Origin of the sequence: Bacillus sp. ISL-57, from assembly GCF_018613135.1 — a bacterium.
GTDB lineage: Bacteria > Bacillota > Bacilli > Bacillales > DSM-1321 > Peribacillus > Peribacillus frigoritolerans.
Map to the genome: position 1 here is coordinate 461252 of NZ_JAGGQV010000002.1, position 57671 is coordinate 518922.

54 protein-coding genes and 4 pseudogenes (2 of these 58 running past the window's edge) are annotated in these 57671 nt (G+C 39.6%); 18 read left to right on the plus strand and 40 right to left on the minus strand.

Annotation, left to right across the window (positions count from 1 at the left end):
* The 5 genes and pseudogenes from tenA to thiE form a co-directional block, all read left to right on the plus strand.
* Positions 1-410: pseudogene (gene tenA / locus J7I90_RS05490) on the plus strand (thiaminase II) (it extends 280 nt beyond the left edge of the window).
* Between the two features lie 15 nt (positions 411-425).
* Positions 426-947, plus strand: a complete 522-nt coding sequence (gene thiW, locus J7I90_RS05495; protein ID WP_214770108.1) for an energy coupling factor transporter S component ThiW — start codon at positions 426-428, stop codon at positions 945-947.
* Positions 916-1722, plus strand: coding sequence for a bifunctional hydroxymethylpyrimidine kinase/phosphomethylpyrimidine kinase (thiD, locus tag J7I90_RS05500; RefSeq protein WP_214768896.1), 807 nt, complete (start codon positions 916-918; stop codon positions 1720-1722). Before thiW ends, thiD begins: the two co-directional genes overlap by 32 nt.
* A complete protein-coding gene (gene thiM, locus J7I90_RS05505; RefSeq protein ID WP_214768899.1) occupies positions 1719-2534 on the plus strand; it encodes a hydroxyethylthiazole kinase in 816 nt (271 codons plus the stop codon). The genes thiD and thiM overlap by 4 nt, the downstream gene beginning before the upstream one ends.
* Positions 2515-3147, plus strand: a complete 633-nt coding sequence (gene thiE, locus J7I90_RS05510) for a thiamine phosphate synthase (protein ID WP_214768914.1) — start codon at positions 2515-2517, stop codon at positions 3145-3147. Before thiM ends, thiE begins: the two co-directional genes overlap by 20 nt.
* Positions 3148-3185: 38 nt before the next feature.
* Here the strand turns inward: thiE and J7I90_RS05515 are convergent, their stop codons facing one another.
* Positions 3186-4391 (minus strand): MFS transporter, encoded by a 1206-nt coding sequence (locus J7I90_RS05515; protein WP_214768916.1) that lies wholly within the window; start codon positions 4389-4391, stop codon positions 3186-3188.
* Positions 4392-4661: 270 nt separating this feature from the next.
* Between J7I90_RS05515 and J7I90_RS05520 the strand changes: the two genes are divergently transcribed.
* Both J7I90_RS05520 and J7I90_RS05525 read left to right on the plus strand, forming a co-directional pair.
* Positions 4662-6149, plus strand: a complete 1488-nt coding sequence (locus J7I90_RS05520) for an aldehyde dehydrogenase family protein (protein ID WP_034314306.1) — start codon at positions 4662-4664, stop codon at positions 6147-6149.
* Positions 6150-6437: 288 nt separating this feature from the next.
* A complete protein-coding gene (locus J7I90_RS05525) occupies positions 6438-7670 on the plus strand; it encodes an aminopeptidase (RefSeq protein WP_214768918.1) in 1233 nt (410 codons plus the stop codon).
* 60 nt (positions 7671-7730) lie between these two features.
* Here J7I90_RS05525 and J7I90_RS05530 read toward each other — a convergent pair whose 3' ends face one another.
* Positions 7731-8861, minus strand: a complete 1131-nt coding sequence (locus tag J7I90_RS05530; protein ID WP_214768920.1) for a site-specific integrase — start codon at positions 8859-8861, stop codon at positions 7731-7733.
* Between the two features lie 118 nt (positions 8862-8979).
* Here J7I90_RS05530 and J7I90_RS28040 point away from each other — a divergent pair.
* Positions 8980-9118: pseudogene (locus J7I90_RS28040) on the plus strand (DUF3900 domain-containing protein); the annotation flags it as partial.
* A 13-nt stretch (positions 9119-9131) separates the two neighbouring features.
* The gene (locus J7I90_RS28045) at positions 9132-9356 is read left to right on the plus strand and encodes a DUF3898 domain-containing protein (protein WP_396020407.1); all 225 of its coding nucleotides are present in this window, start codon (positions 9132-9134) and stop codon (positions 9354-9356) included.
* Here the strand turns inward: J7I90_RS28045 and J7I90_RS05545 are convergent.
* Together J7I90_RS05545 and J7I90_RS05550 are read right to left on the minus strand one after the other, a co-directional pair.
* A complete protein-coding gene (locus J7I90_RS05545) occupies positions 9289-9777 on the minus strand; it encodes a GIY-YIG nuclease family protein (protein ID WP_214768924.1) in 489 nt (162 codons plus the stop codon). The genes J7I90_RS28045 and J7I90_RS05545 overlap by 68 nt on opposite strands.
* Before the next feature lie 717 nt (positions 9778-10494).
* The gene (locus tag J7I90_RS05550) at positions 10495-11895 is read right to left on the minus strand and encodes a reverse transcriptase domain-containing protein (RefSeq protein ID WP_214768927.1); all 1401 of its coding nucleotides are present in this window, start codon (positions 11893-11895) and stop codon (positions 10495-10497) included.
* A gap of 146 nt (positions 11896-12041) precedes the next feature.
* Here J7I90_RS05550 and J7I90_RS05555 point away from each other — a divergent pair, with 146 nt between their 5' ends.
* Positions 12042-12185: a hypothetical protein gene (locus tag J7I90_RS05555; protein WP_214768930.1), complete on the plus strand. Its 144-nt coding sequence runs from the start codon at positions 12042-12044 to the stop codon at positions 12183-12185.
* 79 nt (positions 12186-12264) lie between these two features.
* Here the strand turns inward: J7I90_RS05555 and J7I90_RS05560 are convergent.
* From J7I90_RS05560 to J7I90_RS05575, 4 genes and pseudogenes are all read right to left on the minus strand, one after another.
* Positions 12265-12467: pseudogene (locus J7I90_RS05560) on the minus strand (recombinase family protein); the annotation flags it as partial.
* A gap of 70 nt (positions 12468-12537) precedes the next feature.
* The gene (locus J7I90_RS05565; RefSeq protein ID WP_214768934.1) at positions 12538-13218 is read right to left on the minus strand and encodes a hypothetical protein; all 681 of its coding nucleotides are present in this window, start codon (positions 13216-13218) and stop codon (positions 12538-12540) included.
* A gap of 523 nt (positions 13219-13741) precedes the next feature.
* Complete coding sequence (locus J7I90_RS05570) at positions 13742-14869, minus strand: Ig-like domain-containing protein (RefSeq protein WP_214768937.1); 1128 nt, start codon at positions 14867-14869, stop codon at positions 13742-13744.
* A gap of 370 nt (positions 14870-15239) precedes the next feature.
* A complete protein-coding gene (locus J7I90_RS05575; RefSeq protein ID WP_214768940.1) occupies positions 15240-15803 on the minus strand; it encodes a recombinase family protein in 564 nt (187 codons plus the stop codon).
* Positions 15804-16367: 564 nt separating this feature from the next.
* Here J7I90_RS05575 and J7I90_RS05580 point away from each other — a divergent pair.
* Positions 16368-16550 carry a hypothetical protein gene (locus J7I90_RS05580; protein WP_214768943.1) on the plus strand — a complete coding sequence of 61 codons (183 nt, stop codon included), beginning with the start codon at positions 16368-16370 and terminating at the stop codon, positions 16548-16550.
* 24 nt (positions 16551-16574) lie between these two features.
* Here J7I90_RS05580 and J7I90_RS05585 read toward each other — a convergent pair whose 3' ends face one another.
* From J7I90_RS05585 to J7I90_RS05595, 3 genes are all read right to left on the minus strand, one after another.
* Complete coding sequence (locus tag J7I90_RS05585; protein WP_214768947.1) at positions 16575-16739, minus strand: hypothetical protein; 165 nt, start codon at positions 16737-16739, stop codon at positions 16575-16577.
* Positions 16740-16744: 5 nt separating this feature from the next.
* Positions 16745-17809, minus strand: a complete 1065-nt coding sequence (locus tag J7I90_RS05590) for a hypothetical protein (protein WP_214768950.1) — start codon at positions 17807-17809, stop codon at positions 16745-16747.
* A 577-nt stretch (positions 17810-18386) separates the two neighbouring features.
* On the minus strand, positions 18387-19523 hold the full coding sequence (locus J7I90_RS05595) for a hypothetical protein (RefSeq protein WP_214768953.1): 1137 nt from the start codon (positions 19521-19523) through the stop codon (positions 18387-18389).
* Positions 19524-19741: 218 nt separating this feature from the next.
* Here J7I90_RS05595 and J7I90_RS05600 point away from each other — a divergent pair, with 218 nt between their 5' ends.
* The gene (locus J7I90_RS05600) at positions 19742-19903 is read left to right on the plus strand and encodes a hypothetical protein (protein ID WP_214768956.1); all 162 of its coding nucleotides are present in this window, start codon (positions 19742-19744) and stop codon (positions 19901-19903) included.
* A 586-nt stretch (positions 19904-20489) separates the two neighbouring features.
* A complete protein-coding gene (locus J7I90_RS05605; protein ID WP_214768959.1) occupies positions 20490-21221 on the plus strand; it encodes a M48 family metallopeptidase in 732 nt (243 codons plus the stop codon).
* 81 nt (positions 21222-21302) lie between these two features.
* Here the strand turns inward: J7I90_RS05605 and J7I90_RS05610 are convergent, their stop codons facing one another.
* Genes J7I90_RS05610 through J7I90_RS05620 form a run of 3 tightly spaced genes read right to left on the minus strand, consistent with a single transcriptional unit; the run spans position 21303 to position 26996 of the window.
* Positions 21303-24245, minus strand: coding sequence for a type I restriction endonuclease subunit R (locus tag J7I90_RS05610; protein WP_214768962.1), 2943 nt, complete (start codon positions 24243-24245; stop codon positions 21303-21305).
* Complete coding sequence (locus tag J7I90_RS05615) at positions 24242-25522, minus strand: restriction endonuclease subunit S (protein WP_214768978.1); 1281 nt, start codon at positions 25520-25522, stop codon at positions 24242-24244. The genes J7I90_RS05610 and J7I90_RS05615 overlap by 4 nt, the downstream gene beginning before the upstream one ends.
* A complete protein-coding gene (locus J7I90_RS05620) occupies positions 25515-26996 on the minus strand; it encodes a type I restriction-modification system subunit M (RefSeq protein ID WP_214768982.1) in 1482 nt (493 codons plus the stop codon). The genes J7I90_RS05615 and J7I90_RS05620 overlap by 8 nt, the downstream gene beginning before the upstream one ends.
* Before the next feature lie 502 nt (positions 26997-27498).
* Between J7I90_RS05620 and J7I90_RS27685 the strand changes: the two genes are divergently transcribed.
* Both J7I90_RS27685 and J7I90_RS05625 read left to right on the plus strand, forming a co-directional pair.
* Complete coding sequence (locus tag J7I90_RS27685; protein ID WP_285289409.1) at positions 27499-27624, plus strand: hypothetical protein; 126 nt, start codon at positions 27499-27501, stop codon at positions 27622-27624.
* Between the two features lie 676 nt (positions 27625-28300).
* Positions 28301-28468, plus strand: coding sequence for a hypothetical protein (locus tag J7I90_RS05625; protein WP_164468809.1), 168 nt, complete (start codon positions 28301-28303; stop codon positions 28466-28468).
* A 123-nt stretch (positions 28469-28591) separates the two neighbouring features.
* Here the strand turns inward: J7I90_RS05625 and cspC are convergent, their stop codons facing one another.
* Positions 28592-28792: a cold shock protein CspC gene (gene cspC, locus J7I90_RS05630; protein WP_034314312.1), complete on the minus strand. Its 201-nt coding sequence runs from the start codon at positions 28790-28792 to the stop codon at positions 28592-28594.
* A 286-nt stretch (positions 28793-29078) separates the two neighbouring features.
* Here cspC and J7I90_RS05635 point away from each other — a divergent pair, with 286 nt between their 5' ends.
* The gene (locus tag J7I90_RS05635) at positions 29079-29339 is read left to right on the plus strand and encodes a hypothetical protein (protein WP_214768985.1); all 261 of its coding nucleotides are present in this window, start codon (positions 29079-29081) and stop codon (positions 29337-29339) included.
* Positions 29340-29371: 32 nt separating this feature from the next.
* Here the strand turns inward: J7I90_RS05635 and J7I90_RS05640 are convergent, their stop codons facing one another.
* The 3 genes from J7I90_RS05640 to J7I90_RS05650 form a co-directional block, all read right to left on the minus strand.
* Positions 29372-29971, minus strand: coding sequence for a YdcF family protein (locus J7I90_RS05640; RefSeq protein WP_396020059.1), 600 nt, complete (start codon positions 29969-29971; stop codon positions 29372-29374).
* 100 nt (positions 29972-30071) lie between these two features.
* Complete coding sequence (locus tag J7I90_RS05645) at positions 30072-30857, minus strand: serine hydrolase (protein WP_214768988.1); 786 nt, start codon at positions 30855-30857, stop codon at positions 30072-30074.
* Between the two features lie 173 nt (positions 30858-31030).
* On the minus strand, positions 31031-31198 hold the full coding sequence (locus J7I90_RS05650; RefSeq protein ID WP_214768989.1) for a YezD family protein: 168 nt from the start codon (positions 31196-31198) through the stop codon (positions 31031-31033).
* A 520-nt stretch (positions 31199-31718) separates the two neighbouring features.
* Here J7I90_RS05650 and J7I90_RS05655 point away from each other — a divergent pair.
* A complete protein-coding gene (locus tag J7I90_RS05655) occupies positions 31719-33107 on the plus strand; it encodes an amino acid permease (RefSeq protein ID WP_214768992.1) in 1389 nt (462 codons plus the stop codon).
* A gap of 39 nt (positions 33108-33146) precedes the next feature.
* Here the strand turns inward: J7I90_RS05655 and J7I90_RS05660 are convergent, their stop codons facing one another.
* From J7I90_RS05660 to J7I90_RS05755, 20 genes and pseudogenes are all read right to left on the minus strand, one after another.
* Positions 33147-34121, minus strand: a complete 975-nt coding sequence (locus tag J7I90_RS05660; RefSeq protein ID WP_214768995.1) for an aldose 1-epimerase — start codon at positions 34119-34121, stop codon at positions 33147-33149.
* Between the two features lie 202 nt (positions 34122-34323).
* Positions 34324-34623 carry a YxcD family protein gene (locus J7I90_RS05665; protein ID WP_034314323.1) on the minus strand — a complete coding sequence of 100 codons (300 nt, stop codon included), beginning with the start codon at positions 34621-34623 and terminating at the stop codon, positions 34324-34326.
* Entirely contained in the window at positions 34611-35045 is a 435-nt protein-coding gene (locus J7I90_RS05670) for a hypothetical protein (RefSeq protein WP_214770118.1), read from the minus strand. Before J7I90_RS05670 ends, J7I90_RS05665 begins: the two co-directional genes overlap by 13 nt.
* 196 nt (positions 35046-35241) lie before the next feature.
* Entirely contained in the window at positions 35242-36618 is a 1377-nt protein-coding gene (locus J7I90_RS05675) for a C40 family peptidase (protein WP_311315177.1), read from the minus strand.
* 511 nt (positions 36619-37129) lie between these two features.
* The gene (locus J7I90_RS05680; RefSeq protein ID WP_214769012.1) at positions 37130-38194 is read right to left on the minus strand and encodes a sulfate/molybdate ABC transporter ATP-binding protein; all 1065 of its coding nucleotides are present in this window, start codon (positions 38192-38194) and stop codon (positions 37130-37132) included.
* Positions 38195-38204: 10 nt separating this feature from the next.
* Positions 38205-39089 (minus strand): sulfate ABC transporter permease subunit CysW, encoded by an 885-nt coding sequence (gene cysW, locus J7I90_RS05685; RefSeq protein ID WP_098184765.1) that lies wholly within the window; start codon positions 39087-39089, stop codon positions 38205-38207.
* Between the two features lie 10 nt (positions 39090-39099).
* Complete coding sequence (gene cysT / locus J7I90_RS05690) at positions 39100-39939, minus strand: sulfate ABC transporter permease subunit CysT (RefSeq protein ID WP_214769014.1); 840 nt, start codon at positions 39937-39939, stop codon at positions 39100-39102.
* Positions 39940-40008: 69 nt separating this feature from the next.
* Positions 40009-41040: a sulfate ABC transporter substrate-binding protein gene (locus J7I90_RS05695; RefSeq protein ID WP_214769016.1), complete on the minus strand. Its 1032-nt coding sequence runs from the start codon at positions 41038-41040 to the stop codon at positions 40009-40011.
* A 257-nt stretch (positions 41041-41297) separates the two neighbouring features.
* Positions 41298-41951: a nicotinate (nicotinamide) nucleotide adenylyltransferase gene (gene nadD, locus J7I90_RS05700; RefSeq protein ID WP_214769018.1), complete on the minus strand. Its 654-nt coding sequence runs from the start codon at positions 41949-41951 to the stop codon at positions 41298-41300.
* Positions 41909-42463, minus strand: a complete 555-nt coding sequence (locus J7I90_RS05705; RefSeq protein WP_311380987.1) for a cyclase family protein — start codon at positions 42461-42463, stop codon at positions 41909-41911. The genes nadD and J7I90_RS05705 overlap by 43 nt, the downstream gene beginning before the upstream one ends.
* A gap of 145 nt (positions 42464-42608) precedes the next feature.
* Positions 42609-43454 (minus strand): tryptophan 2,3-dioxygenase, encoded by an 846-nt coding sequence (gene kynA, locus J7I90_RS05710; RefSeq protein ID WP_214769028.1) that lies wholly within the window; start codon positions 43452-43454, stop codon positions 42609-42611.
* 17 nt (positions 43455-43471) lie between these two features.
* The gene (locus J7I90_RS05715) at positions 43472-44821 is read right to left on the minus strand and encodes an amino acid permease (RefSeq protein WP_214769030.1); all 1350 of its coding nucleotides are present in this window, start codon (positions 44819-44821) and stop codon (positions 43472-43474) included.
* A gap of 14 nt (positions 44822-44835) precedes the next feature.
* Positions 44836-45198 (minus strand): annotated as a pseudogene (locus J7I90_RS28050) (kynureninase/PvdN C-terminal domain-containing protein).
* A 6-nt stretch (positions 45199-45204) separates the two neighbouring features.
* Positions 45205-46719 (minus strand): carboxylesterase/lipase family protein, encoded by a 1515-nt coding sequence (locus tag J7I90_RS05725; protein WP_214769036.1) that lies wholly within the window; start codon positions 46717-46719, stop codon positions 45205-45207.
* 244 nt (positions 46720-46963) lie between these two features.
* Positions 46964-47377 carry a MerR family transcriptional regulator gene (locus tag J7I90_RS05730; RefSeq protein ID WP_214769039.1) on the minus strand — a complete coding sequence of 138 codons (414 nt, stop codon included), beginning with the start codon at positions 47375-47377 and terminating at the stop codon, positions 46964-46966.
* Positions 47378-47461: 84 nt separating this feature from the next.
* Positions 47462-49102: a SulP family inorganic anion transporter gene (locus tag J7I90_RS05735; RefSeq protein WP_214770120.1), complete on the minus strand. Its 1641-nt coding sequence runs from the start codon at positions 49100-49102 to the stop codon at positions 47462-47464.
* A gap of 780 nt (positions 49103-49882) precedes the next feature.
* Positions 49883-51292, minus strand: coding sequence for a GH1 family beta-glucosidase (locus J7I90_RS05740; RefSeq protein WP_214769042.1), 1410 nt, complete (start codon positions 51290-51292; stop codon positions 49883-49885).
* 258 nt (positions 51293-51550) lie between these two features.
* Positions 51551-52672, minus strand: coding sequence for an NADH-dependent flavin oxidoreductase (locus J7I90_RS05745; protein WP_214769044.1), 1122 nt, complete (start codon positions 52670-52672; stop codon positions 51551-51553).
* Positions 52673-52693: 21 nt separating this feature from the next.
* A complete protein-coding gene (locus tag J7I90_RS05750) occupies positions 52694-53002 on the minus strand; it encodes an iron-sulfur cluster assembly accessory protein (protein WP_063591787.1) in 309 nt (102 codons plus the stop codon).
* 81 nt (positions 53003-53083) lie between these two features.
* Positions 53084-54082, minus strand: coding sequence for a Gfo/Idh/MocA family protein (locus J7I90_RS05755; RefSeq protein WP_214769046.1), 999 nt, complete (start codon positions 54080-54082; stop codon positions 53084-53086).
* Positions 54083-54288: 206 nt separating this feature from the next.
* Between J7I90_RS05755 and J7I90_RS05760 the strand changes: the two genes are divergently transcribed.
* Positions 54289-55074 carry an SDR family oxidoreductase gene (locus J7I90_RS05760; protein ID WP_214769048.1) on the plus strand — a complete coding sequence of 262 codons (786 nt, stop codon included), beginning with the start codon at positions 54289-54291 and terminating at the stop codon, positions 55072-55074.
* Positions 55075-55125: 51 nt separating this feature from the next.
* Here the strand turns inward: J7I90_RS05760 and J7I90_RS05765 are convergent, their stop codons facing one another.
* Positions 55126-56358 (minus strand): multidrug effflux MFS transporter, encoded by a 1233-nt coding sequence (locus tag J7I90_RS05765; RefSeq protein WP_483861558.1) that lies wholly within the window; start codon positions 56356-56358, stop codon positions 55126-55128.
* A gap of 349 nt (positions 56359-56707) precedes the next feature.
* Positions 56708-57671, minus strand: partial view of a 2-hydroxyacid dehydrogenase gene (locus J7I90_RS05770; protein ID WP_214769050.1) — the 3' portion only. 14 nt of this gene lie beyond the right edge of the window; the window shows 964 of its 978 coding nt (coding positions 15-978); its start codon lies off the right edge, out of view; the stop codon is at positions 56708-56710.

Sequence of the window (57671 nt, forward strand, 5' to 3'; positions counted from 1 at the left end):
ATTATGCTTCCGAATTCGGGATCAGCTCCAAGGAATTGGAAAATACGGAACCTACTCCAACCACTCTAGCCTATACAGGTTACATGCTAAATGCAGCTCAGCATGGTACATTGGCAGACTTGATCGCCTGTCTCCTGCCCTGTGCCTGGGATTATTATGAAATCGGTTTGCTGTTAAAAGAACAAAATGGAGCAGCATTGGAAAACAATCGCTACGCAGATTGGATAAGGTCCTATTCATCTCCTGAATTCGGGGAAGCACACAAGTGGCTGATCGCTTTGTTGGAAGAATTGACGGAAGGCATGCCTGAAAAGGAACTTCTTAGATTAGAAAAGCACTTTTTGGTTACTTCCCGATATGAATATTTATTCTGGGACATGGTTCAAAATGAGCAGGATTGGCCTCTGTAGGTGGTTGACATGAGGATGAACCCTATCAAGAAACTGACATTGACTGCCATGATCACGGCTTTAACGACGCTCACCAGTTCATTTATTTTCATCCCTGCAGGATTTGCAAAAATCTTTCCTATTCAACATCTGGCAAATGTCCTGACGGCGGTGCTGTTGGGGCCTGCATATGCTGTGACACAAGCTTTTTTAGTTTCCATCATTAGAAACATGTCTGGTACCGGTTCAATTTTCGCCTTTCCTGGCAGCATGATTGGTGCACTTTTGGCCGCCATCCTTTACCGAAAAACACAAAGCTTAAAATTCGCCTGCTTAGGGGAAGTGATCGGGACCGGCATTCTCGGTTCCCTTGCCTGCTATCCACTTGCCACCCTCCTATTGGGAGAAAAAGCTGCTCTTTTTGGTTTTTTACCGGCTTTTATGTTCAGTTCATTCGCAGGGGCGATTTTAGCTTTCGTATTACTTAAAATACTGTTAAAAAATAATTATATGAAGGGGTTTTTTTATGAAAACAGCATTAACGATCGCAGGCTCTGATTCAGGGGGCGGTGCTGGAATACAAGCGGATTTAAAAACATTTTCTGCACATGGTGTATTTGGAATGTCTGCCATCACAGCCGTAACCGCCCAAAATACAATGGAAGTCCGTTCTGTACAGCCCATTGAAACTGCTATCATATCGGATCAAATTGCAGCTATTTTTGAAGATATTCCTGTCGATGCAGTAAAAATAGGCATGCTTGGATCAAAAGAAATCGTGGAAACGGTCGCTGCGTCCCTTAAAACCTTCATGCCTGCCATCGTTATCCTTGACCCTGTCATGATTTCCAAAAGCGGCCACCATTTGCTCGACGAAAAGGCCGTCTCTGCCTTAAAAATGGAATTGCTTCCGCTTGCAACTCTTGTAACACCCAATGTACCAGAAGCGGAAGTACTTACTGGCTTCCCGATTCGGACGAAACAAGATTTCTACAGGGCATGCATTTCGATACAAGAAATGGGTCCTAAAGCCGTTTTACTTAAAGGCGGCCATGCAGCAGGAAATCCAAATGATCTTTTTTATGATGGGACTGACTTCCACTGGATCAAGGGAGAGCGCATTCATACAAAAAACACTCATGGTACGGGCTGCACCCTATCATCCGCCATTACATCTAACCTGGCAAATGGACTGCCATTGCAAGTGTCGATCGAACATGCCAAGACCTATATTTCCGAAGCGATACGCAATAGCTTTTCAATCGGTAAAGGTCATGGACCTGTCCATCATTTTCATTCATATTCAAAAATAGAACGGAGTGATTTGTTATGAAGGTTTCTTCAGCCGATTTATTTATGAAGGTAAGAGAAAGGAAACCACTCGTTCACCAAATCACCAACTTTGTTACGGTCAATGACTGTGCAAATGCCACCCTTGCCATCGGAGGTTCACCAGTAATGACATCGAGCTCAAAAGAAGTGGCGGATATGGTCAAATTAGCAGATGCATTGGTCCTGAATTTCGGTACGATCGATGATAAAGCCTTGGAGGCAATGGAGATTGCTGGTAAAACGGCAAATGCCCTGGACATCCCGGTCATTTTGGACCCGGTGGGAGTTGGTGCCACCTCCTATCGTACAGAGCAAGTCAAAGAGCTCCTAAGTAAGGTTACTTTCCAAATCATTCGCGGAAATGCGAGTGAAATCCTGTCATTGATGGGTGGGGATACCGTTACACGCGGGGTGGATTCGGGGGAACTTGCGATTAGCAATGCAGAGCTGGCTGCACGAGCGGCAAATGAACTGAATTGCATCATCGTGGTCAGCGGAGCTAAGGATGCGGTCAGCGATGGAAAACATACGGCCATCATCGATAACGGGAACCTCCTTTTAACTAATGTTACAGGTACCGGTTGCATGTCCACTGCACTTATCGGAACTTTTTCCGGAGTCACCGATGATTTCTATTCTGCAGCAATTGCCGGTATCTCAACAATGAGCATTTCAGGGGAACTAGCAGCCGCAACACTTCAAAAGGATGAAGGAACAGGTACTTTCCGTGTGCGCTTAATCGATGCCATATCAAGAATGGATAAGGAAATTTGGATGCATGAGGTGAAAATAAATGAAGAAGTCCCAAATTGATTTAAGCCTGTATTTAGTTACGGAAGAGTCCATAGCAATAGAAGAATTGACCAAAATCATTGCAGAATCGGTTTCAGGAGGAGTCTCGATCGTACAACTTAGAGAGAAAAACAATTCCTCCCTTTCCTTTTATGAAAAATCATCTGCATTAAAACAGTTATTGAATGAGCTTTCCATTCCCCTTATCATCAATGACCGGGTGGATATAGCACTTGCGGTTGGAGCGGACGGAATTCATATTGGGCAAGATGACCTTCCATTGCCTGTCGTCAAAAAAATGGTTCCTGAAGATATGATTGTCGGTGTATCTGTCTCCACTCTTGAAGAAGCTCTCGAAGCCGAACGAAATGGAGCGGATTATATCGGAGTCGGTTCCGTTTTCCCCACCAAGACCAAACAAGATGCAACCCTAATGGCACTTGAGAATCTGGGGGAAATTTGCCGCAGCGTATCCATTCCCGCAGTAGCCATCGGGGGTATCACTGCCGATAACATTTCCGCTCTTTCTGATAGCGGACTATCAGGTACCGCAGTCGTATCGGCCATCATGAATGCAGATAATCCGAAGACTGCCTCCGAATCCCTTTTAAAAATCATAAAAGACTTTAAATAACAAAAGGATGGGGACTGCATGCAGTCCCCATCCTTTGTTTATGTCAAAACGGTATTCTTTGTTTCCTTCCCAAAAGCCACGGCAACTGCCCCCACTAAAATAGCAATTGTAAAAATGGTGAAAATCGATGAAATCGGGGTATCTGCGGCAACTAAATACCCTACAAGCAAAGGTCCAAGAACACCGCCAACCCTCCCGATCCCTGCAGCTAACCCAGCCCCTGTACCGCGAACTGATGTTGGATACTGTTCAGGTGTATACGCATAAAGTGCACCCCATGCCCCTAGGTTGAAGAAAGAGAGGAACATTCCGGAAACTATCAGCAGTGCCAGCCCTTCTGCCGAGCCAAAGAAAAAGGCACTGACGGCCGTCCCAATTAAGTATGTGATCAAAACGAATTTACGTCCCATCTTCTCTATCAGCCATGCAGCTGAAAAATAGCCCGGAAGCTGTGCAAGCGTCATGATCAAAACATATTCAAAGCTTTGAATCATGCTGAAGCCTTTTAGGACCATCACGCTTGGCAGCCATAAAAACATCCCATAATAGGAAAAGACCACGCAAAACCATAAAATCCACAATACAAGGGTCTGACGGGAGTATTCCTTTTTCCAGACACTTTTCATATTGCTTAATACAGATGGTCTTTGCTTTTTTTCAAGTTCCGTATACTTTGGTGAATCCGGCAGTTTCAAGCGTAGATACAGCGCATATAAAGCTGGAACTGCGCTCAATAATAATGCAACCCGCCAACCATAAGCCGGTATGATGAAATAGGATATGAGTGCTGCCAAAATCCAGCCAACCGCCCAAAAGCTTTCAAGAAGGACGACGACCCTTCCCCTTTTACTCGCTTCAACACTTTCAGAGACCAATGTCGAGGCAACCGGGAGTTCTCCCCCAAGTCCCATTCCAATCAAAAAACGCAATATCAAGAACAGGCTGAGTGTACTGACTGCTGCAGACAGGCCACTTGCAATCGAAAACAATAATAGTGTAATGATAAAGACATTCTTTCGTCCGACCCTGTCGGCCATCGCACCAAAAAATACGGCGCCAACAGCCATTCCTATGGAGTTTATGCTCCCAATCCACCCAACCTGCTCACTGGTTAAGTTCCAATCCTGCTTTAATACAACAATGATGAAAGAAAGCATACCGACATCAAGTGCATCGAACATCCATCCAAGACCCGCAACACCAAGTAACTTACGCTGCGATATCATTTTCGCATTATTTCCCATATATTCCTCCTGAAGAACTTTAGACCTTCTTGTTATTTTATCCTTTTTCATTTTAACTATTTACTTTCATTTTTGCTATAGTAATTACACATGTCATGACAAAATATTACTACATTTTTTTAATAGATGAAGAAATCTTGGATATTCTGTCGAATGTTATAGATTGAATATTCCCTTTTTTTCATTTATCATAAAAATTGGCAATCATAGCGTTAACAATAAGTCATCATGTTTTGCCCAAGATAAACATTTTATTCAGGAGGGTAATTAATGACAAATCTAACGTTAGAAGTAAGTGGAAAGCTGCAAAAATTTTTAACAGGACCAAAAAAGCTCTATATTAATGGTCAGTTTGTAGAAAGTGCTTCAAAAAAAACCTTCTCCACTCCTAATCCTGCTACAGGACAAAAACTTGCCGATGTTTATGAAGCTGATAAAGAAGATATCGACTTAGCCGTCAAAGCTGCACGCAAAGCATTCGATGAAGGTCCTTGGTCAAGAATGAGCGCAGCTGCACGCAGTAGACTGATGTATAAACTAGCCGATTTAATGGAAGAAAATAAAACTGAACTTGCTCAATTGGAAACGTTGGATAATGGGAAACCAATCAGTGAAACTACAAATGCCGACATTCCTTTAGCAATTGAACATATGAGATATTTTGCTGGCTGGTCCACCAAGATTGTTGGACAGACCATCCCGGTAAGCGGAAATTACTTTAACTACACAAAACACGAGGCTGTTGGTGTTGTCGGCCAAATCATCCCATGGAACTTTCCGCTGCTTATGGCGATGTGGAAACTGGGAGCGGCACTTGCTACAGGTTGTACGGTCATATTAAAGCCCGCTGAGCAAACACCGCTTTCCGCTCTTTACCTGGCTGAATTATTGGCTGAAGCCGGTTTCCCTGACGGGGTCGTCAATATAGTTCCCGGTTTTGGTGAAACGGCTGGACAAGCGCTTGTCGACCATCCGCAAGTAAATAAAATTGCATTTACCGGCTCGACTGAAGTTGGAAAATTGATCATGCGTTCCGCTTCATATTCATTGAAACGCGTCACATTGGAACTTGGAGGGAAATCGCCAAACATCATCCTGCCTGATGCGGATTTCTCAAAAGCCATCCCTGGAGCTTTGAATGGGGTCATGTTTAACCAAGGCCAGGTATGCTGTGCCGGTTCAAGGGTTTATATCCAAAAGAAACATTATGATAATGTTGTTGCCGATATGGCCAGCCATGCAAAAAACATCAAACAAGGGATAGGCCTGGATCCAAGTACCCAAATTGGGCCGCTTGTTTCCGAGGAACAGCAAAATCGGGTAATGGGCTATATTGAAAAAGGGAAAAACGAGGGTGCGGAAGTTCTTGTCGGCGGAAATAAACCGGGTGAACAGGGCTACTTTGTTTCTCCTACTATATTCGCTGGTGTTGAAGAGGATATGACAATTGCTAAAGAAGAGATTTTCGGACCGGTCATAGCGGCAATGCCATTCGAGGATTTAGATGATGTCATTAACCGTGCAAATGCCAGTGAATATGGTTTGGCTGCCGGCTTATGGACAAGCGATATAGCCAATGCCCATTATGTTGCAGGAAAACTCCGTGCCGGTACCGTATGGGTGAACTGTTATAACGCGTTCGACGCAGCTTCTCCGTTTGGCGGCTACAAACAATCCGGAATCGGACGTGAAATGGGATCTTATGCACTTGACAACTATTCTGAAGTGAAAAGCGTCTGGATTAATTTGGGTAAATGATTTACTGACTATTAAGGAAGAGGGTCTCAAAGAGACCCTCTTTCTTTCAGTCCATTGATTCAATGTACCAAATTATTCAACTATTCAAACCTTTTCAATAGTCTTTCTTTCTCATGTTTTGGTAAAATGCAAGATAGACACAATAGCTGCTGGAGCATCATCTCCCTGCCGGTATAATGATCTCCTTCGTATACGAGTAGTTTTCACAAACAATGTAAAAAGTTTCTTTTTTATAGAACAAAAATTACAATTAAAAATGTAGAAAATGGAAAAGAGGAGTTTTAAATGATGAGTGATTTTCAAACGAATTTAGAAAAATATGCAGAACTTGCCGTAAAAGTCGGCGTAAACATCCAACAAGATCAAACCTTGGTCGTAAACACAACATTAGAGGGTGCTGACCTTGTGCGTCTCATTGTAAAAAAGGCATATGAGAACGGTGCGCGCAATGTCATCGTTAATTGGAATGACGATATCGTTTCACGTACCAAATATGAATTGGCTCCGGATGAGGTGTTCCACGAATATCCAAAGTGGCGCGCAGAAGAAACGATCGAACTCGCAGAAAACGGAGCTGCTTATCTATCCGTTATCTCCTCCAGCCCTGACTTATTAAAAGGTGTGAAGCCTGAAAGGATTGCCAACTACCAAAAAGCATCCGGGGAAGCACTGAAGAAGTGGCGTCAGTATATGCAATCCGATAAAGTGAGCTGGTCCATAGTTGCTGTCCCTTCAAAGGCTTGGGCTGATAAAGTATTCCCTGAAGAAGCAGAAGGAAAACGGGTTGACCTGCTATGGGAAGCCATTTTCAAAGCAGTTCGTGTTGATGTGAAAGATCCTGTGGAAGCCTGGAAAAGACACGATGATACCCTGCATGAAAAGGTTGATTATCTAAATGATAAGCATTACCAAAAGTTGCATTATACGGCTCCTGGAACCGACTTGACAATCGAATTACCCGAAAAACATCTATGGGTCGGGGCAGGAAGCGTGAACGTACAGGGTCATGAATTCATGGCTAATATGCCAACCGAAGAAGTGTTTACAGTTCCATTGAAAACAGGGGTTAACGGTACGGTTTCCAGTACGAAACCACTTAGTTACGGAGGAAACATCATCAATAATTTTTCCGTGACCTTTAAGGAAGGACGGATCATTGAAGTAAAAGCAGAAGAAGGGGAAGAAATCCTAAAGCAATTGGTTGAAACGGATGAAGGTTCACACTACCTTGGTGAAGTCGCGCTTGTTCCATTCAACTCACCGATTTCCCAATCGAATGTTTTATTCTTCAACACATTATTCGATGAAAATGCATCAAACCATCTTGCTATCGGCAGCTCCTACGCTTTCTGTATTGAAGGCGGCAAAAACATGAGCCCAGAAGAGCTTGCAGAAAATGGACTGAATGAAAGCCTAACACATGTCGATTTCATGATTGGATCGGAGAAAATGAACATCGACGGCATCAAACAGGACGGCACCTCCGAACCTGTCTTCCGTAATGGGGATTGGGCGTTTTAATTAAAGCGTTGATATAGAGGGGTTTTAAGCGTCTAAAACCTTGAGTGGTCACAAAATTGGTCACATTTCTTTAACTTTAAACAAATTATCAAGTTCATCAGCTACGTGTTTCTGCATACTTGGAAGCACGTGGCTATACTTGTCTAGCGTAATTTGAATGGATGTATGACCCACCCTCTCCGAAATGACCTTTACATTCACATTTTGTTTAATTAGCATCGTTACATGTGTATGTCTTAAATCATGAAAGCGGATTGTAGGTAACCCTAGCTTTAACGCTTGGGCTTTAAGTCGTTTGGAAAGAGTAGCCGAATCGAGCGGATTACCGTAGCGTGTACAAACAACTAAATCATAATCATTGAAGTTTTGACCCTGCTTCAACTTATGTCCGACAACAACGATTCTCTCCTTTTTTAGTTGTTCTATCAACACGTCAGGAATATGAATCGAACGGACACCAGCACTTGTTTTAGCACCTACTTTAAACTGCTTTGCATTTATATCATAGATTTGTCTGATATAAATGATTTTTTGTTCAAAATCAATATCCTTCCAACGCAATCCCGTTATTTCACCTTTTCTCATACCAGTTAATAGAGCAATTAAAAAAACCGTATAAAACCGATGCTTCTTTGAGTGCTGTATGAAGTATTCCACCTGTCCAGTATCCCAAGCGGTCATTTCAAGATTATTTCTCTTAGGCAACGTCACATTTAAAACTGGATTTTCATTTACTAGCTTTAAACTAACAGCCTTTCTAAAAACAACCTTTAGCATATCCATTATTTTCTTGATCGTATTGGGACTTAAAACGGTTTCTTCGACCAAATCATAAATAAATCTTTGAACAATCAAAGGCTCAATCTTTTGTATTTTAAATGGACCTAGTCTAGGATTGATATGACACTTATTAAAGCTAATATAGTTTTGATAGGTACTAACCGCTACATTCAGTTTCATTTCCTTTAACCAGTCTTGAATGAAATCACCTAGTGTCATTTTATCTGTTTCAACATAGTTACCCAGTCTTACATCATTTAGAAATTCACTAAGAGCATGCTCCGCTTCCTTCTTAGTATTGAAACCCCTCTTCTTTTTTTGTGTTCGTTTCCCTGTTAATGGGGCAATCCCCATATCGATTACATAAAAATACTTACCTGTTTTCTTGTCTTTCTTGATACTACCTTTCACTGTTAAGAACCTCCTTGATTTCCTAACAGTCAATCTAGTTCCCCTTAGTTGTATTTTACCTAATTCTATAAGAATTTAATAGGACTACAATCCATGCTTAAAAACAATTCTTATTAACAATAACCGTTCAATCCCCTACATACCCGAAGAAGGATTGTGGAAGTTGGAGAACTAAAAATTCATTACGCTTCTCATGCTCGTTTCTTCGAAGACTTCTTGAAAATGTTGAATATGGTGAATCGATACCTGAGATTATTTCATTGAAGTAAAGTGAAAGGGAAATATGTATTGTTAATAGAGGATGACTCCGTTCAATTTGAAAAAGGTGTCTCTCCGATTGAATTTTATAAGCATGTCATTAAGGTCTACATCATGTTTCTGCATAGGCAGTATATATTTCCTCTATCACAGCACAAAAAGCCAAGCGTTAATCAATTATCTTTCTTTTTTCTTCTTCCAAATATATGTCGCACCCGTCATAGTCCTTCACTATAGTTACATTTTCTATTGCATCAGTCTTGAACGCAGAGCGATTATTTTTGCTAGGATTACATATAAGTTGCATATACCCTTCTAAAAACTTCTTAGCGTCACCAATAGGATTGCCAATCAGATTGCCATCTTCATCGTGGTAGTCGAGTATGTAAAATCTTATCAAATGAACTTCTTTGGGAAAGTAGTAGCTAAGAAATTTGTCCATCGTATGCTCCAACATTCTCCTTCTAAAGTCTCCACATTTGCCTACGTATAAGCAGTTGAGGTCTTTATCGTAGAAAACGTAGACTCCACCCTTACCCTTGGGAACATCTCGGATAGGCAAACCATCATATATAACATATTGCTTATATTGCTCGTCATATCTACGCCTTTTCCATTCATTATGCCTTCTTACCCATTCCTCGTGGCTATAACTCAACTTCCAACCCCCTAACCTTATGTAAGACTTTCATAGCATTAAAATGTCTACTAACAATAAATCTCTTGTTAAACTCTGGCAACAAAGCGTCAATGAGCATTTTTTCTTACCTAGTTTGTTGGTTTTGTGATCTAGCCTTCTGCTTCGACTGAAAGTGATTACTCTACCTTTTCTATTTCATCCTTGTAATCAAGCATTGGAGATACCTATTATACCTTTTGTATGGGCAAAAAAAGTCAAGCATATTCACTCGCTCCCTTATTTTTCATCATAAAGTTCCTCTAGCAACACCTCTTTATCAATGCTAACATGTCAATTGGTGTAACCATTTCCCCTAAACAAATTCCCATTTACATAGTGTTTAAAAGCACGAAAAGACATCCATTTATCGAATGCCTTTTACCTATGCCTCTTGTTTTTTATTATGTAGGAGGTAACTCTCTCCTTATCTTTATAAAATCGATATTTCATTAAGCAAGTAAAGGAGCGTTCTAACAATAAGTATTGGATTTTGGGAGTCAATATAAGTGCGGGTTTCTCGGGGATAACAATTATTTGTAATGTGTGGATTAACCCTTTAGCTTTGTATCATAGAAGGTGGGCGCATAATATGGAAATATCCCCCCACCTCTTGAATCGTCCATCTAATTCTAAGGATTTTCTCATATTTCGAAAAGTGTTCAATAACTCGAGTATTAGACATTTCTTTAGACGCTACTACCCTTTACGTAATTTACCTTGAATTTTACTCCAGTGCTTTCTCACCTGATTTTTAATTAAAACCCGAACTGGTAGTTCAATCATTTTCTCATGCGCATCTTGGGCATACGATATGAAATTACCATATCCTTTATAATCATAGCCTAGATGAGTATAAAGCTTATATAACTTCCATCGGTAAGTTTTAATACCCCTAACTTTGGTCCTTTTTCTAGATATCATTGCCTTTCTATATGCACGGCTATAGTATTTAAATACACTCTTCTCACGAATTTTTATCGTCTCACCATCTAATAAGAAACCAAGATAATCAATTTTGTCGAGCTTATTTTCCAGTGTCTTTATTCGTCCATTTTCATAGATGCGTATCTCGGTTTTCTCTTCTTGGACCTTTAAATCATCGTATTCTTTTATAATCTCATATACTTCATCTACCAAGGCATTAACATTCGTTTTGTTGTCTTTTGCCAAAGGAATAACAATAATTAGGTCGTCACAGTATCTTCTATATAAAGCACCCTTACTTTCAGCCCATTTCTTTAGGCTCGCATCAAATTTAATAAGATGAACATTGGAACAAACAGCACTCATACCTGACCCTTGAGGAATTCCATAATTCTCCTCATGTGACTCAATACGGTATTTTTTGAACTCTCTAAACTCAGAAGGATTCATAATTCGTTTTAGAGTTCCTTGCTTTTTCAACTTCTTCAACTGCTTTTCCCCATATTTACTAATTAAGTATTCATCTATTGCTGCCTTATCGATGTAACTGAAATTAGTAATACTCTTAAACACTTTATAAAAATCCAAAGGTAACTTATCAACACCTAATACTGTTTTAATATTCTCTTTCAAAACCTTATGATTAATAGTATCGAAAAACTTTGTGAAATCTAGAGCTATAATTACAGCATTATCCTGTTGAAGGATAAACTTAAACACTTCTTTTGCAAAGTCGATATTATTTTCACCTGACTTATTATTCCTATATGCGATAGCAATTTCATCAATACCCTTCTGTATTGCATATTCATTGTAGGCATCATTTAATCGCTCACCATAGTACTTGTATATATAACTATCTAAATGCGAAGCATAGTATATCATTCTTTCCTTAGGCTTTTTAAACTTGAAGAACTTCTGATCTTTACATAATCTCAGATCTTTTGAAGTAACATCTGGCTTTACCGTATACTTATTTAACTTAATCTTATAATGAATGAATGGCAAAAAAGCATGTCCCGCAACCCAGTCTTGATCCTGAATTTTTTGGTAAACATGCTCCATTTTTATTCTTTTATCAAAATGAAGATATCCTTTAGAGCGGTATCTCTTCATGTCTATTTGTGAAGAGCTGGGGAGATTATGTAATCGTAGCCTATTACTCTGATCCATCAGAAAACCTCCCTAGCATACACTTTCTCGCCTGAAAGATAATAAGGTGTTTAGGGTATTAGTCTATAATAATACCTTTCACATCAAAATCACCTGACAGTAAGGCTAACTTGTTTCCACTTATACGGTACAATCTAATTAAACAAATGATTGTCTATTTGATTGTGGAAGGATTGGATATTATGCTCATTGACTTACTGATCGACGTCTTGGCGACTCTAGTCGTAAAGCTAATTCTTAACATTGCCGAAGTTGACAATGCCAAACCTTCTCCTCTTATCACCAGTTAGATAAGACAATTAGATTATACCAAAATACTCCAATTAATTCAATTCAAAACTTTTAATATACTCAAAATTACCTCTGAATCTAAGTTATAAGTTTAGCTTGTTGCTCATTCTTCCTGCGAATGAACGTCTTTTAGTAATGACTGTCATTGCTTCTACTTCCTTGTATGTATGAGTCTCAAGCCATTTCAAGGCATGTTCTACTTGTTGCTTGGAGTGATTTCTTGGTCTACCTTCACGGAAGTCATCCCGCAGTTTAGCAAGTGCCTTGCCCTCCTGAGATAATAGCACCAGAACACTGTCTCATTAACTGCTCACCCGCTTTCATCGTAGAGACATCACCCCAATGAGCCTTTCAAAGCGTTTTAGGGGTGTCTTTCTCCATATCTGTTTTCACATAATCAACTAACATTGTCGATAACTCAATTTCATTTTCACTATAGTGTAAACTGCATTGTTTAAGCTTTTCATTCGTTTCTCTTACAATGAGTCTGACAATCCTGTTTATTAAATCCACCTCTTGAATTTGGAAATTTTCTAACTTCTCCGATTCAATCGTTTCGTCTGTATAGAATTTATGTACATATCTATAAGCTACTGCTAGCTTTAACAATTCCTGTGAAGCAAAAATACCCTTATCAATAATCATGTTTGATAGCTGTTCTTTATTGAATTCTGTTATAACATCAGAAAAATTAATTGTTTCTCTTTTTATTTGACCTCCAACTAAACCTAAAACAGTTTTTGTCTTGGTTTTTGCTACTTCAATAAAAGGAAACTCATCATATGGTTTATCATCAAAATGCTCAAATCTTCTTAAAAATTCCGATTGAGCCACGATCGCATATGATGGAATATAAAGCTCTTTTAATTGTTCAAACGAAAAATCACGTTTAAAGGTCTTTACGCTACCAAACCAATCGAGCTTATTTTTCAAGTAATGAAATAATACATTAGCAAAGAAAGTTATAATACCAGTTGCAAGGGCAGTGATAATCGCCATATAAATCAATTGTTCAAAACTTAGTTTTGCCATACTTCATCTCCAATTCTCTTTCATTACTTATTCTCCACTGATTATTTTTTTCCTTTTTTCCTTTCGTGTGGATGCACCTACCTAGCACCCCTTCTGAAAACAGCACCTGTGATGAAGTGGTAATCACCCCCCCCCCACACACACGCCTTTTATAGCTTCCTAATAGATTGCAAATATGAATATGAATTAGTTGCGATTCGACTCAGAACCGCAAAAATGGCATTCCAAGCTATTTTAGATTCCATAAAAAGAAAAATCCATATGGACTGTCCTCTGTTGCATGGTTATAATTACTTCATCAAATTTGAATCGAATGTTTTACCAATGATACTTGCTTCGAATTGTGTAACCCTGCTTAATCCAACGACCTTAAGGAAAAAGGTTTATGAAAGAGATGTGAACGCATCTCTTTTTTTAATCTGTCTCAATTTCTTAATATAACACCGTTAACATCTGCCAGAAATTTGTCTCCTTTTATAAACAAAAAGCCGAGATATGAAATCCCGACTCTTTCTCATTGAACTTAATGTTTTACAACTTTAGTAGTTGCCTTTGAACTAGTATTCCCTGCCTTATCCTTTGCAGTTATTGAAAGTGTAGTTCCTTTTTTCTGTGCTTTAATCTTGACTGAGTAGTTACCCTTAGACGTTGCTTTTGCTGAACCAAGGGATTTACTTCCTACCTTCACAGTTACAGTTGAATTTGCTTCTGCTTTTCCAGTTACAACTTTATCATTGTCATCTACTTTTTTTACTGTTGGCTTGCTTGGTGCGACAACGTCCACAACAGTTACCGATGCACTTGAACTCACATTCCCTGCACTATCTTTAGCTGTGATCGTCAATTTAGTTCCTGCTTTTTGAACAGCTATTTTAATAGAGAATGTTCCTTTTGATGTTGCCTTTGCAGAACCTAACACTTTGCTTCCATTTTTAACAGTAACCGTAGAACTAGCCTCTGCTTTTCCTGTTACTACTTTGTCGTTATTATCAACCTTATAAACAGTTGGCTTAGATGGTTTAACATCATCTACAAATGCAGTTGCGATAGCATACATGTCATCACTTGTATTATTATCAATATCGTATTCATTATCTCGGTCGTAAACACCTACATAGTATGTGCCTTTTTTAACATCATAACCTCTATATTCAACGCCATCTTCATATTCGCTACCTAGATATTTTAAGTTACTATTTTCAACATAGTCTTTTTGTACTGCTGCAAATCCTAGATCAATAGCATATGAGGATGCTGTTCCTGCTACAAGCAAAAATCCATCACTAGGAACGACCACTTTAGAAAAATCCACATCATACAAAGGAAGTAATCTTCCAATTGTTGGTTTTATGTATGACGAGTTATCTGCTGTAGCAAAGTCGTTATTGTACTCAACCTCAAAAATATAGTCATCATCACTCATTTTACTATAACCCTTGCCTGACTTTGATTGTGAACCTTTTACTTCTTTTTCAAGTTGATTAAACGTTTTAGAATCCACTAAACCTTTTTTAAGTGGTTTTTCCACTTGACGTTCAATAGCTTTCCTGGCTAATCCGTTCTCGTTTCCTTCAGCCTTCACAGCACCTACAGACAATGATGAAGCAAATAGACCTACAGCAACCAATGACAAAATACCTTTATTACGCACGTTTTTTCCCCCTAAATTCGTTATTAAGAACTAATCAATACTTTTACAATACTAATACATTAGTACCAGATTTGCCATAAGTTTCTTTATCTATATTTTGACAAAAAATGCATGACAAAAACCGAGGAATAGTCCTCGGCTCTATCATCAATACCTATTTCTCAAATATGCCACTCGTACAGAACTTTTTCTTCTAGAAGAAGATATTTAAGCGGTTGGATTAAATATTCGTGACGTGTGGATACACCTACTATTGTAATTATCCTATAGATGCGGGGTTTATAATGTGGGAAATCCCCCCCATTAGCTTTCGAGTATAATTAATTACCCTACCCATAAAAAAGAAAGAGACTCCCTTCTGGAAGTCCCTTTAAATAGTCACCTGTTGATGCTCTTTAATTAATTTGTCTAGTGTTGGTCTTGATACACCTAATTCCTTTGCAAGCTGAGACTTCGATAGTTCTCGAATGATATATCTTTGATATTGCTTGTCGAAGTCTGGAATCGATACTTCTTTTCGCCCTTTGTACTTTCCTGCTGCTTTAGCTATAGCAATACCTTCACGTTGTCTTTCAAGCATATTTTCACGTTCAAAATCATTAATTGCACTAATCATCTTTAACATAAGTCTACCAGTTGCAGTCGAGGTATCAATATTCTCTTTAATGGATACTAATTGAATTCCTTTTGATTCTAATAGTTCGACTAGTTCTAACAAGTCTTTTGTAGATCGTGCTAATCTTGAGAAGTCTGCAACGTAGATTGTATCTCCTTCTCTTGCAAAATCTAACATCTCTTGTAGCTTAGGTCTATCTATATTCTTAGCTGAAACCTTTTCTTGATACACCTTATCTATGTTGTACTGCTTCATTGCTTGTACTTGTCTTGCTTCGTTCTGTTCAACTGTTGATACTCTAATATATGCTATGTTCAAGTTCATCGTTCCTCCATATGTATCTGATGAATCAAAGATAGCACACTGTAAAAATAGATTCAAGGACTCAATTTACATTTTGTAAAGTAAATCTAATTAATATTCTAAATTTACAATATTGTAATGCTTATTGATTGTAAACTTAAGGCACGATCTATTTTTACACCGACTCGCAACCAAGCTAATTAAAGACAGATATAATATCTTTTTTCGTAACCCTGATGAGAGATTACACCTTTCTATAGATGATCATTGTCGAACAACAACTGTTAATTACTATATGTTTAATCCTACTGTACAAAATAACACTTATTATTTCACTCGTGTCTGGAAACTTACCTAATACGTGTTTATGAAGGATGCATCCTGAACGTCAAGGGTTGCTTGTTTGAATCGTCCAAATGTCTCCCCTCACTAAAGCGTATGAATGGCAAGCTTGTCACATTGCATAATTTATTCGATAAATTTTGGACAGGATTAAAGGATTTTTTAAATAGCTATCATAGTATGTATCAGAGCAGGGTATACATAAAGTAATAGGTGGATGCAGAAGGGGTGTTTATTATGGAAATTTACCCATTGGCATTAAGAAAGAAAAGAGGAAACTACGATGAACCTTCATATCTCACACGAGAAATCAAAAAATTAAACGAAGGCTATGAAAAGCTCTTTAATGACTTAGATGCATTAAAAAAACACCTTGATTATATGGATAACAAGTACATGAAAAAAGACGAAGGAAAATGAAAATACCTTCGTCTTTTTTCTTTATTATCGGGCATGAACAACTTTATTGATTTCCTTTTTGTATTGGTCTAGGAGTTTACGGTTTTCTTCCTGTCTTTCACGTCTGACTCTCTCAAAAACACTATTACTTATTGCACTATCGTTTGTCCGCTTTTTTCTTCCGTCCACTTTTACGACCATACGTCCCATACAAATCAGCCCCTTTTCTTTTTACTTGTGTTATACCCGAACAACTTAAAGGCTGTTGATACTACATCCGCAAGTCTATCTATATTTATTTTACCTGAAGATGTCTGAGGATTCAATGCATGTCTATTCCGTTCATTCACAATAACAGTATAGACATAAATCTCTTCGTTCAATTCGTTGACAAAAGAAATTGTCGATTTGTTGTCCGCTTCCCAATCATAATCAGATTTTAAAATTTTAACAAACGACCGAGTTTTCATTTCTTCCTCATCTAAATCCACTGTTTTAGGAAAATTATTGTTTCCAGTAGGTGGATGCTCTAAGACCAGTTTATCTTCTTCTAAGTGATAAATCGCATAACGCCCTGCCAAATCCATAGCATTAAATGTCAATGTACCTTCTGTTTTTCGTTTAATCTTGTCCAACATTTTTTCAGACAAGCCATTCACGAATTCGATTTCCTGTTCAGCTTCGGCAGGCAACCTTACTGAATCGTTAGCCATCTTTTTCAGATCCTTTTGAAGGTTTAATATCATGTCATCTTTCTTTTCGTTGTCTTTGTCCCATTCCTTCATCAGTTCAAATGCTTGCTTAAAACGAAATACATTACCGTTAATTAGGTATTGTGCAAATATTTCATATTCTCTGCGATGATTAGCATAGGCACGAAAGTGAAAAAACTCTTCCTTACTTTCATCTGTCATATCGAAAAGTGCTTTTACCCCAAGAATATAGTAAATTAACAAACAGATGATTACAAAAAATGTGGCTGTTAGAAAAGAAAAACCTAAAATTACATTCAATTTAAAAAACCATACAATAACGCTCACTGGCAACGCATAAACAATGGCTCTCCAGCTGAACCATTCTTTAAAGATTGTATATCCTTTTTTCCATCGTTTTCTTTTTAAGTCAATTTGAAAATGTTCTTCATTATCACCGACCTTTGGTATCGCCTCTCTGATTGACTTTATGTAAGGATCAAGCTTATCAGATGCCACTTCTAAATTTTCTAGTGCGAGTACTTTTTTATCTGCTATTTCCCCCAAAACCATTAACCTACTTTCCATTCTTGTCTAAACTCATTATATCAAGCTATTAGTCGAAAATTCATCATTTATTAGAAAATATTAGGTGGGATGTTAAATTCAGCTAAATCAATTGAAATCTAATATAAAGAATATGTTCGCTGTCAAAGGGAAGTGGATTAAAGATTCTGAAGGAAATGATGATTTATAAGTTACTTATCGTCCTAAGGGTCTAATGCCAGATGTTGATTACGAAATAAGGAAAAATGGTTTTACAACTATCGAGATAGGTAATTGGGTTAAAGATGCTATACAAAAAATCTCGGCATAGTAATATGTCGAGATTTTTTATTATTGCCTAGTTACGGGAAGGTATTTGCATACTGAATGGTCTGAAGCTAGTTATTAAGCCTCCCGTTTTAGTGTAATAACAAGGAAACGAATGATGGCAGCTCCTGTACTTCACAATCAACATAACTTGTAGCAAACAATAAAAGAAGGGTTTTATTAGTTTGTGTAAGTCGATGTTATAAGTTCTGACTACTTGTTCAATCGTCTGATCCAATATACAAAAAAGAGAGCCTCAATTATGAGACTCCTTCAAAGTGTTGTAATTGCTTTATACTTTTAACTTATACAAATCGAATAGCTGCCCCATCCGCTCCATATACAGATTCTTCAAGTGCAACCTCTTAACACCTAGGTCATATCCTGCAATGATATCCTCAAGTTCTTGCTGTGTGTAAAAGTATCTAATTAGTTCTTCATCTTCTGCTGTGGAAAACCCAACTTTCATTTCCTTGTATTCCTTTAGCTTCTGTTTGTGGCGTTTCTCTACCTTCTTCATGAAATTGGCTTTACGTTTAAGCACATAGGTAGCTTCATTATGATTTATGAACAGGTCTTTATTATTCACATAGGCTTCTAATGCTTCGGCACAATACGTTTCAAGATATCGCTGCACTGCTTTACTTGTACCCTTCAATATCACAGCGTATTCTTTCCAGTAATACTTAATGCCTAGGACATTGCCAAACTCATCTTTTACTTCTGCTAATGCTTGTTTCCATTCGAGCTTAAAGTTTTTAACCTTTTTAGCATTACGATGTGCAGTTAGATTGAATTCAACAACATTATGCTTCTCCATCAGATCCCGTCTAGTATTTTGAATTTTCTTCATTATCTCGGGGTTTATACTGATCTTTCCTTCTTTACTATACCCAATCCAGTTCTCATAGAAAGAGATGATACCACATTTTTTCATATGCTCTAAGGTCTTAACCAATTGCCCATATATATCAAGGCAGTGAAGTGTAAACTCATCTAATAGCTTCGTTTGGTCTTCTTCAAGAAGACCATTCTCAATAGTCAAATCAATATGCTTTTGACGTATAGTACTGCTGTGTCTAGAACTTAATAAGTCAGATTCAAGTTCTGTAATTAGTCCGAATTCAACTGCCCATTTTCCTAAACTCATACTGGCTTGTTTCGTCATATCGTATTCTAAGTGAGTTGCTACAATTATGTTCATTGGGATTCTATGTTCAACTTGTTCTCTACCGCTTCTTACACGACCGTCTTTCCTCATAACCTTTTCATCAAGCTTCGTACATACGTATATGTTACTCCTACCTTGCTTAACGATTTCTACTACATATTCCTGCTCAGCTGTTTTAAAAATAGATTCTCTAGTTCTTGATCCTAGTTTACCGTCCTTTTTGAACTTAGCCTTTTGCGTCTTCGATCCAAATTTCATTACAAATTCTTCTGTTGTTAATGTCACTATATTTTCCTGCTTTCAATTAGAGGACTGTTTATGACAGCCATTTTTACTCCCTCCTTACATAAATTAGTTAGGTTTTTACAAATAAGTAGACCCTTTAATATAGTGTGCAAGTTTTGTCGTAATATATTAATACTATCTAGATTTATATTATGTCAAAAGATGCACGCTTTTAATAACCTTTAAAACCCATGTTATTACTTGTGTTAAATGGGATTGAATACTCATTTATAGGTATGAGCATGATAGGGTCGTCACCTTTAGGTGGCGAAGTGACCGAAGGGAGCGTCCCAAACAACGACCGTAAGGGAGGCGTAGCAGTGAGCGAAGCGAATGCCTTTTATTCAAGCTGATTCCCAGATCTGTTTCCAAAGCTACCAAAGTATTCATTAACTTGGGATAGCAACCCTTATTGCATTTCATACTCATACTTCTATTATACCAAACCCAGAATTGCTGTTTTTCATGGATTTCCCCATAAAAACCTTATGAAATCTCCACAAATGCCTACCAAGAACTTTTCATAGGTAATTTATAACATTCAATTACCGAAATTACTTTAACTCTGATACCTTAAGCATAGTCTTGTGCAATCATATTCTTCGAGATTCCTCTTATAAATACTAAGGGACAAGTTGTTTTGGTTAGATTAAAAACACTGTATATCCGCCTCGTATCGAGGATTTTCAATGAAGCATATTCATGTGGATTGAGGTACTTATATGATTTGAACAAATGGAACAGGTATGAAATGTGGAAAACTACTCCCCTCCTTCTTTCAAAGACTATATGATATAATCACATCTTTCCAGACCTCTCATTACATTCCGCTGTCAAATAACATGATATATACACAACGCCTAGCAGAACTAACATTACCAGTTGCAACGACACACTCATGTCCGTAAAATGATGATATACAATGGAAGGAGTTCTATCATGCCGACTTTCCAATATGGAACTACAGCTATTGAGTATGACATCGAATATGCCGACGATAAAAAAGACGTATCTATTATTGTTGAATGGATGGATGGCATTCGGCTCATCGCCCCTATAGGAATTACTGATAAGCAAGTTACAGAAATCATACAAAAAAAAGCCCCCACTATCCTTCAGAAACTTAAAGAGGTAAATGAGATAACTGAACCACCTTTGGTAAAAGAATTTGTAAGCGGCGAAAAGTTTACATATTTAGGACGGAATTACCGCTTGAAGGTATATAGGGAAGAGGGTTTACAGAAAGCAAAGTTATCCTTTACAAGAGGAAGATTTATCGCAACTTTACCAGACAAAATAGCAGAAAGTGAAAAGAAACAACAAATGCAAGAGTTATTCAAAACATGGTATCTTGAACAAGGTAAAAAGAAGTTGCAATCACGTATAGACATGTACTGTGCTAAGATGGGTGTTACACCTAAACATGTACAACTGAAGGAGCAAAAAATGCGCTGGGGTTCTTGCACTCCTGAAGGAAACATCTATTTAAATTTTCGGATTATCATGACACCGATGCCCATTATAGACTACGTACTAGTACATGAATTAGCACATTTGAAGTATATGAATCATAGTAAGGAATATTGGAATTTTGTTCGATCTATCCTACCCGATTACGAACAACGTAAAGAATGGCTACGGATAAATGGACCTACTTTAACATTTGAATAGAAAAAAGCCATCCACGAGGGATGGCTTACTTTTTAGACATGGTATCTACTTCATAATGAACATGCTTCTGCACAACCTAAGTCATTTCCTGTAATGCACAGCAGCTAAATCAATCAATTGCTGAGTTAGACTCTCTAACCTATCTTTTGGACAAGGGCTTACACGCAGTTGCTTCTTTATTTTCTTACGCATTTCCCGTTTTACATCTTCTTTGTTTACCCATTCCACAACCGTTTCCTGTTGAATGATGTCTGTAATAAGATGTGTTAGTGCTTTTAAATCCTCTATATCCTCGTAAGGAGGCATTCCCTTTTCCAACATCTGATAAAAAGGATATTGCTCACGAGTAAAGCCTTGTTCTTTACCCTTATGTGCAGTATTCCGCATATCATTCACCATGTTGCGATATTCTTCTAACAACTCATCAATATCTATTTGGCGATCTTTACGCCGCTGAAGGAGTTCTTCAAGTCGCTCTTTTAAAGATGTATAGTACACTGGATTTTCTTCCAGTTTAACTCGAATCTCATGACGGATAGCATGTTCCATTTCAGCCGCTTTACCTTCTGGTGTCTTTGTTTCCCCAATTTGCTTATCGAATCGATTTGAAAGAATATCAATTGGCTCATGAACAACATCAATACCCACTGCTGCAAGATGTTCTTCTATAAGCTGTTTTACCTTTTCTCCGCAATCACTTATATCCATTCCATCAATAACACGGTAACGAGACTTTGCCGCTTGACGTATTTTTCCTAAAAATCTTAAATCCCCTACAAAGTCATGAGCCTTAGGACTTGGCATTACCATATCCATGCTTTCTGAGAAACGTTTAAAAGCTGTATCGAACTCATTCCGTACATCCTCAGGTTCAAGTGCTTGTAAACATGCTTCTAGGTTATCTTTATTGATATAATCGAAAAAACGCATTGCAGAACGGTTTCGAGACTGTAGTCTTGGTATTTCGGTATCAATGTTTAGTAATGCCCCTTGAACGTCTTCTTCATTGAATATATGAAGTGCTTGCTCTAGGAATCTCGAAACTCCATAGTAATCGACAATCAACCCATATGTCTTTTTGTCATATGTACGGTTTGTACGAGCAATAGCTTGTAGAAGATTATGTTCTTTAATAGGTTTATCTAAATACATTACCTGTTCTATTGGAGCATCAAACCCTGTTAGAAGTTTGTCACATACAATAATGAAACAAAGTGAGTCTTCTGACATTGGCTTCTTAAATCTAGCAATGATTTCTTTTTCTTCATCTTTTGAAATGTGATGCTTTTGAAGATGCTCCTTGTCATTATGCCCCGCTGACATAATAACCTTGGATTCATAATTGCTAAGTTCATCCAACATCTCTTTATATATTACTGCCGCTTCCCGACTAATAGCTACAACCTGTGCTTTAAAGCCATTAGGCTGGATATGAGTTTCATAATGTTCAATCATATCCAACACAATACGTTTAATCCGCTTTCGAGATGAGATAATTGCTTCTTCAGTTACAAACTTCTTTTTTATACGTTCTCGGTCTTCCTCCTTATACTCACGGAATTGTCGTTCAAAAAGTTCGTCTAACGAATCTCCCTGTACATGAAGGTCAACCATTCTTGCTTCATAGAAAATGGGTACTGTTGCTCCATCCTCAACCGCTTGTTCAATGGTGTATTTGTCTATGTATGGTCCAAACGCACGCTCAGTACTCTTATCTTCTTTATCAATCGGCGTACCTGTAAAGGCTAAATAACAAGCGTTTGGCATGGCACTTTTCATTGTGGTCGCCAGTCCCCCATATTGGGAACGATGAGATTCATCAATCATAACAAAGATATTTTCAGCAGTTGATAGATTCTTGAACTCCTTAGTCTCAGAATCCTCTTGGAATTTTTGAACCAATGTCATGATGGTAGACCCTTCACCTTGCTGAAGCAACTTTCTTAATTGAGCAACTGATTCTGCTTGTTGCGGATTAGGGAAACCACAACGACGAAATGTGTTTGTAATTTGGTCATCCAAATCTTTACGGTCTGTCACTACAACGATAGTAGGATTTTTCAGTTCCTTTATGCGTCGCAACTTTACCGCAAGATACACCATTGTTAAGGACTTTCCGCTTCCTTGTGTATGCCATACAACACCACCACGCTGTGTTTTATCTTCTGCATGTAACATGCGGTTAATCGCTTTGTTTACTGCACGGAACTGCTGATAGCGAGCAAGCTTTTTAATTGTACGACCTTCTACTGGTTCATAAACAATGAAGTTACGAATTAAATCCAGTAGATTCTCCTTTGTTAGCATTCCTGCTGTTAAAATGTCTTGTGGTGTTGGGGAATGTCCTAGTTCCGCTACTATTTTTGGATATGGGTCTTTCCATTCCCCATAATGCTGTAATTTTGACCCAATTGTTCCTGCTTTGGCACGGTCGTTACTCGTAACAACCAGAAACTGATTATAATGAAATAACTGCTCATGAGAGTTTTGATAACGGGTAAGCTGCCGTACGCCTTCCCCAACTTGTTCATCTGGTGGTAGCATTGGGCTTTTACACTCAACAATGACAAGGGGTAATCCATTTATGAAGATAATAAGGTCAGGGCGGATATTACCTTGTGCGTTGCTGATGGTAACTTGTTCAACTACAAGAAATTCGTTATTTTCGGGTCTTTCAAAATCGACGAGTCTAACTGTTTGGTTCTTCTTCCCTTTGCCAAGATCTTGTTGAACAGAAATCATGTTGACTATCATTTCATGGAACTTTTGATTTGCTTCCATTAAGCTGGTCGACTCAATATGGGTGATAGAGCGTATGACCTTTGCTAGGTTTGCATCAGAAAGCCAAGGATTTAGTTTGAGGATGGCTTTACATAGGCGTTCTTTTAATACCATTTCACCTCTAGATTCTCTTTCTGTATCAAGGGAAGGACCATGAAGATATTCATAGTCCAATTTCTTTAACTGTGAAATCATACGGTTTTCAACAAGTTGTTTCTCGTTCCATCTGGCAGAGGGGGTCATACTTGTGTCACCTCTGCCTCATCAACTTTTACACGGACTTTTCCTGTAAGAAGAGATTGCATAAGACCTTTTTTCAAAATTTGCAATTGTCCACATTTGCGTGTTTCAATATCAAGTTTTTGGTCAATATTAGTCAGTATATTAACTATTCTTTGTTGTTCATCTAAAGATGGTAATGGAAAATGTATGCTCTTTAATATTTTTCCGTTGATAACTCCCATAGTACCACCTTGGCTCATTCCTTCTAGTTGTTGATAGAAGGAAGAAGACGACATATAGTATTTGTAATAGTGGACATTGGCTTTAGATTTATCAAATGTAATTTTGAGTAATCGGGGGTTAATAATTCCTGGTTTAAACTTCCTTTCAGGCACAACTGCGATTTTACCAAATGTCCCCACTAAACTAATGAGTAAATCAAATGGCTTAACTTTAAACGCATTTAACTCCTCGTACTTTTTATCATCAATATAATACTCTCCGATTTTAAAGTCGTTCGCTATAACTTGTTCTTGCCCATACACTTTATAACCTGATTTAACATAGAATTCTTTTTTCAATGACGAACCAAATGGACCAGGTTTAACAGCATTTTTTTCATTCTCAGCAATGTCAATAATTTTAACAACTTCCCAATCTAGAGGAATTTCACCAACCTCCGTTTTTTTAAACTTCTTATGACCAATTCCTTTTGTAAGAAGTTGCTGCATTAATCCTTTTTTCACTTCTTCTGTTTGCTCAATAATTACTTCTGTTTTTTCAATTGCTTCGTCTACAGAGGAGAGAATAGATGCAATTTTTTGTTGTTCTTGAATTGAAGGAAGGTCTATTTCTAGTTCTTCCTTAAAAAACTCATTAGGAACTCTCTGTCTACCTGTTGTACCTACCATCCTTGCTATTGCTCTATTCCTAACTTTGTTATCCTTAACAAAGTAATATAAGTATTTATCTAATAACATCTCTTCTTTAGGTGATAGGACAATAAGTTCGGTAGAGCCAAAACCATATTCAGTCTCAAGGTCCGTAACGTGTGCTGTTTTTCCGTTTTGAGTACAAGGTGTGATACGTGCAAAAAGGACATCTCCGTTTCTAAACTTTGAACCACCTTGACCAGTATGTTCCTTCTTTTGGATATATTTTAATTTGGGTGAACTTTGGCTAACTGCCGCCATTTCAACATAACTATATTCTTTATTACGTTCAAATTTATAGTTCGGATTTACATTGCACACTTCAGAAAACTGGTACGTATTCCATTTCTCTCTATCTTTACCCATAATATCCTAACTCCTTCAGATACCCATAAATAACCGTTTCAATTTCGTCACGTTCTTTCTCCAAGTTTTGAAGTTCAACTAATGCAGTGGCTACATCAATTTCTTCTTCTTTTTCCGTTGTGTCAATGTAACGAGCAATGTTTAAGTTATAGTCATTTTCACGAATTACTTCTATGCTTACAGAACGGCAGTACTTCTCTACTTTTTCATATTTATTGTAGGCTATTACAATCCTTTCAATATCTTGGTCACGCATTGTATTTTGATTTTTGCCCTCTTGATAATCCTGTGAGCCATCCAAGAAGAAAATTTTGTTTTTACGTTCTTCTGACTTATTACGGTTGAGAATAATAATACATGCAGGGATACCTGTACCATAGAACAAGTGTGAAGGTAATCCTATAACCGCTTCAATTAAGTCCTCTTCAATAATGCCCTTACGTATAGTTCCTTCTGCCGCACCACGGAATAAAACACCATGAGGCATAACGACTCCTGCCTTCCCTTCATGGTTTAATGTAGAAATCATATGTTGGACAAATCCATAATCTCCTGCCGTTTTTGGTGGTAAACCAAAACGGAAACGACCATATTCATCACTTTCTGCTTCTTCACGTCCCCAATTCTTTAAGCTGAATGGTGGATTAGCGATAACACGGTCATATAAGATTAGTTCGCCTTCCTCTAGTAACTTAGGTTCACGAATTGTATCTCCCTTTTCAATACGATGGTCACTTAGTCCATGAAGTAAAAGGTTCATCTTACAAATCGCCCATGTGTTTAGGTTTCTTTCTTGCCCATGTAGAACAAGGTTACGAGGGTTTCCACCTTGTTCTTTAATGTAGTCTACGGATTGAATAAGCATACCACCAGAACCAGCTGTAGGGTCACATACACGCATTCCTTCTTCTGGTTTAATAAGTTTCACGATAAGTTCTACTACCTTACTTGGTGTATAGAACTCTCCACCCTTTTTCCCTGCATCATCTGCAAATTGCTTAATTAAATATTCATACGCACGACCAAGCATATCAGGCTCGGATAGGCTTGCATTACTTAAATCGATTTTGGAAAAGTGCTGCAGCAATTGTAATAGAAGATTGTCAGGCAGCTTCTCCTTATCATTAAAGTCGATTGTTGCTAGTACCCCTTGTAACGATGCGTTTTCTTCTTCTAGCTTTTCAAATGCCTTGTTGATAGCATCACCAATGTCTTGTGTTTTGGAACGGATATCTTCCCATCTTGCACCTTCTGGAACGAAGAACTGATGCTCATCACGGTCGGTCCAACCGTAATCATCCCCTTCTTCCTCTTCAATACGTTTTGCTGTTTCCACAAATACATCATTTAGGCGTTTTAGGAACAGTAAGCCAAATATATAGTTCTTATAATCAGAAGAATCAATACTTCCTCTTAGTATGTTTGCTGATTCCCACAAATGAGATTCCAGTTGTTGTAGTGTAAGTTTCTCCATGTTGTTTCCTCCGTTTGAATTGCATCTATATCTTTGTTTGCTAATACATAAACTTGTACACTTTCTACTATAGCAAATTCCACACTCTGCACCTAGAACTTCTTTTATCTGGTTCAATAGCCATGCTTGATAAAGCAACCGACACAGATAGAAGTTAATGAATCTTTACTAACTAATAAAAGAAAAATTTCATTAGGTGCTTTGCACCAAGAGCTTTCACTCCAATTTAGAATATGATCATCGTGGTAAAAAGTATTCCAATTGTATCAACTTATGGGATAGGATACTGTATCCTGTTCCCATAGTATAGGTACTATAATGTGTCAAAAAACAAGAACCTACCTCCTTTTCAACAAAAAAAGAGCAGCTACAATGACCGCTCACTACAGGTCTATTATCAAGGCTATATTGATCATGAATCTAATGCAGGTTGGATTGGTTACGATCCAAGTAGCGTGAACAAAAAGATTTCTAACGTAGATGATGATGATGCTACCTAGTCATGGCTAAAGCATTAATGGTTGCCCAGAAAACAATTGACCGTCAAGGTAAACAACTTGCATCTGCTAATAAAGTGATCGAAGAGCAAAAGCCAATGGTCACATTTGCAGGAAGATATCAAAAATAAGCCTTCCTTGATAATTAAGGAAGGCTTATTTTAAGGGAACTATATTAACTGCTTAGGATGATTATACTGTAATTTTCCTGGTCACGCAGTGGTCACAGAAATGGTCACATGTGGTCACAAAAAAGCGTTTCCTCTAGTTGTTATCCATTTTTATCCTTTTATTAAATAATCACAAAACCCTTATATATCAACGTTTCCAGCCCACATCGACGGCATCAAACAGGACGGCACTTCAGAACCTGTCTTCCGTAATGGGGACTGGGCGTTTTAATTAACCGGCTTTAAGCCCCTTCCATCACTTGAAAACCTTCAGCCACGTGATTTCTGCAGTACCTGGGAACATGTGGCTGTTTTTTATGCCCAAAAAGGGAGACAAGCCCGTAGTAATATCGCCTCCTTGCTTCGAGTAAGTTCATTCGCTATAGCATGCCTGACTCCACTTAATCCCAAACAGTGACAGCCATTCCTTGTTCAAGCAAAAAAACGCAATCCGCCCTTCTCCTTCTGCAATCGCTCTAAAACATCACCCACTAACTTCCTCTTTATATCATTCAATATTATTGGGCTCAGTGCCATATGCATAGTCTGTTTTTTATACGTAATATGTTATTGGAATATGTTGAACACATCTTTCATCGCCAAATATGTTATACTATTAGTAAAGAGGGTGGCTAAATTGAAAAGCAATAAGTATAATACTGGTGAAACAGTAACCATTCAGGATACTAATGAATCAGTAACCATTAATAAATGGGCATATGTAAAAAACATGAAGAGATATTCTTATACTGTTAAAGAACATCCAACTACTTTTTTCTTTGAAGAAGAATTTAAAAAAGCTTAATGACAAGTCACTAAAAACCTACTCAGTTCAGAGTGGGATTTTTTTTTGCTTTCATTTTTTAGCACAATAAAAAACAGACTCCCGAGGAAGTCTGTTCATATAGGTTACGATTTAATTTTAAAATTAAGCTTTTTGAACGTTAGCAGCTTGAGCTCCACGTGCACCTTGCTCAACTTCGAAAGTTACTTTTTGACCTTCGTCTAAAGATTTGAAGCCTTCGCTTTGGATAGCTGAGAAATGTACGAATACATCGTCTCCGTTTTCGCGTTCGATAAATCCAAAACCTTTTTCTGCATTAAACCATTTAACTGTACCTTGTTCCATTGTTGTTGCCTCCTAGTGCATAACACACATTGTATTACTATTTTTAATCATTTGGAAAATAACGAGTATCCTCTTCCACAACCAAAAACAATTCTTTATTAGATTAACATGAAATGACGCAGATAGCAAATTATCCAGTGATAATTTAAAGATGGTCCACATTCTTTTTGCCTTCTCATTTTCTTTATTTATTCAATTTAATGATTCAGATAGTAATTAATGGGTATATCAGAGTAATAAGAAACAGTACGATTACTTAAAGAATTATCAACAAGGAGGACACTCAATGAAATATTACAAAGTTTCTAATAGCGGTTTTGACAGTAAGGTCATTGTAGCCTATAGCGGGTATGAGGCACTCGGGTATTATTTAATGGAAATCGATGATCAACTTGGTTTTGTTGATGATGTAGATGTCGAAGAAGTGGATGCTGATGATCGAGTAGAGATTTCCTATACCGGCTATCCCGTTTATATGACACTTAAGGAGCTATATCAGGAGAAAGATTTTTGGCAAGTTCCTAATGTTGTCGTGGAAGTCGAATAATGAAAGCATCCACCTTTTAGGAGATTTCGTAGTTACCTCCCAATCAACCCGGTCAAATAGTATTTGGTAATCGCCAGATATTCACGGGTATATGATTTCAACAGTGACACTTTTGGTGTCTTTGCCGGCAATCCCTTCATGTCCAAGCCTTCTTTTTTTGCTATTTCGACTGCCCGGTAGATATGAAAGTCATTGCTAACGATCAACCCTGAGGCTGCTGTATCAGGAATCAGTTCTTTTGAGAAAACAATATTTTCTTGAGTTGTTGTAGATTTGTCTTCCATCATGATGCGTGCTTCTTCAATTCCTTGGGTGATTAGGCCCTGTTGCATTGCTTTTGCTTCTGATATATCTTCACCCGGTCCTTTTCCGCCAGATACAATGACCACTGTGTGTTTATTCGCCGATAAATATTCTGCAGCTTTATCAATCCGGTATTGTAAGGATAATGATGGAACCGAACCTTTTACCCTCGCTCCAAGAATAATGAGGTAATCGGCATTTTCCGGAATTTGCTGGTGAATGCTTTCCTGAATTTTCATGTGCAAAATTCCAAAATACCCCAGTACCGCAATGAAGCTTACTACACAATAAAGTTTCATCGTCCTTTTCAAAATTTTTCCCCGCTTCAGTTTCTTATCATATATGACTTTCATTACCATTAACTCCTATATAACTAAGATTGAAGAGAGGGAAATCATGAAAGACTTCCCTCTCTTCTCAATCGACAGTTTATTCTGCGACCATATCATCATATATCATTTTCCCAATTTTACTGATTACTTGACGGCTTTCTTCCTCTGATTTCATATCTTCAGTAAGGACGGCAGCATAAACAGTTTGTGTTTCTGACCGAATGATTGCACAATCATGGGCCACTCCCCGAATTCCGCCCGTTTTGCTTGCGACTTTGACCCCTCTGCCCATCAGTGATGGAAGTTTGTCCCTTAATTGCTGATTGTCAAATACACGCAAGATTCTTTCCTGGCTTTCTTTCGTTAAAAAGTTGCCTGTATGTATGGCTTTTAAGCAGGTAATCGTATCTTCCGCCGATATGGTATTGTCGCGCCCTTCTTTTAATGCCTTAAAATCCTGCATTTTTCGTTCAAGGACAGTATTTTTCAAACCAAGTTCCTTGATGCATTGATTGATTTCCTCAAAGCCGAGCAGGTTCATCATCATATTCGTGGATGTATTGTCGGAAACGGTTATCATCAATGTCAATAAATCCTCTACGGTCAAAAATACCTTATTCGATAAGACATGCAGGACCCCGGATCCCCCAGTCACTTCACTTGGCGGGATGGTCACTGGTTGGTTCAAATAGATTTTCTTTTGTTCACTTTGACGATAACCTTCGATGATCATTGGTATTTTGATCAAGCTCGCTGATTGAAAGGATTCATTCTCGTGATATCCAATCGTGTCCCCAAGACCATTTTCAATTTTATATGCGATTCTCCCATTAAATGTTTCAACTAATGCCAAGATATCATGTTCTATAGTTTGTAAGGTCATCTATTTCCTGCTCCTCCCTTAGATATCATTTAAAACCCTATAAAAAACTCCCTTATACCCTAACTTATTCTACCATGTTAAAAGCAGTACAATCTTATTAGAAATTCCAAATTGAATAAATTTTCATATAAAAAAAGAGCCTTCATATTGAAGGCTCCCTTAATACCTGTCATTCATCTAGCTTTAACGGCACGGCCCTTTACTAATGGGAATCGTTTCTTCTCGGTGGTATCCACCTGTGTGATTTTACCATCATGTACGGTTATTAAAACCGATCCATATTGCAGATCTTCCAAGCTTGAAATGATATGCCTGATTTTCAATTCTTCTATCTTTTCCATAATATCTCTCCCCTTCACTACTGGTAATAAAGCTTCGTTTAACGCCTAATGTTTAAAGTGATCGCATGAAAAGCGCAGGCGCTTCCCACTTTCAATGTTTTCTTGGGAACTTGGTTTACCTATCATATCCTCATCTAACTTTCCGTATAAGAATAACCAGTTAATAGGAACTCCATATTCCCTCCCTTCCCTATAAAAAATAAAAGGCACCCGCCATCTAATCAGATTAGATGTAAGGGTGCCTTTAGTTGACTAATCGGCAATATTCGGAAATGGCAAATGTTATAGAAAAATACGATTCAAGCAACAAACCATATTATTCTTACCAACTAACTTGGTATTTACTAATATAATCCATTTTCCCCCTATTGTCAATCCTGTGTTTAAATTTTCTGATTAGTCCGCCTTTTACATTTTACTTATTTACCACTTTACCAAACTAAACTGTTTGAGATATACTATTTTAGTATAAGTTGTCGGTATTAACACACACTTTGTATTTAAGAAAGGTTCGATATAAATGGTAAATAAAAAATGGGGTTTATTGATTTTGACCACTTTCGTAATTGGAAATATGGTCGGCGGCGGAATTTTCATGCTCCCTGCTCAATTAGCACAGGTATCCAGTCCGTTAGGGGCCACATTGGCATGGATCGTAACTGGACTGGGAGTTTTTCTAATAGCTTTGGTGTTTGGTAACCTGGCAGTCCGTAAACCGGATTTGAAGGCTGGACCGCAAAGTTATGCTCAATCATTATTTAAATCTCCTGCTAAAGGAAGGCTTTCAGGGTATAGCATGGCTTGGGGCTATTGGGCTGCGAATTGGGCTGCGACAGCTTCTGTCATCATTTCATTTGCTGGTTACCTATCAACGTTTTTCCCGGTGATGCATAGTGCAAAAGTGATTTATACAGCGGGGTCGTTTCAACTTGAACTAGGTAAAGCATTAACGTTTGCGGTATGTTCCGCTGCCCTTTGGGGGGTTCAGGCAATCTTGGTAAGAAGTTTTAACAGTGCTGGGAAAATGAATCTTTTTGCTACAGTTACAAAAGTGCTTGGATTCTTATTTTTCATCATTATCACGATATTCATCTTTGATACTTCCAATCTAGGAAACGGAGCTGAATTTTATGATAAGGCGGGAACTGCAATCTCTTTAGGCGATCAAGTGAACGCTGCTGCCATTTCAACATTATGGGCCTTCATCGGTATCGAAGCTGCCGTCATGCTTTCTAACCGTGCCAAGTCACAAAATGACGTAAAGAAAGCGACGATTCTTGGTTTACTTATCGCTGTTGCCATTTATATCGGCATTACTTTATTGACGATGGGTGCCATATCACAAGACGAGTTGAAAATATCACAAAAACCGCTTGTTGACGCACTACAAGCAGTAGTTGGTTCAAGCGGCACGTATATAATGGCTGCTCTTGCCGTCATTTCCTTATTGGGATCGACGATCGGATGGATTGTCGTTGCATCGGAAGTTCCTTACCAGGCAGCGAAATCGGATTTGTTCCCGGCCTATTTTGCGAAAGCAAACAAAAATGGCACACCGGTTCGTTCTATGACAATAACAAATATCATGACACAGATATTTTTATTCTCCACTATTTCAGGTACGATTTTGGAGGCTTATAAATTTTCGATGATCGTCGCTACACTTGCTTACTTGATCCCGTATCTTGCATCCGTTCTGTATCAATTGAAACTGGTCATGACCGGGGAAACCTATGACATCATGAAAGGCTCAAGGGTACGTGATGGCATTATTACAATCTTGGCGTTAATCTACTCGATCTGGGTCATCAAGACAGGTACAGCCGATATGAATACATTCATACTTGGCATTGCCTTATATGTATTCGGAATCATCCTATACCCACTCTGGATGAGAAAAAAAGCATAACCTTGAACACCTAGGCATTTTTAAATGCCTAGGTGTTTTTTATATATCTTTCACAATCAACGTGGTTTTCAGCTGTACCGTTTCCCCTGAGCATAACTCCCTCAATCCAGTCAATTTTGCAGGCAAATCCAAATTAGGAGCATTCGTTACCCAAGTATATGGTTCAGGACAAACGAACCCCTCCTGATTGAACAATACCCAAAACTTAAAATGTTGATCGCCTTGATAGATGACTTGTATGCCAGCCTCTTGATCAGTGAGAATGCACTCGTTTTCCGGATTTCTTTCCTTATCATAGCCAAATAAGTCATCAAATTGCCGGCCGTCCAAGCTCATACCGTTTTGGATTTCCAATGTATTGGACGTTTCATGAATTACACCAGTGGGCAACGACCTTGCATTCAACTGCCAATGTTTATTGACGGGAAGAGATATTCTGCACTCCTCCAATTTCCCCCCTGGTCCAAATGGAAAATTGAATACAGTATGATAACCTGCTCCCCACGGAAAGGGTTCAATGCCCTTGTTGGTGATTTCCAATTTTATTTCCAATGTTTCAGCCCTTAAAGATAAAGACATATTCACAGTGATATCTTGTGGAAAACTCTCTTTTAGATCAAATTCACTGCTTGAAAATTCAGTATTAATGACGATTTCTTTCCCGTTCACTTCCTTTTTGCGGACTTCCCACGGCATGTCATGCAAAAACCCATGAATATGATTGGATTTTTCCTTTTCATTGATTGGAAACTTATACGAAGTCCCCTTATATGTAAATTGACCATCTTCAATTCGATTAGGAGGAAACAGGATTGGCATTCCGTATAAAATGGAAGCTTTTTTATACTCCTCCACACTATCCGGAGTTCGCAGCAAATCAATATCCTTATGCTTGTATTTCAATGAAAGCAGATTGCTTCCTAAAGATGGCACAAGTATCGCTTCCACTTTTTCATTGCCGAACTTTATGGCCTTTTCATTTAAAAAAGTGATATCTTCTATATACCCTTTCACTTTTTCTCCTCCTTTGACTTGAACATATATCCATCCTACTTCCACAGACCATTTTTTGCAACAAATGGAAAATATATTTCATCCTTACTCTTTCTAAGTTTGAAATAGTATGTGTAATCGAGAATTTTGCTTAATTTGCTTTGCTATTTTCTATTTTCCTTTTATCCTTTTCCTTCTCCCGGACGACTTGTAACTTTTTTACTTATCTATTACTTTCACTTACCAAAGCCACTATACCTTCATCATCATCCAAAACAAGTTCAATACCTGAGTATGGATCTTTATTCATATATTCATCCAGCCATAAACGAAGCGCTTCTATCAAGTTGATGGTGATTAACACTTGTTTCCGGCCATCGACAAACGCTTCCGCCGAAAAGCCATAATCATCATCATACATTAATTCCACTTCCACCTCATTAGGTTGTACCTGCTTTTTACGGGCAATGTAAACACAAACCGCATTGATGATATCTTGTTCGGAAATCTTTAGCCTCTCCATGGGTTTGGATCTTCTTTCTTCTTCTTATCTTTGAAGTATGTGAATATCTTACGGATTACAACGATTAATACTACAACCGCCAACACGTTGATTAATAGACCAAGTATAGAACCAAGCATTCCCATATTGGCAAATAGGCTACCAAAAAGTAAACCTGCCAATCCTCCTAGCATAAGTCCTTTCATTAATCCGCCTTTTGCGAATGTGTTTCCACTCTTGGCTTTATTGGCAGTAGTGGCATCGGATTTTTTCGTTTCTTTATTTTGGAAATTCGAATTATTATTGTTGTTGCTGTTAAAGCTTCTTTTTCCGGACTTGTAACCCCTAGCATCGACTGACTCCGCATGATCCTGGAATACATAAGTGCCGACTGGCGAGAATGCTAGTGTAATTGTAAGTAATGCAGCCATAAATTTTTTCATCATGTTTTTTTGCCTCCGTTTAATAGTATGGAATGTTGTTTCATTATATCTTTTCCCAGATTAATTGAAAGTCCACATCACCTATCCTTGTTTTATCTTATAGTATTTACGTTGAAATTCAAAATAAGTTTCATTTTTTTCGATTTTTTTCAAAAAAATAAGCAGGGGATTTTCTCCCCTGCTTATTTTTGTACTATTAGTTTACACGAACGACACGGCCGTTGAACTTACTTGCCCAATATCCGCTATCCATATTGGCAATTGCAACACCTGTTGAACTTTGGGAACCGATAAATTTGCCGCCGCCGACATAAATACCGACATGCCCATCCGTTTTATAGGTATTGAAGAACACTAAATCTCCAGGTTGTTTTTGACTGCTGGATACTTGACGTCCTGCACCTTTCAATGCATCCGTACTGGCTGGAAGGTTCACACCAGCTTGTTTATAAGCCCATGCAACGAATCCTGAACAATCGAAAAGACCGTTAGCGATATCGGATGCCGTTCTTCCGCCTCCAAATTTATATGTGGAGTTACCGATATATTTATAACCTGCTGTAATGGCAGAGCCTGTATTTGCACTGCTTGGCTTACTTGATGTTTCGGTTTTACTTGCTGCAGGTTTAGCAGCAGAACTGTTTTTAGATGAATTTGAAGATGATTCAGCTTTAGAAGGACTTTTTGCTGAAGCCTCTTCTTTGGAAGAACTTGATGATTCTTCGCTAGAAGAACTTGATGATTCTTCACTGGAAGCATTAGAAGAATTCACTTCTTCAGCAGCACGGTCAAGATCTGCTTTTTCCGATGCTTTACGTTCTTCCTCTTTTTTGATATTTTCACGAATGGAAGCTATTTGTGCTTCTAGACCAGCATCTTTATTCTCTAAAGATTGTTTAAGCGCTTCTGTTTCCGATTCTTTCTTTTCGATCTTAGCCTTCATATTGACAGTTTCAGCTTTTTGATCTTCAATTTGCGATTGCATGCCTTTAAGCTCTACTTCCATATCTTTAAGGCTTTGCAATTTCTTCTCAACGGTCGCTTGTTTTTTCTCTAGGTCAGCTTTATCCGCTTCCTGCTCGCTAAGAATCTGTTGGTCAGCTTCCACGATAGTGGCTACCGCTCCAACACGATTAACGAATTCACCAAAGCTTTTAGAGCCTAAAACAACTTCTAGGTACTCAACGTCCCCGCCGCTCTCTTGGAAAGAAAGTGCGCGCTCTTTCAAGACTTCCTCGCGTTTTGCGATTCTTTCTTCCAACGCTTTAATTTCTTTCTTTAAAGATTCTATGTCTTTTTCGGTGTCTTTAATTTCTAGTTTAGTATCTTTGATTTTTTCGTCATTTTCTTTCATTGCCGATTCGATCTGGGCAATTTGGGCATTCATTTTCGATTGTTCTTTTTTCAATTGCTGAATAACTTGTTCTGCCTCTGAAATATCTGATTGTATTCCTGTACGTTGCGATTGAATATCCGTGATAGATTCAGCTTTTACAGACGGTATGGCAAAAGCGCTTCCTAATCCAAGCATAATTGTCGTGTTCAATACGATAAGTTTTTTCTTCAAACTCATTTCCCCTGCTTTCCTCCCCTTGCATTTCCATCGACCCACTTCTTTTTCTCTATGAAAAATGATTAGTCAAAATAAATTGCTGGGAACTCTTCTCTATTTTTTTACTATTTATGTAATCTTCTAAGGTTGAGATAATATTAAATACATTGCTTAAACTCTACTATGTTTTCATCTAAGTCGTAGTATATCATCAGATTTTGTCAAATACGTAATAATAATATTACAATTATATTTCAATTTTAACATTAAACATAAAGATTCGACTTTTTACGTGATAAAACATCCAATATCTTACATAATCACCTTCGCATTTTGATGCAAGACTTTCTATCTAGTGTTTACCACCAAGGGACCATGGACTATCGGCAGGCAAAAACTCACCACCTATGAATGTACGGTAGCCCTTTTGGAACAGATTTCAGCCCATTTACCCTTCCTACAGGAAGGGCCACTAACAATCCCATAAAAAAAACCGCTTTCAGCGGTTTTTTCGTCAAGATCCGACCCACCCTTAAATTCCAGCCATAAAGTCGACAAAAACTTTCAATTCTTTCGGTCGGACGAATACCTTTTCCCCTTTGCTTATTTCCAGATTCAAATATTGTTCCTTCGTCAGTTCGATTTCCAGCGGTTCGTTTGTATCCTGACGAATGACTTCTATCCGGACGATGGGGCCAATTGTATGGATGTGGTCAACTATGGATGCGATCGAATCCTTTTCCGCTGGTTCTCTTTCTATGATAAAGTTATGGGCCCTTACATAACCAGTGCCCGCTCCATCTTCACTGCCTGGGGCATTCATTTCTACATTGCCAGTAACCAATTTCCCTTTATGCACGTTGCCCTTGAATAGATTGACACTGCCTAGAAAATCATAAACAAAGGGATTTTCAGGGTGATCATATACTTCTTCCGGGGTTCCAATCTGTTCAATTTTCCCTTCATTCATGATTACGACCCGATCAGCAACATCCATCGCCTCTTCTTGATCATGAGTCACGAACACACTTGTAACATTGAATTCATCATGAAGTCTTCTTAGCCAACGACGAAGTTCTTTGCGCACCTTGGCATCCAATGCCCCGAATGGTTCATCAAGCAAGAGGATATTCGGTTCAACGGCAAGTGCCCTTGCCAATGCGACACGTTGGCGCTGGCCGCCTGATAATTGCGATGGATAACGTTCTTTATATCCTTCCAACTTGACGAGTTGAAGCAATTCGGTAACCTTTTGTTCGATAACTTCTTTACTGGGCCTTGTTTTTCTTGGGCGAACCTTTAATCCATAGGCGATATTATCAAAAATCGTCATATTACGAAAAAGGGCATAATGCTGAAAGACGAAACCCACATTTCGATCTTTTACATGCTTGTGCGTATAATTCTCTTCATTAAAAAGGATTTTTCCTTTCTCAGCCTGCTCAAGGCCTGCGATGATACGCAGTAATGACGTTTTCCCCGATCCGGAAGGGCCAAGCAGGGCTACGAGTTCACCGCTCTTTATTTCCAGATCGATGTTCCGGAGTGCTTGATAGGACCCGTAATATTTTGTAACATTTTCTATGATGATACTCATTTCATTCCTCCTATCTCGCTTTGGTTGATTTAAAGTCCGTTTTCCACTCTATGAAGCTTTTAATGATCAACGTTATGATTGCAAAGATGGACATCAGGGATGCAACCGCAAAAGCGGCCGAAAATTGATATTCATTGTATAAGATTTCAATGTGAAGCGGCATCGTATTGGTCATGCCCCGTATATGTCCCGATACGACCGATACAGCTCCAAACTCCCCAATTATTCTGGCATTGCAAAGGATGATTCCATATAGAAGTCCCCATTTTATATTGGGAAGCGTCACATACCAAAATGTCTTGAACCCTCCCGCACCCAGCGTGAGTGAGGCCTCTTCTTCAGACGTCCCCTGACTTTGCATGAGCGGGATCAATTCGCGTGCAATGAATGGGAAGGTAATGAAAATGGAGGCAATGACAATCCCTGGTATTGAAAAGATCACTTTAATGTCAAGTGATTGCAGCAGTGGACCAAGTGTTCCATGTAAGCCGAACAGAAGGACAAAAATCAACCCGGCAATGACCGGTGATACGGAAAAAGGCAAATCTATCAATGTAATTAAGAAGTTTTTTCCCTTGAAATCATATTTTGTTATGGTCCAAGCGGCAACCACTCCAAATATGGCATTGAGCGGCAAGGTGATGAGGACAACGATCAATGTTAACTTAATCGCAGCCACGGCATCAGGATGGGCGATGGCCGCAAAATACGCTTCGGCACCTTTTTCAAAGGCTTTTACAAAGATTGCGATTAATGGTACCACTAAAAACAAAGTAAGAAATAGCAATACAATGGAAATGAGGATCCACTGTATGGATTTAGGCTCTTTAGTTGCGTTTCTCGTGATAATGACTGGGTGATTCGCTTTTGCAACCACTGAATTATCATGTTCCATCATATCCCCCCTACTTCCCTGAATATCTTTTGCCGGTCCACCATTGTAAGATATTGATGGTGAACAAAATTATAAATGTAATAATGAGCATGACGGCTGCAACAGCAGTTGCACCTTCATAATCATACTGTTCAAGCTTTGTCATGATGATCAGCGGGGAAATTTCGGTTTTAAATGGCATATTTCCGGCAATGAAGACAACGGATCCATATTCTCCAAGGGCCCTCGCAAAAGAAAGGGCAAAACCCGTCAATATCGCTGGGATCAATTCCGGGAAGATGATTTTAATGAATGTCTGCATTCGATTCGCCCCTAAAGAGGCAGACGCTTCTTCCATCCCTTTTTCGATATTTTCAAGCACCGGTTGAACCATCCGCACCACGAATGGCAGACCGATAAATATAAGGGCGATGATGATCCCTGCGGGTGTGAAAGCGACTTTAAAGCTGAAGAATTGCCCGATCCATCCGTTCGGTGAATACAAGGTGGTCAACGTAATCCCTGCAACGGCAGTCGGGAGGGCAAAAGGCAAATCAACCAGTCCATCGATGATCCTTTTGCCGGGAAACTCATAACGAGTAAGCACCCAGGCAATCAATACACCAAAAACTGCGTTAACAATGGCCGCAGTTAACGCTGTCAAGAAACTCAATTTATAAGAAGCGAGAACCCTCGGTTCAGTTATGGTCGCCCAGAAATCCTGGAACCCCATTGAAAATGTGTTTAGAAAAACCATCGATAACGGGATCAAAACGATGATGGTGAGATACAGCAGCGTAAAACCCATCGTCAATCCAAAACCGGGTATGGTCCTCTTTTTCGTTTGTTTACCTTCAGTCACTATATTCATCGCTTCGCCTCAACCCTTTTTCTGATTTATGAAGGAGAAGATGCTAAAGCCACACCTTCTCCTTCATGCTTATTGCTGTTGGTAAATCTCGTCGAATGTGCCACCATCATTAAAATGTGTTTCCTGGGCACTTTTCCAACCGCCAAATGTATCATCAACAGTCACCATATCGATATTGGCAAATTGGTCTCCATATTCAGCGAGGACCTTCTCATCCCTTGGACGATAGAAGTTTTTCGCGGCAATTTCCTGACCGGCATCCGTATACAGATATTTCAGGTAGGCTTCGGCCACCTCCTTTGTTCCTTTTTTCTCGACCACTTCATCGATAACAGCTACCGGTGGCTCTGCTAATATACTGATTGAAGGGTTGACGATTTCATATTTGTCATCACCGAATTCTTCCAGTGTTAAATAGGCTTCATTCTCCCAAGCGATCAGTACGTCACCGATTCCCCTTTCCACAAAAGTGGTCGTTGCACCGCGGGCCCCTGAATCCAGGACTTCAACATTCTGATAAAGTTTTTTCATGAAATCCTTCACTTTTGTTTCGTCATTATCGAAATTTTTCTCCGCATAAGCCCAGGCAGCCAGGTAATTCCATCTTGCCCCTCCGCTTGTCTTTGGGTTCGGTGTAATGACAGATACATCCTTTTTAGTAAGATCATCCCAATCTTTAATGCCTCTAGGGTTATCCTTTTTCACCAAAAACACAATCGTTGATGTATATGGTGTCGAGTTCTGTGGTAAACGTTTTTGCCAATCCTTCGCTAATAGGTTACTAGCTTCATAAATGGCATCAATATCATATGCTAACGCCAATGTAACGACATCCGCCTCCAATCCGTCAATGACAGCCCTGCCCTGTTTACCAGATCCGCCATGTGATTGTTGTATCGTTACATCCTGACCTGATTCTTCTTTCCAGTGCTTCACGAACGCTTCATTGAATTCCTGGTACAATTCCCTTGTCGGATCATATGACACGTTCAAAAGCTCTACTGACTTCGATGTTCCGTCCCCTTTCGTTTTTTCCGAGTTGCATCCAGCAAGTACACCGAAGGCTAAAATCAAACTTGTCAATAACATCAACTTTTTCATGAGCTTCCCCCTTTTTTTACAGCAAAAAAGGCATACTATTTCCCTTCATTTATTTTATGGGAGATAGTATGCCTTCAGTTCTCTGATCAGCAAGTATTTTGTTTTTTGTATATCCTTACCATAAAACAAAGTTTACCAAGTTGTCAACTAGGTATTGCATGTCCCTTTAATTAAATTCATTCATGTTTTGCAGGTTGAAAAAATCCCCTAAACACGAAGGGCTCGATCCACCAGGGAGATCGAGCCCTTTTTAATACCTATACATTTGATGATTTTTGATAAAGCTTGTTTTCCACGATATACTGATAACACTGATCAGGCAGTAAATATCGTGGTTCCCCTCCCATTGCGAATTCATCCCTTATATATGTAGAACTGATTTCCATGGAAAGGCCTTTATCAATAAGGTGAAATGTATTGCCATCATCATAATTCCTTAGCAATGGACTTTTGGATATGATTTTCAGCATATCGATTCCATCCCGAGCCATGACGATGAATTTATGATTGGCAATCAATTTTTCCCTGAATTTCCATCGTAAGTGTACCGGCAACTCCTGATTATCAATATCTTCAAGTAAATCTGCACCCATTATGAAGTAAACTTCGTCTTTTGGAAATCGTGATTTAAAATATTCCATCGTATACCAAGTATATTGTTTACTCGTTCCGGCACGTTCATTAATTTCATAATCACTGACTTCGAATATCGGGTTGCCCCCTATTGCCAGCTTGAGCATTTGCCAACGGTGTTCATTGCTTGTTTTCATCTGTTTATCGATACGGCCATTTGCGCAAGGTAAAAAAATCACCTTGTCCAGCTTAGCACGATGCGCAATGGTGGATGCTGTCCATAAATGCACATTCGTTACCGGATCGAAGGAAGATCCGTAAACCCCAATTTTACCCATCCTATTATTCCCCTCCTCAGCCTTTCTTTTTCACCACGGCCCTGACCGGGCTCCCGTCCCCTGCTTCCAATCCCAGCGGCAATGCAGCCAAATCGTACAGCCCAGGCTAACAGTCCATCAAGGACCAGCCCTTCGAGGATATGAATTCCACAGCCTGACAGTTTATTGTGGGCAGGCAATTCTTTGCTGTCGAGACAGTCGACTGAAGGTAGATCAAGCCCAAGGAGCCTAACCCCTTTATTTGCAAGGTAGGGAGCTAAATCTGGTTCAACCGGCGGAATCCATTCCGGAAAACGGCTAAGGTCCTTCCATTGACCTGTTGCCACCAACAACCGCCGGACCCCTGTCAATTCGATGCCTTCAAAAGCTTTAATGCCAATGCTTTCAGCTGCATCCACCTTTACTACGGAAGCAGTGCCAATATATAAATCAAGATCGAGTTCGATGAGTTTTTTTCCATTCTCATCAAAATGATAGGGAGCATCAATATGAGTTCCTAAATGTGTACTCATCCGGATTTCTCCTATATTGAGGGAAGACCCTTCAGCCATTGATGAATTCAGCCGATATGAATATTGCGTATCTCCTGGCCAATATGCGTATTTTCATTTAGAAGCTGTGAAATATCTAACCATTGATTCATGTGTTCACCCTTCCTTACAGTTTGGTCCTTAATGTCCATAGCTCAGGAAAAAATGGCTGTTCGAACACTTTCTTCAGATAACTTACACCGGACGATCCGCCAGTTCCCTTTTTATTGCCGATGATACGTTCTACGGTGCTCATATGATTGAATCTCCAGGATTGTTGTTGACTTCCAATATCAACGAGTTTTTCGGCCAGCTCATACAAATCCCAGTAGTTATTTACATCACGGTAAACGGTCAGCCACGCGTTTTCAACACTTGCATTTTCCTGATAAATTACTGAACAGTCCCTGTTCAATACCGATTGATCAATGGGTAGCCCCCTTGCAGCCAAAGCCCCTATAGCCGCATCATAAATACTAGGTTTATTCAAGGCTGCCATCATCGACTCATAAAGCTCGGGCTGATGATTCAAAACGGCCAATATTTGCGAATTCTTTTGACCCATCGCAAATTCTATCAACCTGTTCTGAAATGATTGAAACCCTGAAGAGTTTCCTAGTTTCTCCCGGAATTCCATATAATCGGATGGCGTCAAGGTCGAAAGCACATTCCAGGATTGAACTAGTTGCTGTTGAATTCTGGCCACTCTGGATAGCATCTTAAGGGAAGGCTCCAAATGACCTTTCACAATATGATCAGTTGCCGCAGTCAATTCATGGAGGATCAATTTCATCCATAATTCACTTGTTTGGTGAATGATGATGAACAGCATTTCATCGTGATGGCCGGAAAGACGGTGCTGACTTGATAATATTTGATTTAAATGCAGGTAGTCCTCATAGGACATTTCTTTTTTAAAATCAGTTACCATACTTTCTTCCAAACGATGTTCATCTCCTGGACCCTTATCCATACTATCCCTCTTTCCCTTTACTTTCTTCTGACTTTCGACATCAATAAATAAACGATGCAAAGAAAGAACAGCCAAGGAATCCCAAACTGTAGCACGATTTTAAATGGGCCAGTGAACCAGGTGGATACCGTCAAAGCCAACAAAAGAAGTGCACCAAGAATCGTTAGATATGGAAATCCATACATTTTAACCGGTAATTTGCGGCCCCCAGATTTCTCCCACCTCTTCCTGAAATATAAATGGGATATGAACACCATGAACCAGGTTAGAATCGCTCCGAACATCGATATCCCCATCATGAATGCATATGAAGTATCCGGAAGCAGGACTTTTACTCCTGCAGCAAGAAATATTCCTAAAGTGGATATGAGAAGGGCTCTTAGCGGGACACCTTTCCTGCTCACTTTTTGAAATAGGGCTGGAGCCTGATGTTGCTCGGATAATGAAAATATCATTCTGGTGGAGGCATATAATTGACTATTCATTGCAGATAAAGCAGCGGTTAAAATAATGAAATTCATTATCCCAGATGCCCCGGGAACATTCAGGATTTCCATTACCTTAACAAATGGGCTCTTATCAATCCCGGCAGCTTGCCAGGGAACAATCATTAACATGATCCCGATAGTCAGTACATAAAAAGTGGCAAGCCTGAAGACAGTTGCCTTCAAAGCTTTAGGTACGGCTATATCCGGGTTCTTTGCTTCCCCCGCCGTCACCGCAATCAGCTCAGTTCCTAAAAAGCTGAAGAGCGAAATGAATATGGCGACCCAGAGCCCCCAAAATCCGAAAGGCATAAAACCTCCATCATTTGCATAGTTCTCTACACCGATCCCGCTTGGAGGTTCGGCGCCAATCACCACATAGGCCCCCAGTAGAATGAATATGACAATGGCGCTTATCTTGATCATTGAAAATACATACTCAAAATTGCCGAATGTATTGACACTCGTCGCATTTACATAGATTAGCAGTGCAGCAAAAAGGAAAATCCAAATGCTTCCAGGCACATCCGGAAACCAATATTTCATATAAACAGCGATGGCACTCACTTCGACACCAATGGCAAGAACATTCGCTATCCAATAGGAATACCTCACAACAAAACCCGCAAATGGACTTATATATTTTTCCGCAATCGTTCCAAAGGATCCCGATGTTGGGTAGGCTACAGTCATTTCCGCCAAACATCCCATAAGCAGAAGGACAATGAATGCACCTATTGCATAGCTGATAAGTACACTAGGACCAGCCGTTGAAATCGCAAGGCCACTGCCCAAAAATAACCCGGTGCCAATTGCACACCCCATGGCTATCATAGTGATTTGATTCGATGATAATTCACGTTGCAGCTTATTTTCCTCCATATGTTTCTCCCATTCTAGGCAATGATTTCCCTTTTATTTTCATAGTTTTCATATATTCTGCCGTCCATTACCTCCTTAAGTACTTGTACAGTTTCATATGCTTCCTGAAAAGAGGTATACAGAGCGACAGGTGCTATACGAATCATATTCGGTTCACGATAATCGGGTATGATGGCCTCTTGTTACAATGCTTTACATATTCTCGCAGCTTCTGGATGTTCAAGGATGATATGACCGCCCCTTTTTGATTCATGCCTTGGGCTCCCAATTTCAAATCCATATGCCGTTAATTCCGATTTTATTAAATCCATAAGATATTGAGTCAGCCTCAAGGATTTCTTCCGAACTTGTTCCAACCCCACTTCCTTCCAATCCATTTTTTTTCATTTGTAAATCCCTACCCCTTCCCATGCCAACCTTATCATTCTGTCAGGATCTTTTTCAATATAATCCTTTTTATCAAAAATCATTGTGTAGTGGTTGGTTTCATCATATTTCGGCCAAATTTCACCTTCCGGGGGGTTGGGGTTTCCATATTTCGCAAAGTTGACCCAATGTCCCTGCATTCTATGGGAAACCTTTAGGGCAGCTGACCTTGAACCATATGAAACAATCCGTTTCCCGAATGCCGAGTCGAAAGTCTGGAAAGCAAAAGGGATTTCCATACCATGTGTCGCCCCTAATTTACTTATGCGCATGGCCGCCGTTTTATAATCAAAACGATACATCCATGTTTTTTCAAAGCGGCTGTATGCCTCCGCATACCAAACCGAGGGAATATGGAAAGTCGCATCACGGCCAATGCCTAGTACAGCTTCCTTTTCTGGGTAGTTAGAATAAGCATTCGTAATTCGCTCTTTCGCCTTCGGATCAGTATTTTCGAACATTTTATGAATCATCGCCGTATTAGTTGGGATTAACGGGGGGGCCATCTGATCGAATAATGTCGCTTCGTCCCTATTTGTTCCTATAAGCAAGGGTATTCCCTTTGCTCTTCCCGATCGAATCGAATCTAGTGGATAATCGGGCAGGAAGTCACCATCTACGACTGGTCCAAATGCTAGTGAACCCGGCATTTCCTGTGAATTTTTCTGTAAAAGTTGGTGGGAGGCAGCGACAATCTCTTGAACCGGAAGTGTTTTTAACCGGTGGATTTCACCCTTTCCAATGCCCAATATCTCAAGGAACCTTTCACTGAATTGGCGCGCAAATCCTTTTCCGTAAACAGATGTCGGAGCAGGACTTTCTGCAATGGCCTGCTTAAAAAGCCCTCTCGCTGAAGGTACAGTAAGTAAAGTCGTAACCGCATTACCACCAGCTGATTCACCAAAAATCGTAACATTATCAGGGTCGCCTCCAAAAGCTTCTATATTTTCTTTAACCCATTTCAAAGACGCAATTTGATCACGTAAACCTAAATTGTTTTCAAATATTTCCCCTTCACCTGCAAACTCGGTAAAATCCAGATATCCCAGTGCCCCCAGCCTATAGTTGATGCTTAACACGACTACATCTCCATTTTTAGCCAGTAAGTGTCCATTGTACATATCAAGGGATCCAGCTCCCGTTATATATGCTCCTCCAGGAATCCACACCATGACCGGGCGTTTTTTATCATCAGCTCTAGGCGACCAAATATTCAGGAACAAGCAATCCTCATCCATTTTTTCATTTCCGTTCATTCCTGTCCTTTCCGCCCGGTCCATCGGCTGCGGGGGAATCGGGCCAAAATCCACTGCATCCAGGACACCGCTCCACTTATCAACCGGCTCCGGTGAACGGAAACGCAGACCATCAGTCGGCGCTTTCGCATACCTGACTCCACGCCAAACGCATATATCGTTTTCCATTGTACCTTGAAGATGTCCTTTTACCGTAGTAACTATCGATCCAATCATTCCCATTCACCTCTTCATATAGTAGTAGATATGTAAGTTCTTCTTTTTCCATTCCCTTATATCCTTCATCTTTATCGAAAAAAGATCTATGGAGTCCGTTCATCCAAAAAAAGGAATTCCATCGTATATAAAGCTCCGGTTATCCTCAGGAGTTTAAATTGTTATTTTAAATAATAGTTTTCAATGAACCGTTCAACAAAAAAAGACCCAATCAGGTCTTTTTTTGTTGAACTCGGCAAAAATCTTAGGCAAGCATGGCAAGGATGCTCAATAAAGAGCTGCCCCGGACGGAAAGCTGCTGTGCAGCATATGTTAATTGCTGTTCATCCAGCTGTTCCAATAAAGGCTTTAATTCCAGCAATTCATTCTCCAGTCCTTTAAGGTCTGTAGATAGCTTGTCCACCATCAAGAGCACTTGCTCAGAATCAACAGTGGTTTCAGACAAGACTAGTAACCGTTCCTTGATTTCAGTCAAAGGCATATTCTGTTCTTTATACCGATTAATCATTTGAAGACGATTTAAAGCATCTTCTGTGTAATACCGATATCTTGACCCCATTTTTTCATAGTTCAGCATTCCTAATTGTGTGTAATAGTCAATGGTTCTTCTCGAAACATTCGCAAGTTCAGCAAGCTGGCCAATCCGATATACATTCACCCAGATAGTCACCTTCTTTAAAAAATCTACTGTTAACGTTACTATAACATATCTATCCAAAAAGGTGACTTCGAGATGAAACTATTAGACTACTTTACCCGAATTGCCCTTCAGCTGCTTCTTGGCAAAATACAGGGCATCTTCCTTCGATTTAAAAAAGTGCTGTTTTTCTATTTTATGATACAACCCAGTGCTGAGTAACAATTCCTTTGGTTGCTGCTGAATTCCGGAAATGATCAATTTCCCTTTATATTTCCGAATGCGGTTAACGATCGCCAATAGTGCCGCCTCTGCTGAAGTGTCCATGTATGTTACCCGGCGCATGCTTAATACCAACACTTTCGTCTTATTATCCAAGTTAGCCAATATCGATGACTCCAGGACGTCTATCGAACCAAAGAAAAGGGGTCCTTCCAAGTTATACACATTGATCTTTGAATCCGAGTTATCAATTGGAACAATCTCGGTAATTTCATGACTTCTTTCCCTCACCTTTAACGTTTGGCTCATTTTTGCAATGAAGGTGATGAATGCAATCAATAAGCCGATTCCCACTCCCATGATTAAATCAGTGAAGACAGTGATGAGGAAGGTGACTAGCAAAACCGCAGAATCCGCCGTCTTCGTTTTCAATACATGAGCGAATTCCTTTCTTTCACTCATATTCCAGGCAACAAACATCAATATGGGTGCCATGCTAGCCAAAGGAATATGCGCTGCATATGGGGAAAGCACCAGCAAAACCAGTAAAACGACAATTCCGTGAATGACTCCGGACATCGGGGAGGCTGCCCCGCTTTTTATATTGGTAGCGGTCCTGGCGATTGCTCCTGTTGCAGGTATCCCGCCAAAAAATGGGGTCGCGATGTTCGCAATTCCTTGCCCAACCAACTCTTTGTTACTATCATGCTTGGTCCCCCCCATGTTATCCGCCACGGTAGCGGATAACAATGACTCGACACCGCCTAGCAAGGCAATTGTAAAAGCAACGGGAAGGAGTGTGATAATCACTTCCACTGAAAGTTCCGGCACTTGGAATTCCGGAAAACCTCTCGGAATCGCTCCATACGTGGAACCAATCGTAGCCACTTTATCGGGAAATAAAAGGTAAGCTGCCAATGTTGATATTAGCAGACCCAGAAGCGGTCCTGGCACTCGTGGCACAAACCTGGGTGCCAGCAGTATGACGACAAAGCATATGATCGCAACGATCACACTGTATAGATTGATCGTGTCTGCTTTAATCACCAGCTCCTTCATGTTATCCATGAACGCTTCATGTTTTTCCACTTTCATACCAAAGAAATTGGCAATTTGACCTGAAAAGATTATTATCGCAATTCCTGTTGTAAATCCAATGATGACGGGACGGGGAATGAACTTCATCAAATTGCCTAACTTAAGAAGACCCATCAGGACTAACATTATCCCCGCTAAAAACCCGGCAATAAGCAGGCTTTCATACCCATATTGCATAACGATTCCAAATAATAAAGGAACGAACGCCCCGGTCGGCCCCCCAATTTGATATTTGGATCCACCCAAAAGCGAAATGAGAATACCAGCGATGATGGTCGTATATAACCCATATATCGGTTCGACGCCTGAAGCAATTGCAAAAGCCAGCCCTAAAGGAATGGCTACAACCCCTACGACCAATCCTGCCGTCACGTCTTTTTGAAAACCCTTCATGTTATATCCTTGAAATCTAGAATCTTTTATCATCTTTTTCAAACTCACATCCTTAGTCGTTTTTTAAGATTGGAATCTAGCATCATCACGAAAATGACATTCTTTCATTTTTGAGGGAGTTACTTGTTCGGAAATAATCTAATTATTGTAGGCTTTTTTCAACGGGACATACCAAGCGGGGGACTTTTCAAAATTAAGAAATAATCGTCATATTTTATAATCTCCTTTTGTAAGGTTATTTGACATGGTCTCGACCACGCTTCAATATTATACAGTAAAACGTAAAACTGTACATTGTTAGTAACGTTAACATTTGTTTACAACTTGTTGCATATTTTTACATTAACATTACAATCCGGGACCATTTTTCCAGTCTAGTTAATTCGAAGCCGGAGATTCAGACTACGAATCAGGAGGTTTGAACTTTGGACTAATTCCCCATACCGGAAATCTTGATTAACAATGAAAAAAGCATGTTTTGAGATTGCTCAAAACATGCTCTGCCCTATACACAAAACCTCTTGATTAAAATAAAGAGGTCTTCTGAGTTTGTAGACAAAAGTAGTTCTATCTAAAGTTAAGTTGATTGGAGCGGGTGTGCGAGACTCCTGCGGGAATAGCGCGTCTTGGGAGACCCCGCAGGCGAAAGCCGAGGAGGCTCGCGGACCGCAAGCGGAAAGCGAGTGCCTGGAGCGGAAATCAACGTCCAAAATCTAAAAACCTATAAAAAATCGTAGACATGCTCGATTTTCATTGAGTTTGTCTACGGTCTGCTAAAACCTCTTGATTAAGATCAAGAGGTTTCCTTTCAGTTTACAGCTCTTCTCCTCTCGTCTCGATAATATGCTTATACCAATGAAACGACAGCTTCTTTTTCCGGTTTAACTGATCATGATGATCCACGTAAATAAATCCGTATTGCTTCTTATACCCGTTTAACCAACTTAAAAGATCAATGACAGACCATGCGTAATACCCTTTTAAATGGATGCCTTCTTTGATTGCACGTTTAATCACTTTTAAGTGTTCCTCAATATACTTAATGCGCGGAACATCCACTATTTCACCATCGATAATCGGATCCTCATCGCCAAGTCCATTTTCTGTAACATACATTTTAATATCGCCGTAACGATCTTTTAACATATGCAAGCCATCTAAAAATCCTTGAGGTGAGATTTCCCAGCCCCATTTTGTATAGGTTTTATCTTCCATTTTCACGGTCCGATAAAAGCCATCAAAAGACGGATTCCCCGGAGCCAGAGTAGAGGTTTCTCTTGAATGCTCCATGTTTGAAACGGCTTCCAGGTTTTTTTCCACCCGAATGGGCTGGTAATAATTGAGTCCAATAAAATCATTTTTCTCCGCGTTCCTTTTTAGCGTATCCAGTTCCTCTTCTGTCCAACTTGGTGTCCAGCCTCTCTCCTTTAATTGCTCAACCACATAAGCTGGATATTCACCTTTTAAAATTGGGTCATAATACCAAAAGGTTTCATATTCATTGGCATGCCGAGCAGCTAATACATTCTCATGTTTGTCATCAATACTATAAGCTGGCAGGAATACATGGGTAATCCCAATTTCACCGTAATGATTCAGTGCCTTGTATACCTCTACCGCTTTCGCATGTGCATAAAAAACATAATGTGTCGCTTGAAAGTATTTATTTTCATCGTTTTGGATTCCAGGCGGGTGCGCTCCTTTTAAATACCCTAAACCGCAAAACATAACCGTTTCATTAAACGTGATCCAATGTTTGACACGGTCTCCGAATGCACGAAAACAAATCTCTGCATACTTGACGAATGCTTCAGCCGTTCGCTTATTCGTCCATCCCCCATCTTGTTCAAGCGTCAAAGGCAAATCCCAATGATACAGCGTAACAAATGGGACAATCCCATATTTTAAGCACTCATTAATCACATTATTATAAAATTCCAAGCCTTTTTCATTGACTTCCCCATCACCTGTTGGCAAAATACGGGCCCATGAAATGGAGAAGCGATATGATTCAAGTCCCATCTCTGCCATTAATTTAATATCTTCTTTGTAACGATGATAATGGTCTATCGCTACATCCCCATTTGTACCTTCAAATGTTTTCCCCGGAATCTTTGAAAAAACATCCCAATTCGTTATACCTTTACCATCTTCATCCCATGCTCCTTCTATTTGAAAAGAAGCAGAAGCTGCTCCGAATAAAAAATCGTGTGGAAATTTCATTAAAAACCCTCCCTTTTCATGCCTGCTTATTAAATTGATAATAATATATTTTATTCATTGGTACAAATATAAATTTTTAATTCACGTATAACATAAGCCTTAAAGATAGTATTTACTATCAGAGAATGATTAAATCGAAAATTCTGCTGAAACAACCTCTCTTTTTCTAGCTGAAGATGATTGTTTTATAGTTTAATATGAACCTATGCAAAAACCCGTCCACCTAAGGAGGACGGGTTACACATATATTTAAGGCAATCATTCCACAACAGGGAGCCAACCTTTTATCCCAATCAGCTTTTCCCAAAGCGGATCAGGAATGACCAGTTCATCCTGATCTTTTTTTGAGAGGGTAGTCCGTATTTCCGCTTCTTTACCAGACCTGATTTTTTCAATCCAATGCGGTTCCATAAGAAGTTCACGGCCTAAGGCGATAAAAGGGACACCCGTTTCCATGGCTTCTGCAACTTCATCGGGTGTATGCAGTGAACCTACACCGACCACCGGGATACGATTACCTACTTTATCATAAATTTTAACGATGCGCGACTTTGTCCTATCACTCTCACGGAATGAGCCATTCCAGAAGTGACCTACCGATATATGTAGATAATCCAGGTTTTGATTCGCTAATCTATCAACGAATTGGATCGTATCATCTAAAGTGATTCCAGGATTGCTGCCTTCTTCAGGAGAAAGGCGGTAGCCGATGATAAACGGTTTTTTCGCATGCTCGGCAACCGTTCTCTCGACTTCATTCACAATGGTAAGCGGGAAAATCAACCGTTTTCCCAGTGTTCCACCCCAGTTATCTGTACGGCGGTTCGAGTGAGGCGAGAAGAATTGCTGAAGCAAGTAAGTATTGGCACCATGGATTTCCACACCATCGAATCCTGCTTCGATGGCCCTTCTTGTTGCTTCGCCAAATTCCTTAATAACGTCTTGTATTTCATCTTCACTCATTTCCCTAGGCACAGGCGCTTCCTCGCTGGAAGCAATGGCACTTGCAGAAACAGGTTGGTTATCAGGCAATAATTCAGGCGGACTTTGCCGGCCACCATGATATATTTGCAGGATCGCTTTTGACCCGTTGGACTGAATCGTTTCAGCTAGTTTTCTCAAGGATGGGATAAAGAAATCGTCATCTGCACCAAGTTGGCCGGGGAATCCCTTGCCTCCAGCAGATACATAGGCACATGCCGTGACCACCGCACCTACACCAGCCGAGCGCTCCGCGTAATAGGCCAGTTCATCATCGGTTACAACGCCTTGGTCATCCGAAGAATAAGTGGTCATAGGAGCCATCATGATACGATTTTTCACTTCTACCCCTGATGGAAATATATATGGTTGAAAGATTTTTTCGTATTTTTGATTCATGCCAATCCTCCCCCTTTACTATTAGTGGTGATGATGTCCATGCGGTTCTTTTGAAGGATTCGTGATTTCAAAGCCTTCTTCAGGAACATAAAAATATTTAATCCAGACACCATCCAGAAATTCTTCACGTGAATCAAGCAGAATATCGATATCTTTATCTGTTTTGACGATTTCATCATATTCTGCCGGTGTATCAAGCTTCATGTCATAATGGGCATGATCGCCATGCATATGTGTGATATAAACACGGATCATTTTCCCTTCGGCTTCTTCAGTGCTGAGCATCTTTTGTAAGACCTTTGCTGCATTGCGATTTATTTTGCACTTCATTTCCATTCCCCCAACAATAAAATTTTCCCTGTACTTAGTTCTACCCAATTAAGGGTTATCAGTAACCTTCATTTTTCCCCTTCATGACCGGCCTTGTCCACGGTCTGAAGGAAAGACGATGCCGATTTGCCTTCTTGCTTCATCCATGATTTCCATAGTCAACAGTGAATTCGAATATGAATTTATATCTGATTCCATTTTCCCCTGCTGTATCAAATCAACAAATTCTTTCGCTTCATAATACATGGAAGGCATATCCTGTTTAACGGAAATATTTTCAGTGGTTCCATCCCGATACTGAATATCCACCGTTTGCGGTCCTGAAATTTTCTGAATGATGATGCTTCCATGTTCACCTTGAATTTCCGATGGCAAATTGGATTCAGTAATTTTGGAAAACATGACGACTGCCTCCATTTCATCATAGGAAAGGAGAATCGTACCCTGCCCATCAACTCCTGATTCGAGCATCGTTCCTGATGCCTGCACCTTATTCGGTTTACCGAACAGTACAACAAGTGGATAGATGACGTAAATGCCTAGATCCATTAAAGAACCACTGGAGAATTCAGGATTGAATGCATTCAGCACAGTTCCTTGTTTATATGAATCATAGCGTGATGAGTATTGGCAAAAACTTCCCGAGAAACGCCTTATCTTCCCGATTTTATCCAGATTGTTCTTTATACTTTCGAAATTCGGCATGATGGTCGATTTCATCGCTTCCATCAATAGCACATCATTTTGTTTTGCCGCCTCAATCATTTCCCTTACTTCAGCCGCATTCGAGGCCATTGGTTTTTCACATAATACATGTTTCTTGTTTTGTAAAAATAACACGGCTTGCCTGCAATGATGAGAGTTAGGGCTTGCTATATATACAGCGTCGATTTCATCGCTGCTGGCCATTGCTTCTAAATTCGTAAAGGTCGTATGTACTTCGTATTTATTGGCAAATTCCTTCGCTTTCTCCTCTGTACGTGAATACACGGCGGTTAACGATAAACCCTCTACATGCTTTGCAGCCTCCAAAAATCGTTCCGTGATCCAATTTGTACCTATTACTCCTAATCTTATCAACATTCTATCCCCTTTCAAGCTAACTTAATCATGTCCTCAATATACAGACATTTCACTGTAAAACAAAGTTTTATGAACACTCGCAACTGTTTAAATTGGATTTTTTAGGCAATATTCGTTTATAATTTTTCTATATTACCACTGCCATGATGTTTCTACATACTCCCTAAATGGGAAAGAAGACTAAAAAGGAGCGTGTGAAGTTTATGACAGAATTAATGAAAAACAAAGTTGCCATCATTACCGGCGGAGGATCGGGAATTGGCCGGGGTGCCGCACTGAAACTAGCTGAAAACGGCGCGAACATCATCTTTTTTGACCGTACAGTCGAAAATGCCGAAAAAGTGAAGGAAGAAGTGGAAAACCTTGGTCGAGAGGCTTTAATCATTAAAACGGATGTTTCCAAGGCTGAGCAAGTTGAACTTGCCTACAAAACAGCCCATGAGCATTTTGGGAAAATTGATTTTGTATTTGCAAACGCAGGCATCAACGGAGTGATTGCTCCTATAGAAGACATAAAGCCAGAAGATTGGGATACGACACATACCATCAACCTCAAAGGCACCTTTCTAACCATCAAATACGCCATTCCTTACATGAAGGAAACGGGTGGCAGCATCGTGATCAACAGCTCCATCAACGGAAACCGTTATTTCAAGAATTTTGGTTTTTCCGCTTATAGTTCATCCAAAGCCGGTCAAGTCGCTTTCGGTAAAATGGCCGCACTCGAATTGGCAAGATATAAAATCAGGGTAAATACCATTTGCCCCGGTTCCATCGATACGAGCATTGACGATAACACATTCCCGGAAGAAGAAAACCTTAAAAAAATCAGGATTCCCATTGAATATCCCGAAGGCTCCCAGCCCCTGGCGCGGAAAGCGGGGACTGCCGAACAAGCTGGTGATCTCGTATTGTTCCTAGCATCAGACATGTCCTCCCATGTTACGGGCACGGAAGTCTATATCGATGGAGCAGAATCACTATTATGATCCAAAAAGGCAAAAAGCTGAAATCCACATCAGGATTTCAGCTTTTACTTTTTAAGCAACTCGCCTTAACCCGCGACGGGCAAGGAGTAAATAAGCGCACATGGCGATGACATGACAACTTACCATCACAATTCCCATCGGCAAGGGCGACTCACCTGAACCTAAACCCACCAGGGGTGCCATTAGTGATCCCAATATGAAGGGAAGCAAGCCAATTAAAGCCGAAGCACTGCCTGCTGTTTTTTTCTGATTTTGCATCGCTAAAGAAAAACTCGTTGTACCGACAATACCGACGCTGGAGACGGAGAGGAATAAAGCGGCCAAGATTCCTGCCAAGCCCAGTTCGAGAAGGACTGAGGCAAGAAGTAACATTCCCCCAAACAAAGCTAGGCATAACCCCATTTGAAGCAATCTTTCTTCTTTAACCTTGCCTGCCAGCTTCCCGGCAACTTGTGAAGCGATGATGATCCCAACCCCGTTTATTGCAAAAATCAGGCTGAAGGTCTGTGGGGAAACCCCATAAATGTTCTGGAGAACAAAAGGCGATCCGGAAATATAAGCGAACATTGCGGCACTTATGAATCCTTGTGCAAAAGCATAGCCCATAAACACACGATCCTTCAATAAGTTCCCAAAAGTCCTGATCGTATCATTTACCCCGCCGGCACTCCTGTGATTGAACGATAAAGTTTCCTTTATCCCAAAAAATGCAGCCGCAACCATAATGATACTTAATACTGAAATGACAATGAAAACTCCCCGCCAAGAAGTGAACTGCAAAAGTTGACCGCCAAAAACCGGAGCCAATATCGGTGCCGCCCCATTCACCAGCATTAACAATGAGAAGAACTTGGTCAAATCCGTTCCTGAAAAAAGGTCACGAACTATGGCCCTTGAAATGACAATGCCTCCCGCTCCCGCAATACCTTGGATAAAACGTAATAATAAAAGCAATTCAATGGTTGGAGCAAAAGCGCATAACAGAGAGGAAATGCAATAAATGGATAAAGATATGATTAACGGTGAACGCCTTCCTTTTGCATCACTTAGCGGCCCTAAATAAATTTGGCCCAAAGCCAATCCTAACAAACAGGCAGTCAAGCTCAGCTGCGCTAATGACGTACTGCTTTTCAGATCCTCTGCCAGTGTCGGGAGACCCGGTAAATACATATCAAGTGACAGTGGTCCAATCGCTGCAAAAGACCCTAACATAAGAGCCATTAACAGCCTTTTGGATTTAGTCATTTCGTTGCCTGATGATATCGTTTCTTTCATTTCAATCATTATTACCCCTATCCCTTTCAACTAATTGTTTTTCCTAAATAAAACTCGACTTTCTTTATTTTACAAAAGATCGGATCATTTTACGATAAGTATGCTTCACTTGAATGGGCTTCTTCCTTTCGGCACTCAGTTAAGCACCAGTGCATCAAAACTCCGAAACCTTCTAAAAAGGAGAAATCATATATCAGAAAATATCATTTGAGCATACTACGAACCAAAGAAAAACTATTAAAGGGCCAACATTCCCCATAAAAAAATGACCCCATTTCGGAGTCATTCAGACTATAGCCAAACTTGGAGAAAAGTCTGAGAGTAAAAAACAGTAAACAATCCGAACCCCATTTTAGCGTCATTTTGATTTATTCAACAATACTAAATTACGGGGAGTATCACCAGATAATCCGTCCACCAAGTTTTGTACAGCAAGAGTTGCCATTTTCATTCTTGTGGCAATGCTAGCACTTCCGATATGCGGTAATGTAACCACATTGGGCAAAGTTAGCAGCGGGTGGTCCAGAGGGACGGGCTCTTCTTCGAATACATCCAATCCAGCCGCCCAAATCTCTCGATTTTCCAGCGCCTGGTACAACGCTTTTTCATCGATAATTCCGCCTCTTGCGGTATTAATGAGCACAGCCGTCCCTTTCATCAATTCCAGCTGCTCCTTGCCAATCATATAAGCCGTTTCCGCTGTGAGCGGCAGCATGACACAAACGAAATCCGAGATTTGGAGCAATTTTTCAAGGGGCTGATATTCGATTCCTAATTCTTTTTCCTGTTCATATTTACGGCTTCGATTAAAATATACTAAGCTCATATCAAATCCCTTAGCTCTTTTTGCAAGGGCTTCCCCAATCCTGCCTAACCCGATGATACCCAGCGTTGCACCGTGTACATCTTGTCCTGTCAGCTGCATGGGTGACCATGTTTCCCACTTTCCACTCCTTAAATAATCTTCTGCCTCCATCATCCTCCTTGCCGTTGCAAGCAGTAAGCCGAAGGTTAAATCAGCTGTCGTTTCCGTTAAAACCCCTGGTGTGTTCGTTACCATGATGCCCCGTTTTGTTGCACTTTGAACATCAATATTATTATGGCCCACTGCCATATTCGCGATGATTTTCAGATTAGGTGCCTGTTCAATCAGTGACTCATCGATTTGTTCCGTCAATAAGCAAAGCAGCCCCTCGACTTCTTTCATTTCTTCTACCAGGACTTCTCTAGGGACCGGTATATCCTCTTGATCCCACATCCTGACATCATAATTCCGACTAAGACCCTTAATGATTTGTTCTGGCAATTTCCTTGTAATATAA

Excerpts from the sequence above, each read along its gene's own strand:
- thiW (WP_214770108.1), top strand. The coding sequence starts at position 426 with ATGAACCCTATCAAGAAACTGACATTGACTGCCATGATCACGGCTTTA.
- thiD (WP_214768896.1), top strand. The coding sequence starts at position 916 with ATGAAAACAGCATTAACGATCGCAGGCTCTGATTCAGGGGGCGGTGCT.
- thiM (WP_214768899.1), top strand. The coding sequence starts at position 1,719 with ATGAAGGTTTCTTCAGCCGATTTATTTATGAAGGTAAGAGAAAGGAAA.
- thiE (WP_214768914.1), top strand. The coding sequence starts at position 2,515 with ATGAAGAAGTCCCAAATTGATTTAAGCCTGTATTTAGTTACGGAAGAG.
- J7I90_RS05515 (WP_214768916.1), bottom strand. The coding sequence starts at position 4,391 with ATGGGAAATAATGCGAAAATGATATCGCAGCGTAAGTTACTTGGTGTT.
- J7I90_RS05520 (WP_034314306.1), top strand. The coding sequence starts at position 4,662 with ATGACAAATCTAACGTTAGAAGTAAGTGGAAAGCTGCAAAAATTTTTA.
- J7I90_RS05525 (WP_214768918.1), top strand. The coding sequence starts at position 6,438 with ATGAGTGATTTTCAAACGAATTTAGAAAAATATGCAGAACTTGCCGTA.
- J7I90_RS05550 (WP_214768927.1), bottom strand. The coding sequence starts at position 11,895 with ATGGATCAGAGTAATAGGCTACGATTACATAATCTCCCCAGCTCTTCA.
- J7I90_RS05555 (WP_214768930.1), top strand. The coding sequence starts at position 12,042 with ATGATTGTCTATTTGATTGTGGAAGGATTGGATATTATGCTCATTGAC.
- J7I90_RS05565 (WP_214768934.1), bottom strand. The coding sequence starts at position 13,218 with ATGGCAAAACTAAGTTTTGAACAATTGATTTATATGGCGATTATCACT.
- J7I90_RS05580 (WP_214768943.1), top strand. The coding sequence starts at position 16,368 with ATGGAAATTTACCCATTGGCATTAAGAAAGAAAAGAGGAAACTACGAT.
- J7I90_RS05585 (WP_214768947.1), bottom strand. The coding sequence starts at position 16,739 with ATGGGACGTATGGTCGTAAAAGTGGACGGAAGAAAAAAGCGGACAAAC.
- J7I90_RS05590 (WP_214768950.1), bottom strand. The coding sequence starts at position 17,809 with ATGGAAAGTAGGTTAATGGTTTTGGGGGAAATAGCAGATAAAAAAGTA.
- J7I90_RS05595 (WP_214768953.1), bottom strand. The coding sequence starts at position 19,523 with ATGAAATTTGGATCGAAGACGCAAAAGGCTAAGTTCAAAAAGGACGGT.
- J7I90_RS05600 (WP_214768956.1), top strand. The coding sequence starts at position 19,742 with ATGTTATTACTTGTGTTAAATGGGATTGAATACTCATTTATAGGTATG.
- J7I90_RS05605 (WP_214768959.1), top strand. The coding sequence starts at position 20,490 with ATGCCGACTTTCCAATATGGAACTACAGCTATTGAGTATGACATCGAA.
- J7I90_RS05610 (WP_214768962.1), bottom strand. The coding sequence starts at position 24,245 with ATGACCCCCTCTGCCAGATGGAACGAGAAACAACTTGTTGAAAACCGT.
- J7I90_RS05615 (WP_214768978.1), bottom strand. The coding sequence starts at position 25,522 with ATGGGTAAAGATAGAGAGAAATGGAATACGTACCAGTTTTCTGAAGTG.
- J7I90_RS05620 (WP_214768982.1), bottom strand. The coding sequence starts at position 26,996 with ATGGAGAAACTTACACTACAACAACTGGAATCTCATTTGTGGGAATCA.
- J7I90_RS27685 (WP_285289409.1), top strand. The coding sequence starts at position 27,499 with ATGGCTAAAGCATTAATGGTTGCCCAGAAAACAATTGACCGTCAAGGT.
- cspC (WP_034314312.1), bottom strand. The coding sequence starts at position 28,792 with ATGGAACAAGGTACAGTTAAATGGTTTAATGCAGAAAAAGGTTTTGGA.
- J7I90_RS05635 (WP_214768985.1), top strand. The coding sequence starts at position 29,079 with ATGAAATATTACAAAGTTTCTAATAGCGGTTTTGACAGTAAGGTCATT.
- J7I90_RS05645 (WP_214768988.1), bottom strand. The coding sequence starts at position 30,857 with ATGACCTTACAAACTATAGAACATGATATCTTGGCATTAGTTGAAACA.
- J7I90_RS05650 (WP_214768989.1), bottom strand. The coding sequence starts at position 31,198 with ATGGAAAAGATAGAAGAATTGAAAATCAGGCATATCATTTCAAGCTTG.
- J7I90_RS05655 (WP_214768992.1), top strand. The coding sequence starts at position 31,719 with ATGGTAAATAAAAAATGGGGTTTATTGATTTTGACCACTTTCGTAATT.
- J7I90_RS05665 (WP_034314323.1), bottom strand. The coding sequence starts at position 34,623 with ATGGAGAGGCTAAAGATTTCCGAACAAGATATCATCAATGCGGTTTGT.
- J7I90_RS05670 (WP_214770118.1), bottom strand. The coding sequence starts at position 35,045 with ATGAAAAAATTTATGGCTGCATTACTTACAATTACACTAGCATTCTCG.
- J7I90_RS05675 (WP_311315177.1), bottom strand. The coding sequence starts at position 36,618 with ATGAGTTTGAAGAAAAAACTTATCGTATTGAACACGACAATTATGCTT.
- J7I90_RS05680 (WP_214769012.1), bottom strand. The coding sequence starts at position 38,194 with ATGAGTATCATCATAGAAAATGTTACAAAATATTACGGGTCCTATCAA.
- cysW (WP_098184765.1), bottom strand. The coding sequence starts at position 39,089 with ATGGAACATGATAATTCAGTGGTTGCAAAAGCGAATCACCCAGTCATT.
- cysT (WP_214769014.1), bottom strand. The coding sequence starts at position 39,939 with ATGAATATAGTGACTGAAGGTAAACAAACGAAAAAGAGGACCATACCC.
- J7I90_RS05695 (WP_214769016.1), bottom strand. The coding sequence starts at position 41,040 with ATGAAAAAGTTGATGTTATTGACAAGTTTGATTTTAGCCTTCGGTGTA.
- nadD (WP_214769018.1), bottom strand. The coding sequence starts at position 41,951 with ATGGGTAAAATTGGGGTTTACGGATCTTCCTTCGATCCGGTAACGAAT.
- J7I90_RS05705 (WP_311380987.1), bottom strand. The coding sequence starts at position 42,463 with ATGAGTACACATTTAGGAACTCATATTGATGCTCCCTATCATTTTGAT.
- kynA (WP_214769028.1), bottom strand. The coding sequence starts at position 43,454 with ATGGATAAGGGTCCAGGAGATGAACATCGTTTGGAAGAAAGTATGGTA.
- J7I90_RS05715 (WP_214769030.1), bottom strand. The coding sequence starts at position 44,821 with ATGGAGGAAAATAAGCTGCAACGTGAATTATCATCGAATCAAATCACT.
- J7I90_RS05725 (WP_214769036.1), bottom strand. The coding sequence starts at position 46,719 with ATGATTGGATCGATAGTTACTACGGTAAAAGGACATCTTCAAGGTACA.
- J7I90_RS05735 (WP_214770120.1), bottom strand. The coding sequence starts at position 49,102 with ATGATAAAAGATTCTAGATTTCAAGGATATAACATGAAGGGTTTTCAA.
- J7I90_RS05740 (WP_214769042.1), bottom strand. The coding sequence starts at position 51,292 with ATGAAATTTCCACACGATTTTTTATTCGGAGCAGCTTCTGCTTCTTTT.
- J7I90_RS05745 (WP_214769044.1), bottom strand. The coding sequence starts at position 52,672 with ATGAATCAAAAATACGAAAAAATCTTTCAACCATATATATTTCCATCA.
- J7I90_RS05750 (WP_063591787.1), bottom strand. The coding sequence starts at position 53,002 with ATGAAGTGCAAAATAAATCGCAATGCAGCAAAGGTCTTACAAAAGATG.
- J7I90_RS05760 (WP_214769048.1), top strand. The coding sequence starts at position 54,289 with ATGACAGAATTAATGAAAAACAAAGTTGCCATCATTACCGGCGGAGGA.
- J7I90_RS05765 (WP_483861558.1), bottom strand. The coding sequence starts at position 56,358 with ATGATTGAAATGAAAGAAACGATATCATCAGGCAACGAAATGACTAAA.